The organism is Candidatus Clostridium eludens (assembly GCF_045310515.1).
In the GTDB taxonomy this organism is placed as follows: Bacteria; Bacillota; Clostridia; order Clostridiales; family Clostridiaceae; genus Clostridium_B; species Clostridium_B eludens.
The window spans coordinates 57,672-115,342 of the sequence record NZ_JBJHZX010000002.1 but is presented as its reverse complement, the minus strand read 5'-3'; the positions used below and the strand labels follow the sequence as shown (position 1 = coordinate 115,342).

Here is a 57,671-nt window from a genome sequence, read left to right as displayed (position 1 = left end):
ATCTAAATTAGAAAGTGATAAAAAAGACTTGAGAGTTATATTTTAAGTCTTTTTTACATTTGAGTTAATATGATGAACTTAATTTTATGTATGCTGATATATTAAAGGAGCTTCTTCTTAAAGAATGGATGCTCCTATTTTTTAAGTGAAGTAATTAATTCAGTAATTTTGAATATAACATCTTTTTCTTTAGGGGATAAACATTCTAGTAGTTTAGTAAGTTCGTTTGATTTATAATCAGGTGCCTGCATTACTGAACCGGCTATTAAATATTCTATAGGGCACTTCAACACCAGACTCAATTCTGCTAAACGTTTTAAACTTATCTGGGCACGACCGTTTTCGATTTTACTCATATACTCACCGGATATATTTAAACATTCAGCCAATCGTTCTTGTGTTAGTTTTTTTTCTAAACGTTTTTGACGAATTCTGGAACCAATAACTTCATAATCTATCATGTACTCACCTCCTGAATTATTTAACTTCATATTATCAACATTGACTTATAAATATAACGAACTTATAAATAAATATTGACTTATAAATTCAAATATGGTTATAGCTTTTAAAGTATTGCATGACTTATTTAGGGGAGTACTTTTTTGCATCTTATTATAGAAACTCAATCTATATTTATATATTCAATTTTACAATTAATAATATTTTAAAACATGAAAAACAGCATTTTTAGGATTAAAATAGAGTTGCTTAAAGTAGGATATATACTATATCCATTAACAACATATAGTTCATTCGGATGACAGGAGGCAGGTTTATTGGTGAATGATAATTTGTATAGGTTAATTTTGTCTTCATGTATTATTAAAATAATTTGCAGTCTTAAAATTCTTAAATGCCTAAGATATGATAATTCCAATACTTTGTAAAATAACATTCCATGGAGCATATTATATAATCTTCATTGATTCATATAATATGAGCTAATCATTTAGCTAACATTATTTAATAAGGTATACTTTAATTAGTATATTAAGACTGCTTCCATGTTGCTATTTTTAGGATTAAGGAGTTGGATTGTAGGACATTATTTATAATGTTGTGCTAATAAAGAAATTAAAGAGACTTGGTGCCCGGTATTTTGAGTTCTTCATTGGTAATAGAAACCATGTAGTGAATGCACCATTTTAGATGATTTGGTATAAGGAGAAATATAAGATAACAGATATAATAGTTGAATATTCTATGAAAGCTTATAAATTGTAAGACTTGTCATGTGTAAATCATCATTGATAGGTTGGTGTGTAAACAGTAGGTTGACACTTATGATACGTATATAATATATGTTAGATGATATAAAACATGATTAATGTATATGTAAATCCTCTGTTTACAATATAAGTGCATATATATAAACATTCCATATATTATATTGTATAATTTGTATCAATAGGGAGGATTTATTATGACATTGAAAGAGGAATTAGAACATTATAAAAAAGATGTAGTTGAGCTAATGAATGAGAGAGCAGATTTAAGAGAAGAAAATGAATGGATAAAATGTAAAAATTCAAATTTACTAATGGGGATTATGGAATTAGAATCTGAAAGAAATAGATTAGGAGAATACAATCATGACCTTGAAAAAGAAAAGGAGCAGATATTTATCAAGTTAAGTAAAAGAATTAGATCGCTAGAAGCTGAGAATAGAGACCTTGAGAGTAAAGGAATAAAGCTACAGCAAATATATAACGAGAAATTACGTGAATGTTATAAGAAGTATATGGATGAAATAGCTAAAGCTAGGGACATCAGTAAATGCAGAGAAACTTTAGAATGTTTAAATAGAAACAATGGTAATAAAGCTAGGACAGCAAAAGAATTGGGTATAAGTAGACAAGCCCTTTATAAACGTATAAAAAAGATAGGTGTAAACAATAGGTTGACATAAGGTGTGGTCTTGTGGGCTTGAAAAAAAGTGCATCTGAGAGTTGAGAAGGAAGGCATATATCAAGGTAGAGTGTAGTTAGAACCTAAATTTTGCAGAATGTGCATTCACGTTTGTAAATATTGAACTTAAAAAAGCATACTTAATTTTAAATAAGAATAGAGAGGTTAGAAGATAGTTGCAGCATAAAAATGTAATAAGATTTTGGCTATTGGTTTTATAAAATATCAGAATTTTGTATTGAAAAATTTAATGAAAGGTATTTTATAAATCAATTAATTGTGTTACAATTCTTCAAAAGTAACTCAAAGTAGTTAAAAATAGTTAATTGTTTATATAGGAGGAGTAGTTTTGATGACAGATCAAGAAATAATGGAGAGGATTCAAGAATTGGAGAGAAAAAAAGCGAACAAAGAGGAATTGACAGCTTATGAGATGACAATACTTGATGTAAGTAATTGTGCCAAGAAGGAAAACAGGAAGATAACAGATAGAGATATTGAGTTTGTAAAGTTTTGGATGGAATAATACAGAGGGTGGCATGATGAAGATATGGTGTACTTCTGATATACATGGCAGGTTTAAGGAGCTACAGAAGATAGTAGACTTTATAAATAGTAGATATGATATTGACGTGGTAATCTTTGCCGGTGATATTGCTAAAGACCATAGAGGGTCAAATATTTTAGAATTAGCAGAGCAGCAAATGGATGATTATGAATGTTTTAAGTCTTTGATTATGAAAATCTCAAATAAACAGGTTTATTACATTAGAGGTAATCATGATGTGTTTACTCCTGATGAGGACGATATGAATTTTCTACCCAATGCATATAAAGCTGGCATTGAGACTCGGTTTGTACCTCTTGAAAAAATGTACATTCAATTTTACCAAATTGACAGGGAATGTACTGAATTGGAGTTAGGTACATATCTAGAAAATATCGACATGAGGGGTAAATATGTAGTTGCCCACCAGCCTATTTTTGGCATCCTTGATGAAGGAGATAGTGGCCATAATTTTGGCAGTTTAGCAATAAGAAAAAAGATAATCACAGATGAACCTAAACTGTTTATATGTGGACATGTCCATGAGGATTTTGGGACTAAAAGATTAAATAAAACTACTGTAATAAATTGTGCTTGTATGAAAGGAGCTGTAAGAGGGGTGATTTTTCATACAGATTCTAATTCCTGTGTGGAAGTGATTTTAAATTAAGATAAAGGTATAGAGTGCAGCCAGTAATTTAATGTATTGGCTGCACTTAATTATTGTTTAAATGATGTTTTCAGGAAGAACTTATCTATCTATTCAAAAAAATACATTACTTATAAGTCAATATTGCTTTATAGGTAAGGCGGTATTATAATAAAACTAGTGAAATATATGGAATATATGGATTGTTTCTTGACAGGATGTATATTTATAAAAAGGGAGGAACATTAATGAAAAAAGTAATAAGGATTAGAATTGTGTCATTAGTATTAAATTTTGTATTGATAGCAGGTATGAGTGCAGTTCCTTTAATAGTAAAAGCTGAAGGAGTGGAAAATGAAGTTATATGGCTGGACAAGAATTATGATGTATCAGGAACAGAAACGTATAACGTGTTTCATGAAGGATTAGCTATGGTTTCAATTAATGGAAAATGGGGGTATATAGATAAAACTGGTAATGAGGTAATACAACCAAAGTACGATAGAGCACAACCTTTTAGCGAGGGGTTAGCTGCTGTATTATTAAATGGTAAGTGGGGTTATATAAACAAAAGTGGTAATGAAGTTATACCTCTTCAGTATGATATGGCTGAAACTTTCAGTGAAGGTCTGGCTAGAGTTAGTTTACCAGGTAGAGCTGATATGTGTATAGATAAAACAGGTAAGTTAGCCTTTAAGGTTGAATATGGCGTAGATTACGATTTTAAGGATGGTTTGGCTTTAGATTGGAATGAAAATCGCAAAGCTGGTTTTATAGATAAGACAGGAAAGGTGGCCATACCTTATCAATATGATGGAGCAGAGTCTTTCAGCGAGGGTTTAGCATCTGTATATGAGATATCAAACAGCGAATTGGGTTTAATGAAATATGGCTTAATTGATAAAACAGGTAGAGTGGTTTTACCTTATAAATATGATTATATATATCGATTTCATAATGGTATGGCAAAAGTAGAGAATGGAGGATTATTTGGCTATATAGATAACACTGGTAAGGAGGTTATACCGTGTAAATATGAAGATGCAGAGAACTTTGAGGATGGTTTGGCTAAAGTAAAACTTCCATCCGTATATCCTAAATCAGGTTCGGTATTTAGTGCTGATTCAGTTGTAATAGAAAAATATAAATACATAGATAAAACCGGTAAAGATATCTTAAAGCCCCAATACAGTTTCACAGATAACTTTAGCGAGGGATTGGCTATAGTGAGCTTTAATAATCAGTGTGGTTATATAGATAAAACTGGGAATGTGGCAATACCTATTCAGTATTCTAAAGCGTATGATTTTAATGAAGGTGTAGCTTTTGTTAAGCAGGGTGAAAAACTGGGTATTATTAAAAATCCTCTTACTTCTCAAGATATATCTGCCAATGCCATTAAGGCTAGCAACACAGTAAGACTGGCAGGGAACGATAGATATGAAACATCAGTAGCTATAAGTCAAAAAGGATGGAATCAGTGTGGCAATGTGATACTTACTAGTGGGGAGAATTATCCCGATGCATTAGTAGGTTCAAGCTTTGCATATTTAAAGAATGCACCTGTATTAATAACTCCTTCAGATAAACTTGATAGTAGTGTTAGTGCAGAAATAGCAAGACTTCAGGCAAAGAATGTGTATATACTTGGGAGTGACACAACTATATCACAAAATATAGATAATGAATTAAAACAAAAATACAATGTTGTAAGAATAGGTGGAACAGGTTTATATGATACAGCAGTAAATGTTGGAGAAGAGGTAAGAAAAATAAAATAGTTCGATACTGTGACATTAGTAAATGGACAAGATTTTCCAGATGCCTTGGATATGTCACCATTTTCAGCGAAGAAAACAATGCCAATACTATTTACAGATAAAGATAGTTTAAGGACAGATACACTACAATCACTAAAAAGTTGGGGAATCAAAAATGTAATTATTGCAGGTGGTACTGGTGTAGTTTCAGAACAAGTTGAAAGACAATTGCAGGCACTTGGAATAAACATAACTCGCCTAGCAGGTCAAGATAGGTATGCTACAGGCCTTGAGATACTTAAGTACTTTAGACCAGATACCGGGTATAAAGATATAGCAATTGCCTCTGGGGAGAACTTTCCTGATGCTTTGACTGGAGCAGTATTATCATCAAAATTAGATATACCATTAGTTATAGTGAGCCATGCTGGTGCTTCAGAAGATACGATAAAATATCTAAGTGGAGATCCAATAAATAAAGCATATATATTTGGAGGCAGTGCTGTGGTGGATAAAGGTGTAGTCACTAACTAAATAATAAACCATAGGAAAACTTACTCTAGTGACCTATCAATTAGGGCAATAATTTACTTGGGCATTGTATTATTCAAATTTGAATTTTATTACATTCTTACAACAGTGTAATAAAAAAAATATATAAAGTAACAAAGTGTAAGGGGTGGGAGTTAGTAAATGATAAGCTTAAAACAAAAAGTATTAATAATTATAATGACATCAGTGTTAACATTAGGTGCAATATCTATTGTTAATGCGGATACTGTTAAAACGAGAATTTCAGGGGGATGGCGTAATGATACTACTGCAACTCTAATATCGCAAGCTGGTTGGACTCAATCAGATACAGTGATAATAGTGTCAGGTTCGGATTTTCCGGATGCGTTATGTGCCGGACCACTTGCTAAAAAACTTAATGCACCTATTTTAATGACAGGCTCATATGCATCATGTTATCTTGGTTCTGCTACATTAACTGAAATTGAAAGGCTTAACGCCACAAAAGCAATAATAATAGGTGGTACGGGGGTAATATCGGACAGTATAAAAGAAGAATTGGGGAATGCAGGTGTTAGTGCTGAAAGAATAGGTGGAGCTGATAGATATGAAACTTCTGTATTAATAGCACAGAAACTGGATAAGTCACCATCAATAGTAGTAACTTCGGGAGACAATTTTCCAGATGCGTTAAGTATATCATCCATAGCAGCACAGCAAGGTATGCCAATTATATTAAGTAGCAAGAATGGATTGTTTCCAGAAGCTGAAAGTTACATAAGTAGTAATGAAATAACAAAGACATATATAGTGGGTGGTACTGGTGCATTAGATGGTTCAATTGAAAGTGAAGTACCCAATCCTACGAGATTAGCAGGGAAAGATAGATACGAAACAAACTTAGCAGTATTGAATCAATTCAGGTCAAATTTGAAATTTAATAAAGTATATATAGCAACTGGAAATGATTTTTCTGATGCTTTGGTGGGTTCAGTACTGGCTGCTAAAACACAATCACCTGTTATTTTAGTAGACACTGACTTAACGGATAGTTTGGCAAAATATATTGTTGAGAATAAGACGTCAAGTACCAATGTAATTGTAATAGGCAATCTTAGGAATGTCAATGATCGTGTATTTGATGAAGCACAGGGTGTAGCAGTGGATAGACAGCCACTTACAACAGATTTAATGGCAGATGAAATAATTGATGAGGTCATTAAGCCAGGTATGTCTGATTTTGAAAAAGAGTTAGCATTGCATGATTATATAATTGAGAACGCAACGTACAATTATGGCGATAATGGCCTACATAGTGTTGGTGATACTGATCCTTCTGATACGGCTGAAAGTGTATTGCTGAAAGGTGAGGGAGGGGATAATGGAGTTACTGAAGCTATGAATTTATTATTAGACAAAGTAGGAATTGAATCGCAAATTGTAACTGGTAGAATAAAAGATGGCGTTGTCTGGAGGGATGATTATAAGTGGAGCATGGTTAAGATTAATGGAGATTACTACCAATTAGATGTGTATTCGGATCTTACTAACACTAATGGGTCTTTTGACGTAACTCCTGATCATACTTATTTTAATGTAACAGATGAATTTCTCTCCAACGATCACTCGTGGAGTAGTTCCTATCCAAAATGTACTGTAAAATATGAACTTAGCGAACAACCAAAGGTAGAAAATAACTCTACAGAGACAGATAATAATGCAGAAAACAATGATGGAAATAAAACAAATGAGCCAACCTATTATCCATCAGATCCATCAGACAATACACCAGGAATGACAATACCACCTAGCTTATAGTAAGAACAATACTGAGTATTAGTTGTATTTTTGATATTTAGCTATAGTAATATTATGGGAAGCTGTATAGGGCTTATATGCCAAGGTTAAATAACATTAGTATTATGGTGTAATAGAAGAATATTAGGAGATAATGAGGTATAGTTTATATGTTTAAGGAATCTCTCATAGATTTACACAATCATAGTCTATGGTCAGATGGAATCAATACTACTAAGGAAATAATAGAAAATGCAATCAAACATAATATTAGTACTATAGGCATAACTGACCACCTACAAACAAATAAGTATCTTTCAGTCAAATTTACTCAAGTTGATTCTTATATGAAGGAACTGCTTGGACTGAAAACATATTATAAGAACAGGATAAAGGTGTTAATTGGAATTGAGATTTCAATTTTTGAGTGTTTGAAGTACGTTGAAAATATACCGTTTAAAGCTTTAAAAGTACTGGATTATGTTCTTATAGAATGTCTTGAAAATTTAGCTCCTCGAATACCTGTAAATAATATAGAAGTGTATTTACAGAAGTTTACATGCAGATTGGGATTAGCACATACCAATCTACTTAAATTAGCAAATAATCATGGAGGATTAGTTAATATAACGAAGTTCTTGTCAAAGAACAATATATTTTGGGAAATTAATTCAAATTCCATGTATGAGTTTTTTGATGATATTATTATACAACAGAATAATAATATACATTTTTTAATTGATTTAATAAGAGACTATAAAATAAATATTTCTGTAGGTTCTGATACACATGATCTAAATAATTACGAATTTGGTAGATTATATGAAGCAAATCGGGTTGCCGAGACGTTAAATCGAATTATTATATGATATATTAAATGCTTGAATTGAAGGTATACTTAAGGCTACTTCCAATTAAAGAAGATTGTTTAATAAATAAAAATACTTTGATAAGAATGATTTAGTTAAGTCATTATAAATTAAGAAGGATGGACATCAAGAATCACCTTAATAAACGTAATAGTTTTATTAAGGTGATTCTTGATGTATACAGCTATTAAAAAAAATAAACAGTTAGTGGTGAATCATCAATAATATAAATTTTAAAATTGCTGTAATTAAATTATAGGCAATTAATTTAAATAAAATATCTAATCAAAAATGAGGAGTAACATTAAGAAAAAAAGGATAGAGCATGAAGGAAAAAATGCTGGTACAGTTGATCAAATTTTAAAGTTTAAAAATTGAGTAAAAAATTGAAATTAAGTTTTGGGAATTTTAAAAATATAGAATTGGTAATGGTAAAAGGTGGGAAACGAGGGATTGACAAAGTTTTTGTACTAATAACAGGCTTGAAGTATGAATTCTATAACTTATGGTCTATTATTTCATTCAGTTGTAATCTCAATAGTTGTCTGAAATCATGAGTGTTGATTATCCAAAATATGAAAATAAAAAGACATGAAAAATAAGGTCATTCTGAGATAATGTTAATTTGCTAGAAAAAATACTATTGTTTAGGAGAACGACCTCATGAAAATGTGCTCATAATCATGCATATAATAATTTGATGTTGGTGGCATCTACTCGAGTGATAAGTGCTGTTACTGAGTATAACAATTTAGTTATAAACCATATAAAGGGTGATAAAGAACGTGATTATTCAAAGCAACATGATAGATTGTTATCTCGTTGTTTTAAAGAAATGAGGGCTGATTTATATGGTGGTAAGAATAAAATCAATAAAAATTATCTGGATGAGATAACTTTTTTAGTAGGAGTACTTAGAATTAAGAAATAGTACCCAGTTTACTATTATCGAAGTACTTATTAGGCAGATAAAGCGACACAATCCCATTTGGCTCATGTAATGCCAGATGGAATAACAACAGTAACAGATGCTAATGGAGTTTTAACAACTATGGGTGGCGCAGGAGCAATAATGTATATGTATAAAAATACGGGAGGTACGATGTAATATGGCAAAAACTTATTTACCACCTTATGCTCAAAATCAAAATATAGGGAAGGTAACATTAACGACAGCAGATACAAGCTTAACAGCACCAACTACAGCAGGGGCAGTTCTTTTTACAGCAGGTACAAATGGTAGCAAACTTGATGGAATAAAAGTAAGGGCATTAGGAACAAACGTCACTACAGTGCTGAGAATATTTGTAAATGATGGATTAGGAACAGCAGCAACTAATTTTAGTCTTGTTGATGAAGTTGCATTGGCAGCTACTACAGCAAACACAAGTTCTCCATCTCAAACAAGTGATATAAAATTACTTCCAACAAACTATGATAATGCTGGAAGTGGAGAAATCCCACCTTATCTAGCAACAGGGCAAAAAATATATGTTTCATTAGGTACAACAGTCGCGGCAGGATATGCTATTACTTGTTTTGGTTGCGACTTCTAGGAGGGACTTAAATGAATTGTTTTAATGGTTCAGGGATTGTAAGACCAACACCTGATAGTGGAATGAAACCATCCGACAAAAGGAATCTAGTTAACAACCTTATAACACAAGGTCAAAGTGCTTCTATGTCTGATACGGTGCAAACTTTAATAAGCAAAGTTTTAAATTTAGCACCTGTAGGAAAGAAATATGGTGCTGGAGATACTTTGAAAATGCAAAATACTTTGCAAAAAACAGCTTTACTACAAACCTTTAGTTTTCACGACACAACAAACGTACTTGAAAATGTTATTGGTGAAGATAGTACTTATATATATATGGGTTATGTTCCATCATCAAGTCAAACAGTTGCTATTTTAAATAAATCATCAGGAGCAATAGTAGCAACATCAGCTGTTTTAATAGGAATTCCTCTAAATGCATATTCAGTCGGAGATGGTTATGTATATGTTCTTACACAAAATTATCTTTATAAAATTAAGATAGCTGATGGTTCAATCGCTTGGAGTAAAGCCCTATATAGTTCAGCACAGACTGGTTATATAAGAGTTGTAGGTAGCTTCCTTTATGCAGTTTATTATAATAACAATGGTGCTTTCTGCTATTATGAATCAATACAATTAACAGGAACTACTACTTATACAGCGATAACTAGTATACAAATTTATTCAAATGGAACTTATGGGATGTCTAATCTTATAATAACTATAGTTTTTATTTTACAGGAGGTGCTCCCGCATCTCAACAAGCATATAAGTATGATTTAACTACAGGAAATCTTATATCTTCCACAACAGTGGGTAACATTGGGACTAGAATAGATTATGCTAACAATGTTTATTACTCATTAGATACAACATATTTATATTGTTACAATTTAGCAACGAAAACACTATTATGGTCTGTTGTGCATGGATTATATAATACAAGTGCGGTTTGTATGTTTGCATCTGATGGAGTAATAGCTTATGTTAGTGGAAGTGCATTGATTTTAAAAGTAAGTTTATCAGGAGTTATTCTTTATAATTTAACGCTAGGTTATGCAATGTCTTTTGATTCAGTGTATTACAATAAAGATTTAAACTTACTATCTAGTTTAGTTTATTCTTATAATGGAACAGCTTATAACAATGTTGCAAAGATATGGGATTCTATTAATATAACAGCATAATTTAGGAGGTTGATAAAAAATGGCAAATAACATATTCGTAAAAACTCAAGCAATTTCTGAAACGGACAGTTTGGTTACTTATATAAATTACGTTCCCAATGATCCTGTAAATGGAGTACCCCCAAATGGACTAACTAATGGATTTTATGTGGATAGTATTCCAACACCTGATACTACAAAAGTAAACATGGATTATCAATTACATTATAATCCTTCAACACAAACCTTTAGTTATGTTTATACGTCTCGCCCCGAAACTCAAGAACAGCAAATTGCAGATTTACAAAATGGATTATTACAATCGCAAGCAGCTATAAATATGTTATTGGGGGTGTAAAATATGAGTCCTTTATATAATTATTTTGTAACTTGCTGGACAATGAATCCTAATTTTACAGTAACAAATTTAAACAATGCCGTTTCTAAGGGGTATATTACAGCAGCAGAGGAACAACAAATAGAAGCTATGACAAAGGCGCAATAGATTTATGCCCGGGGATTAAATATCCAAGCCCAGGGGACTTAGCAAACTCAGAATCACTTAGGAAAGTAGCAAAGATGTAAAAAAATAGAGGATATTTGCGATTATTATAGAATAATTTATGATAATTATTACTTTTTGTAAATGAATATATAAGGGGGATACTGAATGATGAATAAAAAAGTATATATGGGGTTGTCGAAAATTGCAATAGCTACAATAATTGTAACTTCTTTAGGAGAAGTTGTTCATGCAAAAGATGGTGATATATACAAATTACCTGTAGCACCTTCTACTTCAGTTACAAATGAAGGTGGCATAGGTAACATAGTACTTAATAAGTCATCTCTTCTTGATCTTGTAGTAAATATGAGTAACTATGGATATGAAGCAGGGGGTAAAATATATAAAGCATCAGATGCGAATGCTCAATGGAATGCGAATCCTACAGCATCAGCAGCTACGATATATTCAGCTATAGAAGCAAATGCTACACCAACAAGTTATACTCCACAAACAACTTTAACTGGAAACTTCAACTCTGCATTTGGACAAAGTTATGTTACTATAACCCTTCCAGCTGGAGTAGCTGTCACTTCTATAACATCAGACGGAACAAAAGTACCATCTACAAATTACAGTCTTAGTGGAACAACATTAACAATACTTAATGCTACTTCATCAAACGTAATTAAGGTAACTACCAGTGATGGCACTGTTTATACAGTAATCAATAATTCATCAATTGGCACAACAAATCCGACTTCTCCTACTATAAGTACGATAGGCAATATAATTGTAACTGTAAATCAAAATGATAGCTATAGTTTGCCAACTACTGTACAAGCCATTATGAGTGATGGAAGCACAGAAAATGTATCTATTTCATGGGATAAACAGGTTAATACAAGCCAGGTAGGTACATTTACTTTCAATGGGACGGTTAGTGGATATAGTAGTAATGTTGCGCTAACTTTAACTATAAGTAGTAGTAACAATAATTCGATAGTAACATTGAAAGACAAAAATTTAGAACAAGCAGTAAGAGATACAATAAATAAGCCTACTGGTGATATTTATAAAAGTGATGTTGAGACAATAACTACATTAACAGCTGAAAATAAAGGAATACAGGATATTAGTGGAATTGAGAATTTAACTAATTTACAAACACTTGATTTGGGTTATACTCCATATGGTGGTGCATTGCCACTAAATTACAATCCAACTCTCAATCAAATAAGTGATATAAGTGCATTAAGTGGATTAACTAAGTTACAATATCTTAATTTATCTGGTAACCAAATAAGTGATATAAATGCATTAAGTGGATTAACTAAGTTACGATATCTTAATTTATTTAGTAATCAAATAAGTAATATAAATGCGTTAAGTGAGTTGACTAAATTGCAATACATCGATTTAAGTTGCAATAAAATTAACGATATAAGTGTTCTAAAAGAGTTGATACAAAATCCACTAGTTGCAACTAATTTACGATTTCTTAATTTACTAGATAATCAAATAAGTGATGATGACATACAATATTTTAAAAATACTTTGCCTAATTGTGCTGTTAATGAGGCGATTGCCTATTAAAAATAAATTGTTAATGGTTAAAGAAAGTTTGTAATAAATTAAATTGTAGGCTATTTTAAATTTAAGCTTGTTGATTATGGCACAATAAAAGAATTTTTTTTGTAGTATCACAATTTAGAAGTTATGAATATAAAAGATGATATGTATAATGTAAAATAGTATTTATAATAATTTATGTCGCATTGGAAACACAATGTGTATGTATTTATTTTTTGGCATAGGACACAAAAAAATCTAAAAAAATTAATGTAATTTTTATGTAATAATCACCACTAATCGGTTAGAATATAAAAGTACTAGGGGGCGAGAGCTTTGAATTTACAAATACTTTTTCAGTGGCATAAATTATTACATATTATATTACCAATAATTATCATTGCTGCACTCCAAAAACGATTAGGATTAGTAAGAACTTGCGCTATTGTATTTATGACTGGTTTGTTTAAAGAGATCCGTGATATTGTAATCATAAAGGATCCTCTACTAGAATCAGCAATGGATATAATTTTAAATATAATTGGTATGAATTTGAATATATCAATAGCTACAAGCAGGTATGTAAGAAGTTGATTATTATATAATTAAATATTAGCGAAAATATAAAAAAAATAGAGGATATTTGTACTTATTGTAGAATAGTATAGTAATTATTATTTTTTTGTAAATGAATATACAAGGAGGAACTATATATGATAAGTAAAAAAGTATGTATGGGATTGTCAAAGATTGCAATAGCTACAATAATTGCAACTTCTTTAGGTGGAGTTGTTTATGCAAAAGATGGTGATATATATAATATATCTACTACGCCTGTTACGGATAAAGGAAGTATAGGTAGCATACTACTTAATAAATCAACCCTTTTTGATCTTATAGCAAATATGGGGAACTATGGTTATGAAGTAGGAGGTAAAATATATAAAGCATCAGATGCGAATGCTCAATGGAATGCGAATCCTACAGCAACAGCAGCTACGATATATTCAAATATAGAAGCAAGTTGTACATCAGTAATGAATGTTCCTCAAACAACTTTAACTGGAACTTTCACCAGTGCATTTGGACAAGCTTATGCTACTGCAACCATTCCAAGTGGAGTAACCGTTACTTCTGTAACAAAAGATGGAACAACATTAACATCTGGTACAGATTATAGCGTTAGTGGAACAACATTAACAATACTTAATGCTACTTCATCAAATGTAATTAAGGTAACTACCAGTGATGGAGCTACTTACACAATAGTAAGTGCTTCTTAATAGTTAGTTCTGTAAACAACCAAAAGTGCCTCAGAGTAAATTTGTAGGCACTCTTGGTTATGTCACAATTGAAAAAAAGTATGACTTAAATCTGTGCATGAAATATAGGCTTAAATGTGGTATAAAGAATGGAGAGTAAATAAATTGTTAAAACCAGTACTGTTTGAAATTTACTAAATTTTTATGAATTTAGTAAATTTAAGTATTGAATTTCTGTGAATTTTGTTTTACCATCATTTTCTAGGTTGTGTTTTGAATTTAGAAGAAAAGGATGTGTAAAAATGTTCCAGAATGACAGGTATATAACTCGAGGAATTGAGCAGAACATCAATAAACAAAATCCAGTAACTTTCTTGTTGCTGTGGGACTTGATTGACGAAATGGAAGTTGATAAAAAAGATTATTTGCAGATATTTATATTGCGTACCAAGTTTGGTAGAAAAAACTTGCAGGAGATTGAACATACACAAGAAAAACCACCCTATAAGAAAATACATAGGTATTTTACGGAAAACACTATAAATGCCAAGATCTATATTATTGATGATGGACACCATTCAATAATGATGCTTGCAGAAGAATATTAAGTTTATATGGGATATCTTGATGATTCAGGGTATCTTTTATTTTGTACTTAAAATTAAAAAATAATTAGAGAAATGAGAACAAATATAATAGCAGTCTTCCATAGAATAATAAAATTATAGGCTTACTATTTGGAGATAGGTAGGAATTGTGTATCTATAGATCATAGAATAGAGCTATAAAAGGTACTTTGGTAGGTGCGAAATAACATTTTAAATTGCATATAAAATATAGAAGAGTAGTAGTATGGATGTAGAATTTAATAAATGTAAGACTGAATTTACTAAAAGGGGACATTAAGATGAAATTTAAGCATATTGAGGAAACACTAAAAGAAAAATACTCATTTATTAATATGGATAACCACATATGGAATCAATTGGTCAATACAGCTAATGAATACGGATGTGGCTGGCATGATCTCATTATTGAACTGATAGAAAAAATAGAAAACATTTATAAAGAAAATAATGTTGATATTTCTGAATTTAAAATTGACCAGATACGGGAGAAATATGGAGGGTTAAGGTTTGATGCATTATCAAGTATAAAAGAAGTGTACCATATAATATCAAAATATGAAGATAAATCAGATACGATTTGTGATGAATGTGGAAAAATAGGCAGCCTTTGCGAGAAAAATGGCTGGTTAGAGACATTGTGTGAGGAGTGTGCATGTAAGAATGGCTATAAAAAAGTAGAGTAGATGAAAAGGGAGATGTTTTGGGATGACCGTAGTGGGATTTAATGTAGGTAGTACTTTGAATTTAGAGGATATGAGCTTGGCAATTGATTATCTAATAGATAGAGATTCTTTTGAGCCTGACTTACAGGATATTAAAGATAAAATAAGAATTAAAGAAAATAGCATAAAAAGTACTTCTAAATTAATATAGGAAATTTAGTGTACATGAGATATTAGTAGGGTACTCATTTTAAAAGATATGGCGTTTGGTGAAATTAGTTTAAGATAGAGAGTTTGTAAAGCTTGCAAGCTCTTTATTTTTGTTCAAAATATATTTTTATAGTTTTAGCAAAACTGCTATTGCATAACTATGTTAATTGCGTTAGAATCCCTGCACAGTTGAAAAGTTAAAAAATATTAAGGAAAGAAGGTTTGTTTACATGAAGACAGTCGTAAGCCGTATTGATTTAGGCATGACAAGAATTGCTGGGTATACTCTATATGATGAAATGAGTCATGAATTTTTGGAAGTGACGCCCAAAGAAGTCAAAGCTCTAATATCTTGTGGGCAGGTAAATGGTCTTAAGTTGGTTAATGGTGAAGTTGAATTGGACAGGGAAAGTTTTAATATGTCAAATCTTATGGTGAAGAGTGGCGTGGGGAAATTTCGTACTTTGTTTCCTAGCAGCAGCATGGCAAATTGTATGTATGCAGTAGTTAGGGTCATTCAAACGGACAATGGCAATTTATATGAGATTGTCTCAAATAAGTGTGCCAGGGTGACAGTTGCTATTGAACATTTAAAGATGCTCATGGAGATTGGCTATGTAGCTGGCGTAAAAATGTTAGATCAGAAAATAGAGATATGCCATGGTGTAACTTTTGAAGACAAAACAAGTAGAGTAATTAAATTGGAAAAAACAACTCAAGATGGGGCAGTAGAATCTAAACAAAATTTAAATGGTGCTAACATAGAGAATATGCATAACTTACCTGTTCATAACAAGAATAATTTACACCCCAAGCAGGGCTTATCTAATATTAATACAGAAGTAAAAGCAGTTGAATCTAAAAATGATGAAGCAATTACTCCTGTTGAGAAGTCAGACAGAGCAGATGTTATAGATGACAGTGTTCATACTATAGCCGAATCTAAAGCTTTAGGTGGAACATCTGATGATACTACTATAATCCATGATAGTACGGAAAAAAATAAAAAGGATAATCAACCAAAAGAACAGGTTAATGAGAATAAATTGACCACTAACAGAAATACTAAAAAGAAATGACCAATTGATATATTTTTTAAGGACTGTTGTATAGATAGAAATATAGAGCAGTCCTTTTTTCTTGCCTTTTATTAGAATTTTATGGATAGTCAGGCCTATAGTATATACTGTCAGTTCCAGTATAACAACATTTGGGGGCTTTGGGATTACTCTTTAATATAAATTTGGAGTTTATGAATAAATCCACATACATACCTAATATGTAATGTACATATATTTTTTATTTGTAATAGATAACTGCCATTAGACATTCAAAGCAATTATACTGTTATTTTAAAAGTATAATCTTCATAGTAGGATGAAGGTGTTTATTAATATATAGATTTAATAGGATTTATTATAGGTTTATTTGATTAGGTTGAGGGTATAAATGGTGTTTAAAAATGAACCAGAGGGTCACCACGTTAGGTTTTATGAATATGGTGTGTGAGTAAGGGTAAGAAAATAAAAACAAAACCAGAAGGGGTTTTTAGAAGATGGTAAAAATGAAGGAAATTTATATATTTATAAGCTTTTAATAAAGATAAATCAATAACTTCAAGGTATGTGTTGATATGAAAAAAGTCTAATGTAGCATGAATGTAAGCAGGTTTATATGTAAGCAGTGAAAGTAAAGTCTAGAATGTACTATATAAATGAATTTCAGGATAAAGTAAATTTGAAAATATGCCTGGAATATTTTTTATTAGGAAAGTGAATTAAGGTAGTCTTTTAACAGGAGGATGTGAAATGAATATAGGCATACTGATAGGCATATGAAGTTTGATTTTTTATAGAAAAACAAAGTTTTATAAAAGGTGAAAAAAGGGTATACATCTTTATAGGCTGATGAAGTTCTAAAAAGTTGGAAGTAAGTTTAATTGACATGGATATTTAGATGTACATGAGGTGGGTTGTATATACCTGCTTTTTTGTGTCTCTAAAATTAATGCATTTATGGAGGAACTATATTTTTGGAAGCTTATAAAAGGCTTGTTTAAAAATTCAAGGCATTAAGCTGGATATTGGCGTATTAATCAAATTAACTATAATTAGATAACTTCAATATAGCTAGTGAAAAAATTAAAAGCATCTTAAAAAAAGTGTACGTGTGTTGGCATATCAAGAATTTAAATGTATTTTAAGTCATTTTATGGGCTTGTTGATAAATAAATTGGAAAATTTGAATTCTGTTTTAAATGGTAAAACTTTCATATGACTAGTGATGAAAAGGTATTTCTTTCATTAGGAGTAGCTTTACATGAAGACATGATTGCTATAAGAAATAGTGAGAATTGGCATGGGTCAAGGAGCTGCTGGATTAAGTAATATGAGAGGTTTATCCTGTAAAAGTTAAGGATTTAGTTTGCAAGAAATACATGTTGCTTTCCTATGATTGATACTAACTTTATTATGCTGAGAGACATCATACGGATAGCACCTGTTCCTTAATTAAAATCCTAAATTTAAGAAATTTTTGGGCTAATAAAAAATCATTATAGATATAAATAGTAAATTAAGAAATTAGATGTTAGGTTTTTTTAAAATTGCTGTGAAATCTGTTGAAATTGGAGGGGTGGAAGAAAATAAAATGAATTGTAAATAGTGATGAAAATAAATTTAAGAAAAAAATATTAAGTTTTGAATGGAAAAATAAAAAGGGACGTATAAAGTTTAAAATTAGTCTACTATAAAATACTTTCAAAAAAATATAAATAATTGGAGAGAAAGCTATGAAAATAAGAAAACAAATAATGAAAATGACCAAAATAATTTATCGTTGCTTCATGGATAAGGATGATAATTTATATAATAAACCGTTGGGTCGTATTGCAGAGTTAAAACTTGAGAAGGAGCGACAGGATTTTTTAAAGGAGTACATTGACTTTATAATGCACAGTGATATAGTTGCGGAAACTACTAAAATTTATATAAGAAGTCCTTTTGATTCTGTAGCATCTTCCATTGTAGATTATAATCGAACACTTTCAGAAGGAAGTAAAGAGATAAATATTAAAACAGCCGAATCAAATTGTAATAATAATACTAATAAACTACTTGAGTATTTCCTAGATGACATGCTTCATAATGTAATATACAGTAAAAATTGTGATTTAGATCATTATAACAAACTCCTGGATTTAGCTATAGCTAAAAAAGGAAAGAAAAATAAAATATTAGATAATCTTATGTTAAAATTACCTGCAAAGGTGGAAATTCAGGATGACCTGGATCAGGATGAGTTTTCAGAATTTATTAAAATTGTTGCTCCATATTGTAGACAACATATGAAGTATTTAGAAGAAAATATCCCACATAAGGCAGTTGGGTACTTGTATTATTTGATTTCGGCACGTCAGCTGGAAGGAAAACATAAGGATAGATTTGGCTATGTAAAGAAAATATTGGGATAATATTGAATCAATTTGATAACAAGTCGGTTAAAGATAGGGCAATCACTTTTTATAGGTGGTTGTTTTATTCTAGGTAAAAAATAATTAATATTTTAGATTTATGGTTAATATATTATTCTATTTAATGACAAGTTATATAGTTGTTAAAGGTGTACCTTTAGGGCTGCATAAAAATTTAATATTTTTAAGTTTATAAAGGTTATAAAAATAAATTGAAAATTCTTGTAAATTCCACTTGACCTTTGTAAACGGGTTCGTTACAATCCATCCACTAATTGATGGAGGTTTATTATTGTGAATAATAAAATGTTTGGTTATGTAAGAGTTTCAAGTAAAGAGCAAAATATTGAGAGACAAATAAAAGAGATACAGGAGTTAGGTATTAATGAAAGAGATATATTTATTGATAAGGCAAGTGGTAAGGACTTTAGTAGGCAGCAATATCAAGCATTAAAACAATGTCTACGTGAAGGAGATTTATTATACATTAAATCACTTGATAGATTCGGACGTAATTACAAAGAAATCATGCAAGAGTGGAATATTATCACTAAAGAAATTAGAGCAGACATAAAAGTATTGGATATGGATTTGTTAGATACGACTAAAAATAAAGATCTACTCGGAAATTTCATAAGTGATTTAGTATTGCAGGTACTGAGCTTTGTAGCTGAAAATGAGCGTAAGAATATAAAACAGAGACAAGCAGAAGGTATAGCAATCCTTAAAGCTAAAAATGGAGGTAGAGGAATAGGCAGACCAGCTGTACAATATCCAAGTAATTTTAAAGCAGTATATGAGAAATGGAGAGCAGGAGATATTACTGCTGTAGTAGCTATGGAGGAATTAGGGTTAAAAAAGAATACATTTTATAAACTAGTAAGAAAATATTCAGAAGATTATTGTTTTACCTAATTATTGATACAGTCACTACTCTAAAAGTATATATGGCACAACAGGAAAGAGAAAAGATAGTCAAGAGAATTAATCAGGGATTAGATGCAATTAGAGCAACCCTATACAAATATGTAAGAATTTATGGATGTAGATAATGAGTTCAAGGGATACAAGTAGTAGCATTTATTATGTTATTGCTTGTATCTTTTTGTCTATTAAAGGGCAATAATGTTTATTCTAACTTAATTAATTGAGATTGAAATTTAAATGAAGCTATAACTGAACATTATATTAGAAATAGTTTAAAAATCACCTAACATAAATGGATGATCTATTGGAGGGTGAGAGTTTATCTTATTTCAGATAGGCTCTTTATTTTTCTGAAACAAAATAATTTTTATACGTCTAATAAAAATGGTAATTACCTAAGCAAACATACATAGGCGTAGTTGCTTTAATTTCAAAAAGAGTGCATTAGAACCATGATAGTCTATAATTGCTGAAAGCGAAACACCATAAAAATCATGTTATGAGGAGGTAATTTAAATGAAACAAAAGCACTAGGTAAGAAAGAACAAGTAGCACAGCACTGAGAAAACAGATTCTTGCTATCATCGGAAGCTGTATTCATATTAAGAATTTTGGTAATAAGGAAGTTAAAAGGTTTGAAGTATGAAAAATAACAGTAGATTTAATGGAATGTGAAAATTAAATTATAAAAAGGAGCGATTAATATTATGAATGGACTAAAACCTATAGATGCTTGGGTAAGCAATCTACAATTTCATAAAGGTGAATATAGAGATAGAAATGGAAATGGATTGTGTGGGACATGGTTAAGGGAGTACAAGAAAACATATGAGATTATGATTCTGGACTCTGGAGAAGTACAGGGAAAATATAAGTATCCTAAAGACGTAAAAATAAGTTTTAGATCTGAAATGGTAAGTTGGCAAAATCTATACCTCTGTGGAAGTTACAACATAATAGAAAGGGAAAATTGCTATATACACATTAATAATAGGATAGTTGAGGCAGTTTGCAACGGATCAAAACCAGTAGGATTTGTTCTACTAAATAATATGAGTATACTTGATGGATATGTAAATCAAATTTGTAAAGCTAAGATTTATTCTAGCATTCAATTTCATCCACTGAAAGAAAGTCTTGATGGATATAATTCTGAAGATACATTTAGGGGATATTTCATACTTGGTATGGCGAACGAAGGAAAAGTAGGAGAGGTATTTAATTTAGAAAGATATGCTGGGACATACAGAGATTTTGCTAGGATAAGTGGGATTAACATTGAAGAAGGCTTGAAGTTTGTTCTTTCTAGGTCAGATATGGAGCTATCAGAGCTAATTAAGGATGGTGGAAGTGGGTATAAATATGACTATGCAAATCCTAGTAATATAGGAGAACTTATGTTTACAGGATTAACATTGGGTTATCCTATTGAATCAACAATTGCAATGCTATACTGTAACAGATTCTAATAAAAAGTAGTATTTAATTAAATAAATTTAGACAAGCTTTTATTGGAACTATTGAAGGGTGATCTAAACTATTGTTTGATTGCAAGGACTCCACCAATAAATGCTATCATATAGATAACCATTAAAGGGAGTAGTGATGAGAAACTTTTCAAAGACGTAAGAATGTTTAGAGTATCTTATGAAATTTGGTGTAACTATGTCTCTAATTTCAGGTATGAGGAAGAAAGGATTAAGGAAGCATATTTACTTATATTCAGGCAATAGTTATAGGCGGTCATGTCAGAAAGATAAAATGGCATAGGCAGTATAATTTCAAAAATAGGCTGCCTGAAAATGAGGCCACTGAAAAAGTTAATTTTACTTAAAAATCACCACGCAATTATGCGGTCTATAAGTCATAATTTTAGTAATAATGATAGTTTTTCAGTGGCCTCCTAATAGTTAGTTTTTTCAATATAAACGTGATATGCTTTATAGCTTGTTTTTGAGCAGTAGCTTAGCTTAGTAGTATTGTTATTTTATTAATAATATAGTAATAAAATCAGCATCAAGAATGATTTAAAGGTTAAATGATAAAGAAATCATTGGATTGTTATCAATTAATATTCGTAAAAAAATTTAATAAGAAAATATGGTTCTATTGCATTATAATGAATTTGCTGTTACCATCATCTTCAAGTTTTGAAGAAATGAAATTGAAAGAATTATGTTTGATAATGATAGGTACATAATCAGGCCAATAAAAGAAGTGATCAATCTTCTACATTACTTATTACGATGGGAGTTACTTGGTGAAATAGGAGTTGAGAAAAAAGACTATTGCAAGTGGTTTACTTTGAGTGTAAGGCTTGGTACTTTGAGGGAAGGGTATTTACAATATAGCCCAATACATAAATTTTTTACAGTGATTCTTGTAAGTACTAAAGTGTACGTTAGTGATGATTGGTAACATTCAACGGTGGCAATATATGGTGCAAGCGTAAACAGTACAGCATGGTAACACATAAGATATTTGCATCAAGTAATGATTATGTAAGCATTACTTGAAAATAAAGAAAGGAAGAGATACTATGACACCTCTAAAATCAGCAATTAGTCAGTTTCAAGACTACCTAACATATACTGAAAAAAGCAAAGAAACTATAGCAGGGTATATGAGGGAGTTGAAAAAGTTTTACAATCATCAACAAGTAAAATTCAATTACCCTCCATATCTTAGTGATGTAAAATTAGGTGAGCTTGAAGAATATTTAGGTAGTCAATTGCTTAAAGGGTTATCCCAGGGAACCAGAAGTAGGAGCTATCATATACTGAGGTCTTTCTATAACTTCTGCTACAAGAAGGAATTGATCCAAAGAAACATAGCACTGAGTCTTGAACCAATCAAGGTAAAGAGGAAGGAAAGAATTTATTTGCTTGAAGAGGAAGTAAATTCTTTGGTAAATGAAATAGAAAGCGAATTGGTAAAAATGGCAGTAAATTCAATATATTATACAGGCATGAGAATTTCAGAGTGTACTAACTTAAGGTTAAAAGATGTAGACTTTGAATCTAAAGTAATTCATGTGATTGGTGGTAAAGGAAACAAAGATAGAGATATTCCAATTAGTGATAAACTGTATGAAATTCTAATAGACTATGTAGAAAATAAAAGATTAAAAGTCGATGGTAGTGAGTACTTCTTTGCAACAAGCAAATCGGGAAGAATTTCACCGCAGTATATTAATAAGCAAATAAATGAGGCAGTCAAAAAGCTCAAATGGGACAAACATGTATCTGCACACATTATAAGACATAGCTTTGCTTCAAGATTAGTCCAAAAGAACGTAAACTTAGTTAGAATTCAAAAACTGTTAGGACATTCAGACCTAAGAGTTACATCAATATATACTCATACTAGCACCAATGATTTAAGGCAAGCTGTAAATGAAATATAGCAAAAGGGGGAAAATGTAATGGCAGAATCATTAAGTAAGCCAATATATGATGATAGGGTGGAACTAATTCTAAAAGGGTTAACGGAAGGCAAATCAAGGGAAGAACTATCAAAAGAACTTGGATACACGAACTATAGAGGCTTACACATGCACATGAAGAGGAGAAACTGGAGATGGAATCAAAAAACTAAAAATTATGAAGTGGAAATACCTAAGAGAACTTTTGAAGATAGATTAAACGAGGTAAAGATAATAGGAACAAGAATAGGTAAAGTAGTAGAATTATTTAATAGTGGAATAGAAGACCCCATGGAAGTTGCTAAGAAAGCAGGCTTTAGAAATCATATTGAAATGGCAGAACACATGAAAAATCAAAATTACATTTGGAATAATGAGCTGGGTAATTATGTGATGAGGATAGGAAAGTTAGAGGACAAAAATGATAAACCACTCACAAAGCAAACATCAGGTGCAACGGAAGAAGTAGTGGATATTAATCAATTCATGCCACTTCTAAAGATGCTTCAAAACAATAAGGATAAGATAGTAGAAACCTTAACACTCCAACTACAAACAAATAAAATACCAACATATTTGGTTCCAGGTATTGCAACTGTACTATCGGCACAAATGATGAGCAGCTTAAAATTTCTATTAAGAGAGTATTCAGATGAAAAAAATGTAACACAGAGGCAAATATTGGAAGTAGCATTAATAGAATTCTTCAATAAGTACGGATACAGCCATAGAGTAAAGGAAATGCTAAACGCTTAATAATATCTGATGAATAACAGTGAGTAAAGCCACTGTTATTTTTTTATAACACATTAGCTTTTGGGTTAACTATAGTTTTTTAGATATAACTTATTAATTTACGCAATATTAACAATTAAGCCATAAATATGACACTAAACTGCCACAAAATCTAGATAATATATGTATTAGTATAAGTTTCATGGAAGTTTATGGGGTGAAGTGAAAAGTAAAAATCAACCTGTAAACACAGATGTTTCAATTGTTACATATGGTACTCAAGTAGCAGGAGTTAATATAACTGGTATTGCGTTAAAATAAAAATCTACATCACTTCTAGTTGGTCAAGTTAACCTGAAAGGGGTTATCTTTCATAATATATTAAATATATGGAGGGATTTTCAGTGAAAAGTAAAAAAATGATAGCTCTGATGGCAGTAGCGTGTATGCTTTCTACACCAATAATCACTGTATCTGCTGCACATGGTACATTGAATAATAGTAGATACAATCGACAAGCTTATGGCAGTTATGAAAGTAATACTTACGACAGTAATAATAGGGGTAATAAGAGTAGCAGGGACAGTAATATCGATAGTTTAAGTAGTGCTTTAGATGCTATTATAAGTGATTCAACTCAAAGCAGTTCAACTACAGATAGTACAAAAAACACTAATAAACAAGTAAATTCTGAACAATCTCAAGTTAACCGAGATGAGAAATCTATTAATAAGCTATTACAGCAAATTAGTAACAAAGAAAGTAAAATAAAAAATTTTGAGAGAGAAGTTGAGCGTGGTAAAATAACATTAACCTCTGACCAGACATCACAACTAACTACTTTATCAGCTACGCTTAATACTGATTTACAGGCTATTAGTGCTGATAATAAGACAGTTAAACAAGACCAAGCTTCAGTAAATAAAGATGAAAGAGCTAGGAATAGGGAGAATTTAATAACAGACCTTAACACAGAAGATGTGGACATACAGGCAGAGGCAACTAACCTTGCAAAAGTTAGTACCGATTTAGATAATATCATAGCCGTTATAAAAACAACTCCAGTAGCTACTCAAGTAACCATCAAATCAGTAAGTGCTGTGAATGGTACGGTAACGGTGACATTTAATAGTGCTTTAACTACAGTTCCAACAGTTTCAGATTTTGCTATAACTCAGACAACAGCAGCAGGAGTAATATCTGTAACACCTACAGCAGTTACAATGGATTCAACAAATACTATTGCTACATTAACAGTACCAACAGTATCATCAACCACAGCAGATCAGAATGTAATTGATTCAGTATCATATGATAGTGGTACAGCAGTAAGTGGGAGTGCATTTGATGTACCAGCAACAACAGTAACCCCAGCAACAGTTGAGTCAGTAAGTGCTGTGAATGGAACAGTAACAATAACGCTAAGTGGGACACCAACAACAGCACCAGCAATTAGTGATTTTGCTGTAACTCAATCAATAGGAGGAGGAACAGCAACAACAGTAACTCCTACAGCTATTAGTACTAATGGAGATGTTGTTACATTAACAGTGCCAACAGTATCAACAACCACAGCAGACCAGAGTGTAATTGATTCAGTATCATATGATAATGGTACAGTAGTAAGCGCGAGTGCGTTTGATGTACCAGCTACAACAGTAACCCCAGTAACAGTTGAGTCAGTAAGTGCTGTGAATGGAACAGTAACAATAACGTTAAGTGGGACACCAACAACAGCACCAGCAATTAGTGATTTTGCTGTAATTCAATCAATAGGAGGAGGAACAGCAACAACAGTAACTCCTACAGCTATTAGTACTAATGGAGATGTTGTTACATTAACAGTGCCAACAGTATCAGCAACCACAGTAGACCAGAGTGTAATTGACTCAGTATCATATGATAATGGTACAGCAGTAAGCGCGAGTGCATTTGATATACCGGCAGCAACTAGCCAAAACTAGTGAAACCTTAACACCCGAACTACAAACAAAATACCAGCATATTTGGTTCCGGGTATTGCAACTGTACTGTCAGTGCAAATGATGAGTAGCTTAAAATTTCTATTAAAAGAGTATCCGGATGAAAAGAATGTAACGCAGAGGCAAATATTAGAAATAGCATTGATAGAGTTCCTTAATAAGTATGGATACAGCCATAGAGTGAAGGAAATGCTAAACACTTAATAATATCGGATGAATAACAGTGAGTAAAATCGCTGTTATTTTTTTGCCTAAAAATAAAGTGTTTATCTACACTAGGGTAAAACTGTAGACAAAAAATGATTTAAATTGTAATTATTAGCGTAACTAAGAATAGTTTAACTATAGTTCAACTATATATAGAATACCTAATCGTCAACGGTATTGATATGACTAGGTTTAAGAGAGATAAAAACAGAATGGTTTTAGGGTTAGTTAGTGCTATTAATGGAACAGTAACAGTAACAGTAACATTAAGTGCAGCACCTACAACAGCACCAGCAATTAGCGATTTTGCTGTAACTCAATCAATAGGTGGTGCAACAGCTACAACAGTAACTCCTACAGCTATTAATACTAATGGAAATGTTGTTACATTGACAGTACCAACAGTAGCAGCATCAACATCAGCTGATCAAAGTGTTGTTGATTCAGTATCTTACCAAGGAGGAACTGCAGTAATTGCGTCAGCATTCACTGTTAGCAAAGCAGGTGCATTAGCAGTTTCTTCAGCTAGCGCTATTAATGCTACACAGATGAAAGTAGTATTTTCATCAGCAGTTGCAAGTGGCGTAGGTGCTAATGGAGCAGAAAATACTGCTAACTATGCAGTAGGTGGAACACCCCCAACTACTGCAGTATTACAATCAGATGGAAAAACAGTTGTTTTAACATTCGCAGCTGCTACAACACTCACTGGTGTAGCAAATGCAGGAACTGATCAAGCAGTGGTTGACGTTGAACCAATAGCAAGTGCTACTGATAATACAGCTTTAACACCAAGATATGTAAGTACATTAACATATAAAGATACGGTTGCTCCTACAGTAACAAGTATTACTGCATCAACAAAAACTGCTGTAGCTACATCTTTTACAGTTAATTTTTCAGAACCAATTGGTTCATTAGGTTCAGTAAAAGTTGATGGAACTGGTGTTGTTGGAGTTCTAGCGGCTGATCATTTAAGCGCAAACTTTGTAACAGATTTAGATGCAACAAAAGCTCACTCAGTTCAGTTTGTTGGGTTAGCTGATATAGTTGGTAATATTGCTACAACATTTGGGCAATCATTTAATGTAACAGTTGATAACGCAGCTCCAGTAGCTACACTTGCTCCTTCAGCAGATGTAGATAATGCATTTACTCTTACATTTGACAAGGATGTAACTCCAGCAACTGTAACAGCTGCAGCATTAAATATTGTAGATTCAAATAATAGTGCAGCAACTTTTGGTGTACCTGTAATCACTCAACCAGATCTTAATAATGATAAAGTATATTTGGTAACTAGTCCAAACAATATATTTGCTACTAAAACTACACAAACATTCTCAGTAGCATTACCAACAACTATTCAAGATTCATTGGGCAACTCACTTGCAGCAGTAACTAAGTCAGTTACATTAACAAAAGATACTACCAAACCAGCAATTACTGGCGTAAAGGTAGTAAAAGATGGTGCTGGTAATGTAACTAGTATAGTATTGAGTTCAGATTCTGCATTAAGTGCTGCTTCATTAGCTAATTTAAGTGTAGTTGACAGTGATGGTGTATTGTGTACAGGTACTACTGCGTTAGGTGTACTAAATCTATCCCCAGTTGCACCTGGAGATAAAGTAGTAACAATAACACCAACAAACTCAGTTCCTTTAACTGGTAAATATACATTTACTTTTGCAGCAGGAACATTAACTGATGAAGCTGTAACACCAAATAATTCAGTTGCTTATAGCACTGTTGTAGATTTTGGTACAGCTACATCAACTGGTACATTCACAATAACACCAGGAAACGTAGCTAAATCTTCAGACACTAGTGCGCCTGTAGCTACTTTAAATGCTCTTTTACAACCAGTTATAACAAATAATGTATATACTATTAATTTTGGAACAACAGTTGTAGGGGGAACTGCTGCAGGCTCAGCTATAAATGCTGCTGATTATACAATAAACGGAAATGCTCTTCCAACTGGAACTACTGTAACATTGAATCCTGCTAAAGATACTGCAACTATTACAATTCCAGCAGGTACTATAGCAACAACTGATGATGCTGCAGTATTGTATATATCAGGAGTTAAGGATACAGCTGGAGACACAGTTGTTCCAGTAACAACAACTGTTCAGCTTAATGATAATGTTGCACCAGTAATAAAAACTGCTACTTTAAATAGTGATTACACTATAACTGTTGGTACAGGTGAAACATTAGCTGGAGCTCCAGTTTATGGAACAGATTATGCTGTTTATTTAGATGGAGTACAAGTTGGTGGTTTAGGAATTTCAGCAGGAGTTGGAAGCGATACTGGTAAATACGTTATAACTGGATTAACTAAAGCTCAGTATAATGCTGCAACATCTGTTACTGTTAAGTCTTTAGTGGGAGCAACTGTTACTGACGTTGCTGGTAACCCATTAACAGCAGGTACTACTTTAACAATAAAATAATCAAACTTATCATGTTCATAAGGTCTCTAGGAGATTTTGAACATAATATATATGGATAAATGAAAAACAGGTGGGAAGGGAAACCTTCCTTCTTTTATTTAAAACATGAACGCACATCATATCTCAATTCATAATATAGTTAGATCCTACCTCTAGCTAAAAAACTAAACAAGTCATATTGAAAGACTGTTGGATAGAGCATTACTTTATCTAGGGGTCTTTTCTTATTACTTAATATTATAACCAAAAATTGTAGTTATAATATCAAGTAGATATGTGAACTTTATGTGACTTTCAATACTTAAAAATTAAGGTTCAACGCCTAAAAATTAAACAAGCTATATATTAAAAATCTGTTGGATAAAGTAAGATTTTTTCTGATTGTCTTCCGTTTATTATCTTTATCTAATTATAGTGTAAAGTGAATGTTAAGTCATTATGAGGTTGGAGGTAACATGGATTATGTTAATAGATGTGGATACTGATTAATTATAATCAAATCCAGTTAGTTTTTCCCCTACAACTAATAATAAGCTAATAGTGAGAATGTTTGACACAAAGCAGATTTTACTGCAAAAGAATGTGGAAATACACTGCAAAACAATCTTGCAAGGATAAAGAAAGGTACAATTCTATCCCTATCAACAATTACTGCTAAATTCCACACTTAAGGCTTCACTGCATAATCTAAATTCTGTAGTGAATCAGCTTCAACAACAAACATTCCTACCCTAATCCATTACTTAAAGTCACTCCAACAAATTCTATTATATTTTCAACGGTCACTTAGCAATATAGTAAAGAGTAATTTTAATTATAGAGCCTACTGAGACTCTATAATATTACTATAACTATAGCTACTTCATGTTACTATTATAGAATAAAATAGATACTAAGTCATTATGGGACTATTGGTGCATATGGTTGATTACACTTGTGTTGCCTGGATTGAGGTATTTGGGAAATGTAAAGGTAATAGGAATAATTAGTACCTTAGTAGGAAATAAGATGAAAATGAGAAATAAAGAGACCGTAAATGCAGGTATAATTGTAGTTTTTACCCATTTCAACCCTTGACATTGTTCTAAAATGCAATGCTAAGAGGAATAAAATTCTATTGTAGGTTTCATTTTTTGTATACATGTAAAGAACCATCCATGAAATATATATTGTTCCGCTACCTAAATAATACAGTGAATGGTCTTTTATTAGTTCATTATTAGTAATATAATAATTATTGGGTGCAGGGGAGGTGAGTTAGGTGAAGAAGCAAGCAAAAATAATAGCAGCAGTAGTACTGGTAATAATAGTAGCAATTGGAGGATACTATGGTTATCAAAAATATGGCTTCAACAAAAGAGTACAAGCATCGGATAAAATAATGGAAGATAAAGGGATAAAGCCCAATAATATAGATAAAGCTATAACCGATGAAATATTAAAGATTGATCCTGATCTGGAATATGCATACATAAGTCATAATGGCAATACTGTAATGCTAACCTTGAAGTTTAAAAAAGGTATACAGGATAAAAACAAGTATTCAAATGTAAGTAAATACATGGATAAAGCTAGAGCATACTATAAAGGAAAAAATATAAATGCAATGATAATTCCTAACAAGTAAAAAGAAGTGAATTTGTGGTAGGCTAACCTGAAATGGAAATAGAATTCTGTTTCAGGCTTAATTTGTCCCCAAAATTGTAATAATGAGAAAATTAGATATATATTATTCCCTTGAATAGAAAAAAGATAATCAAGGGAGGAGTATAATATGGACATGTCAAATAACATTTCAATCATCATCAAATTCATGGCAAAAGAGATAGAAATGGCCTGCAGAAGGTACTGTGAAGTTTCCATGGAAGAAGTATATGTAGTAGCAGAATTCATAAGAAAGGTAGAAAAGAATCACATAGAATTTGAATCCTATCTAAACTATGAGACTACAAAGGTACTGTCTGAAAGCTGCAATGGTGTAGAAGATGCTGATTTTATCAGATTCTACGTATTTGTAAGATGTGATATAGCCCTAAAAGTAGATATTAAAGAGGCAAGAGAACTTTACACAAGGTTGCAATGTAATGGGCATGTAGAAATACAATGGTATTATGTCTACTATAAACATGAAAAATCAGGAACAGAAGAATCAATAAAAGGATATAGTGATTCTAATGCCAGGGAAATCTACTACCGCTATATAGGGGAGGAGTAGACATATGGATATAGTAATTACTGCAGAAAAAATAGCAGCTGGATTTGAGAAAATTATAAATGTCAACCTAGAAATTTGGGTATTGCAATAGACTTTCCTTTTATCAAGAATCTATACATACGCCCAGAACTTTTAACTATTTAATTTAATTATAAGGTAGGGTTAATATGAAGTTATTATGGGGTTAGAGGTAACCAGGGCTAACTAGGATTGAGTACATAAACAGTGATAATGAATAAATTTTAGGAAGATTAGCCACATTTTTTATAATTCAATTATCTATATTATGGGTAATACAATATGGTATAATAAATATGAGAGGACGTATATGAAAAAAATAACTGTGAAGATATCAACAATAGCAATAATGCTAGTATTTGTGTTATCATTAGTAGCTTGTGGTGCAAAGCATGAGGCTGTAAAACCAGATAAAAGTCCTAAAGAAGTAGCGGTAGATAAAAAGCACACTGAAGATTTAAAAAAGGAAAGTGGAGTTTAAGCTGGTCAGGTGTATGTTCAAAATGGTATGGCTGTAGCAACCATAATAGTAAAAGATACCGTGTCTGATAAAAGATGCAAAGGCATTAGCAGATAAGTATGCAAAGGAACTTAAAAAGGCCTATAAAGGTATGAAGGTAAACGTGCAGGCAGTTAAAAAGGGGAAGAATGTAGCAAATATAACGCTAAAATAGTAGTAGGCTAATTACTTACCAAATTTGAATAAATCAGGAGTACTTAAAGTGAAATATAAAAACCTCTTAGCAGAAGTGTAGTGTGATTTTAAAAGCTTTATGCTAAGTGATTTTTTATTGAGAGCACTAATTAAAGCTAGAGTTTTGTTGAACTAGAAAATAATAGGAGGCGGCAAATGTCACAAGAAATAAAAACAGAGCTATCATTACCACAACAATTAGAATGTATAATTTCAGATATTCAAAAGGAAATAATGCAAGAAGAAATAGAAGAGTTATCACCTATAAAGGAAAATGACGTAAATATAGCAACTATTTATATATATGATGATAGAGAAGAGCTAGAAGCTAAAGTTTATTTTAGAAATGGATTAAACAGAAAAATAAATTTTGAAGATGTACCATTGGTTTTAATAGATGGAAATGGAAAAGTTCTTTGTAGCCAGGTTTTTGACTTAAGAGAAATAGGGGACATACCAGCTTGTGCTGCTACTCCATGGAAGCTTTATTTCAATAAAAAAGATTTAGATTTAAATGGCATAAGCTTAGATGAATGTAAAGTAATATTTAATTCATCACTAAAAGCAGTAAATTATGCCAAGATAGGATATGAAGAATTACCAGAGGAACTTATGGGGTTCAAACATGATTTGCAGAAGTTCTTAGAAAAACTACCTAAAATAGAAAAGAACCAGCTCAGTATGTCTACTTTTAACATAGGGCTTCAAATCGGTGGCAAACTTATTGTGACCTTAGTAATAAGAAATTCTGCAGATAAGGATATAAACATTAGTGAAATACCTTTGACAGTAAAAGATGAAAATAATAATATAGTTGCTGCAGGAAAATTTATCATGAAAGACTTTTCAGTAAAATCAATGAAAGCAAAAATATGTAATTTGGCTTTTGAAACAAATTTAACTACAGACAAACCAATGAGTATGGATAAATTTCATGTGGCATTTGCATAGAAGGGGCATTTAGGCTGTTTTCAAATTCTATCAAGCCCTCATAAAGAGTTGGATTTTTGCATAAAAAATGATAATTGACACTGGGAAATAAATCATAGAAGGAAAGTGCAGCTTTTCTCCTTCCATCTAAATAAATGAACGGGAAAAATTGTACTAACACATCTAAAAATGCGTTTAAGTCAAGAAAATAGTCAGTTCATATATTGGGTGAAAGCAGAACAGTCAAACGAATGCTGAGAGAGTATCTTTTAGGAATACTCCTCTATTTTTTGGGTTCACTGCAAAAGAATGAAAAAATACACTGCATAAAAATTCTCTAAGAACTGAAGAAATAATCATTCTACTGATATGAACATTCTTTGACAAATCTCATACATAAAACCTTACTGCATAATTTAAATAATGCAGTGAATCTGTAATAATAAGAAAATGAAATATATATTATTCCCTTGAATAAGAAAAGAGATAATCAAGGGGGGAGTATAATATGGACACATCAAATAACATTCCAATCATCATCAAATTCATGGCCAAAGAGATAGAAATGACCTGCAGAAGGTATGTCTAAGTTTCCATGGAAGAAGCATCTGTAATAACAGAATTCATAAGGAAGGTAGAAAAGAATCACATAGAATTTGAACCCTATCTGAACTACGAGACTGCAGAGGTACTGGCTGAAGATTGCAAGGGTGTGGGGGATGCGGATTTTATCACCTTCTACATATTTGTAAAATGTGATATAGCTCTAAAAGTAGATATTAAAGAGGCAAGGGAACTTTACGAAAGGTTGCAATGTAACGGGCATGTAGAAATACAATGCTATTATGTTTATTACAAACATGGAAAGTCAGGAATAGAAGAATCAATAAAAGGATATAATGACTTCAATAGCAGGGAAATCTACTACCGATAGACATATGGATATAGTAATTACTGCAGAAAAAATAGCAGCAGGCAGTGAAGGTGAGGTAGAAATTTTTACAGATGAATAAATAGAAAGGCTCCTATTTTTAATTCAATCAGAAAAAGTACTATCAAGAGATAGGCTGATAATACTGCTGCTCCTGTATACTGGTATAAGAGCTAGTAAACATTAAACTGAAGGATATAGGTGTACTAGCATGAATCTAACTGTAGCTTGGTGTAAAGGCGGTAAAAGAAGAGAAGTACCGCTGAGAGGAGAAGTAGTGGATCCAGTAAAAGAGTACTTAGAGGGAGTACTTAGAGGGAGAACGTAGAAATAATAAATTTGCAGAGAGTGAGTATCTAATCCTAACCAACAGGTCAGCGAAAATGCACAGGGATGCTGTGAACAAGCTCCTAAACAGGATGGAAAGCAAGCTGGACATAAGAATGCACCCACACAAGTTTCGGCACACATTTAAAATCGAGGAGATAATAGATAAGTGCTTTTCAGTGAGAATTGCATTACATTGTATGGAATTATTATCATAAATAATATATAATTAGAAGGGTGTATAAATATTGGTTAATTAATAAAGTGAAAAATAGGCTTTAATATAGAAGCTTTTTTAATATTTTTTATTAATACCATTTAATGTACAAGCAATAAACCTTACTGATAATTAAGGAGTAAAGATTGCCAAGAAAAGGGGGAATATAAATGGCAAATAAAAAAATATATATGGGATTGTCAAAGGTTGCCATAGCTGCAATAATTGCAACTTCCTTAAGCGGTGTTGTCTATGCAAAGGAGGGTGATATATACAAATTACCTACAGGATCTGCCACCTCTATTACAGACGAAGGAAGCATAGGTAACATATTGCTTAACAATAGATCAACTCTTTCTGATCTTATATTAAATATGAGTACCTATGGATATGAAGCAGGGAGTAAAATATATAATGCAACAGATGCAAATAATCAATGGAAGGCTAACCCCACAGCATCAGCGGCTACAATATATTCATATATGGAAAAAAATAATACACCAACAAGCTATACTCCACAAGCAACTTTAACTGGAAACTATAATTCCACATTTGGGCAAAACTATGTTACTGTAACTCTTCCAAGTGGGGCAACTGTTAAGTCTGTGGCATCAGATGGAACAGCACTGGCGTCTACAAGTTATAGCCTTAGCGGAACAACATTAACAATATTAGGTGTTACTTCAGCAAATACTGTTACAATAACCACTGGTGATGGAACTATTTATGCATTAGTAAATACTTCATCGGCTGGTGGAACAACTACAACGATTCACAGAGTTGAGTTTGCTTCAGCTGTCCTAACAAAAACTGGAACTAACACAATTACATTCCAATACAAGGTAATAGATGAAAATGGTACAGATATTACCAAAACAGTTCCAGCATCAGAAATAAATGCAGTTGCATCTGTAAGTTCATCCATAGTCTTAGAGCCATCAACAGGAACAGGAACTATAACATTTAATAATTCTTCTGATGTCGATAAACAAGTTATTGTTACATTATTGGAAGTGGAATCTGGAACTTCAGTATATTTAGATACATCTAACCCTGGAGCTGGTATAAAGGGAGATTCAAAGGTTAGTAAAATCATGATAACTTCAACTACATTAGATCTTTATTCATCCAGTACTAGTGGTGTAGATAATGGGTATGCAACTTATAAGGTATTGGATCAATACGGAAATGATATAACAACTTCTGCGTTAGTGCAGGATATTACTTGGACATGTAATATAGGAACTATTACAGCAAGTAACGGTGTGTTGACAGTTTCACCTTTTATTAGTGGCAGCAACTTAACACAATATGCTACTACTACAATAGCTGCAACTGACCGATCAACAGGGACTACAACAAGTGCTAATTTAACAATACCTCAAAGTCAGACAACTTTAAGTAACATAACATTAAATAATTTATATTGCACCAATAATGCTAATGCAGTATTAACTGATGGAGATACTGCGGATTCATTCTATATAGACTATACAGCAACAGATTCCACTGGAAATACAACTAAAAGTTATGACTTAATAAATGAGGGATTAATGAAAGACGATAACGGAAATGTACAAATAGTTTCTTCTGATCCAACACACTTACAAGTTCAATTAGTTAGGGATCCAAATAATTATAATAATGCAGCAATACAGGTTAGTCCTAAAGCAGGTGATTATGAACTTGTGGCAGATGAACCAATAAGTATTACAGTGTCTACATTAAACGGTAATACATCAACTACTGATTTAACATTAAAGAAAAAATTAATGTTAGACACACTTACTTTTTTAATGGCTCCAAGTCAATCAGTGGCTGCTGGTGATACAGATGTAAATATTCCATTTAAAGCTTATGATCAAAACGGCAATGCACTGACTAAATACAGTGATGTTAATAATTATACAGTAATGCTATCAAGTGATATTCCAAGTATTACTGGTATTGATAAGAATCTAGATATTATTCAAAACCCAGATGGAACTGCATCAATCGAGATAAAGAAAGTTCCAGCGTTAACAGGTACCATTACTTCTCAATCATATACGATACAAGCCGTTATAGCAACCACTGGAAAATGCAGCAGATTAAATATAGTAGTACACGCAGCAGCCGTTTCAAATAAGTGATTGTAAATGCATTAAAAGATTTAACTCTAATATTCCGGTTGTGGCTGAGCAAAGTCGTGTAATTTAACGGGTGGAAGCCCCGTCTGGTAAGACTAAAGTCAAGTGGCCAGTAGCAAGTCATGGATGTAAGTCTGTTAAATAATTTAACTAATATATAATAGCTTTGGTCAACTCAAATAGATGCCTGTACAGATGTTGCCAGTGTACAGGCTGTAGTCCGGAGTTAAGCTTATGGATATTGCAATAGATGAGCAAAGTCACTTAGGAAAGTAGAAAATATATAAAACTTGACATCCCCCATAAATGTACTAAAATAAATTATGTTGGGAAAAAAGTAGGGGGTGATTAATATGAAAAAAGTTTTCTTTACTTTTATAGTGTTAACTATATCTATTTTCTTTGTTGCATGTAGTGCTAAGACTTCTAATAATACCAGTAATGTTAGCAAGCCTAATACTACTAAATCTAATGCTGCTAGAAATACAACCAATACTAAAATTACCTACACTAAGGAATTATCTTATATTCCTGCATATAATAGTGACATGAAAGCAGTTAGCACTGCTCCACCGAATTCTTCAGGATTAACTACTGCAAATTACACTATAAAAAACTCTACCAATACTGAAGTATTGCAAAACTATGAAAATATCTTTAAGCAAGATGGCTGGACTATAACCCAGGATCAAAAAAAATCCAACAGCTTAATGGGATTCGTTTCTAAAAAAGATACACACCAAGCTACAGTTGTCATATTGCAAAACAATAAAGATGTTGCAATAGTTATTAAGTCAAAATAAGGATAGTAAAATCTGCTATCCTTATTTTTTATAAGGTACAATAGAAAAATAGCGAAGATATAAAGAATAGCGAAGATATAAAGAATAGAGGATATTTGTACTTATTGTAGAATAGTATAATAATTATTACTTTTTTGTAAATGGATATACAAGGAGGAACTATATATGATAAGTAAAAAAGTATGTATGGGATTGTCAAAAATTGCAATAACTACAATAATTGCAATAATTGCAACTTCTTTAGGTGGAGTTGTTTATGCAAAAGATGGTGATATATATAATATATCTACTACGCCTATTACAGACGAAGGAGGAATAGGCAACATATTGCTTAATAATAGATCAACTCTTTTTAATATGATAACTAATATGGGGAACTATGGTTATGAAGTAGGGAGTAAACTATATAAAGCACCAGATGTAAATGATATATTTATTACTAACCCCACAGCAACAATAGATACAATATATTCAGATATAAAAACAAATCTTACACCAATAAGTGCTTCTGCTCAAACAACTTTAACAGTCAGTTTCGCAAGTGCTATTACCATACCGGCTACAGCAGTAGGAGTAGTGCCTACACTACCATCAACTGTAAATGTTACGCTAAGTGATGGAACAACTGCAAGTGCAGCAATTACTTGGAATGCAGCAGCAACTACAGCAGCGACATATGCAAATGTTGGACAAGTGGCTATTAACGGAATATTAGCTGGTTATGGTAATTATGCTGTAAGTGCTATTGTAACTGTAAGTAATCAAGCAATATATAAAACACAATTAAACAATGAAATATCCGAGGCACAAAACATGGCTGACATAGTTTCAGTTGGAAATAGCGTAGGTGATTGTTCACAAGCTGCAATGGATGCATTAAATGAAGCTATATCAGTAGCACAGGCTGTGGCAGAGAGTACTAATGTGACGCAAAATGATATAGATAATGAAGTAATAATATTACAACTGGCGCAGCTATCGTTTAATAAAACAATAATAACAGTATTGGTACCATCTACAAATTCAGTATCTGCAAATACTAATTTTGACCAAACAATTCAAGTAAAGATACAAGGATTGGGGAATTTTACACAAAACTTAAATACAAATAGTATAACACTCGGAGGAGACTTCACGGGATTAACCGTAGAATCAGCAACAATAGTAGATGCAACCCATGATTATGAAGCAAACATAAGATTAGTAGGAAATTTACAACGTTCCACAGGAATTGGGACAATAACAGTCAATGGAGCTGGATGGAATCAGGGATATAATTTAACTTGTTCTATTGCTATTAACTGATGGAAAATGAAATTAGAACAATATAATTAAAAAGTGCCTACAGATTTATTGCAAGGTGCTTTTTAATTTGATGTTTAATACGCTATAGAAAAATAGTGAAGATATAAAAAATAAAGGATATTTGTGCTTATTGTAGAATAATTATGATAATTATTACTTTTTGTAAATGAATATATGAGTATTCCTGTAATAAAGAGTTTTAGGCTTTGAATGAAATAAAAAAACTGATATAAATATATTGTGTCACTTGCAAGAAGACAACAACAATCTATATCAGGAGGAAAACAATATGAATAATCGAATTATAGTTCCTAACACATTAATATTAGGAATAGACATAGCAAAGGAAAATCACTAAGGTCAATTTGTAGTGAATGGCGAATATATAAAAAAAACATTCCTTATAAAGAATACCAGAGAATCGTTTGAGTGTCTATTAGGTTTAATTAAGCAGTTAGAGGTAAAATACAATTTAAATGGTGTATTAGTTGGAATGGAACCGACAGGTCACTATTGGAAGAATATTGCATATTATTTAAAAAGTCATGGTATAGAGCTGTGCTTGGTTAATCCTTACCATGTTAATAAAATTAAAGAGTTGGAGGATAATAGTCCAACTAAGAATGATAAGAAAGATGCTAGAATTATCGCCAAACTTGTATATCAAGGTCAATATCTAAATTGTATGTTTGAGGAAGAACTCTATGTAAATCTTAGATTGTGCAGTAATAACAGACAAGATTTAAAAAGACAGTTTATTACAGAAAAAGTAAGACTAATAGCGCTATTAGATGAATATTTTCCAGAACTTAAAAAGCTATTTTCAGATATCTTAGGGAAGTCAGCCTTATATATATTAAAAAACTGTCCTTTTCCGCAGGATATAGTTAAACTTGGAGTTCATGAGCTTGCTGAAGAACTTCTGAAAGCAACAAGCAAGCGAGTTGGTCTTAAGAAGGCGGAATTAGTTTATAGTGCAGCTAGACTTTCCATAGGAGTGGCCGTAGGGCTTGAAGGTGCCAGATATAGATTAAAGCTTATTTTAAGGCAATTAGAAAGCTTACAAAAAGAATTAGATGATGTAGAAAAGCTTATGGAAGAATATCTTATGCAGACAGGTTATTCAGAATATTTATTTAGCATAAAAGGTGTAGGAATAGTAACAGCTGCAGGTTTTTTAGCTGAAGTTGGAAATATATCAAAATACGAAAGCTATAAGCAAATACAGAAAGTAGCAGGACTTAATCTAAAAGAAAGTAGTTCTGGTATGAAAAAAGGTAAAACTAAGATAAGTAAAAGAGGACGTTCGAATTTAAGAAACATTCTGTATCAGGCAGCGACTGTAATGTTAGCTAAAAATGCTGCATTTAAGGAAATATATGCTCATTTAACGAAAAGACACCAGAATCAGTTAACAGGAAAACAAGCAGTTGTTGCACTAAGTGTAAGACTTATAAAAGTTATGTACACTTTATGTAAGAAAAAAACAACATATATACATGACAAAGTTCATGGCTTAACGAGTTATCAACAAGTAGCTTAATTTAAATATACAAAGATATATTGATTTTATAGTTCTTTGAAAGAAGTAAGGTTAAAGCACGTTCAAACCCCCATGAGGGCTTAATTGACCCAGTATACGAGGATTAATGCTAACACCTGCTCTAAAATGCAGAACGAAGGAATGTAGAGACATAGATATGTACTCCGTGAGATATGGTAGGGTAAGCATTAGAGCTCTATAGGTGTGCCTTCTTGAAAATATTGGAATACGACTTATGCTTTTATGCTTGCGTCTAATCTTTTTCGAACAATATCATCCATATATTCAATATAACAACATATATAAATTTATACTACTTGTTTATTAATAGTGAAATTCTATGAAAATAGAAGTAAATAAAAGATAAATTAAAATTATTGAGGTAGGGGGATACTAAATGATAAGTAAAAAAGTATATATGGGATTGTCAAAGGTTGCAATAGCTGCAATAATTGCAACTTCCTTAGGCGGAGTTGCCTATGTAAAAGATGGTGATATATATAATATGTCTACTACGCCTGTTACAGATAAAGGCAGCATAGGTAGTATACTACTTAATAAATCAACTTTTTTTGATCTTATATTAAATATGAATAACTATGGTTATGAAGTAGGCGGCAAGATATATAAGGCATCAGATGCAAGTAATCAATGGAATGCTAACCCAACAGCAACAGCAGCTACGATATATTCATACTAATTAGGCTTTAAAAGTGCTGATATTATCTAATTCCAACCTGTAATAGATTTAACAATATCTTCGCATAATTTATCAGAAACTACACTTAGAGCTTATCCCTAAATAATTTGTATTTTTCTAACAGCAATAAAAGCGCATGCAAAATTAATAAGACCTAAATGGGAAATATCTTTTTTCTCAAATCGAACAAGCAATTTTCTAAAGCGATTCATCCATGAATGGGTTACTTCTACTAACCAACGACGAGCTTTATAATCTGGATTGTTCTCCATATTCTTTTTTTCTTGCCTTCGGGAAACTACATGAGGAATATAGCCTCTAAGAACTATAATTTCTAAAGTTGGCTCTCCAGTATATCCATTGTCCGCACAAAGGTTCTGAGGATTTTTAGCTGTGGGTTCTGGTCGTTCTATAACTATGGAATTAAGTACTTCTTTCAGTTGCGATACATCATGACGATTTGCTCCCGTTACCACCACTGATAACGGTACTCCTCTGCCGTCTACGAGGATATGCTTTTTGATTCCATTTTTTTCCTCGTTCTGTTGGATTTGCCCCAACAGATTCTTTTGCAAGAGGAGCTTTATTCATACTTCCATCTATACTAAGCCACTCCCAATCAATTTCTTGCATTTCGTTGTATCGCTCAAGGCTTAGCTCCCACATATTCTCAAATACTCCTGCCTTGCACCATGCCATAAAATATCTGTGTATTGAACTAGATGCTCCAAACTTTTCTTTTGGCAGTGCTTTCCACTGTATACCTGTCCGAAGTACATAAAAAATTGCTTCTAATATTTTTCTCGATTCCATTGGCTTTCTTCCAGCACCAGCAGCTCGTTTATATTCTTCATTCGGTTCTCTTTGTTTCTTAGGTATTAGATCTTTTACTTCTTCCCAAAACTCATCAGTTATCTACAATGATTGCTTTTGTATCATTTGTAGAACCCTCTCTAGCCCTTTTTTTTAATTATCGTATCATACCGGAAACTATTTAGGGATAAGTTCTTAATGTTTTAAATAACTTATTTCTAAAGAATTTTTTACGAATTTCATCCCCAATCATTTCAATAGGGTTAAGCTCAGGAGTATATGACAATAAGGGAAAAATCTCTATATTTTCGGGAATAACGAGACCTTTTGATTTATGCCAGGCTGCATTATCAGTAGTCATTAAAATATAGTCATGAGGATATCGATTTGATACTTCAGCAAGAGATATATTCATACATTGTGTATTACATTTGGGAAGGACAAGGGAAACCATATATCCATCAAGTGGTGAAACAGCACCATAAGCATATGTATATTCTCTAATTCTATGACAAGGAACAGCAGGCCTTATATTACCCTTACACCAACATCTTTTAGGTTTGTTTATACGTCCAAAGCCTGCTTCACCTTGAAATATCGAGCGAAAACTTTTATTTACTTGTGTACAATATTGTTGCAATTCAGCTACTTTTCCAAACATTTTTTTTATACACCTCTATGGTTTCATCATCTGCTTTATTAGGATGTTTACTCCTTGGCATTACTTTTCTCCAGCCATTACGGTGTAATAAATCATAAACAGTGGATTTTGATACCTTCTTATTAAGCTTATTTGAATATGCAGTTATAATTTCGCTTACTTCTAAAATTTCTCCTGATAATGCTTGTTGCCTAAAGGGTTCTAAGAACTCTTTCTCTTCTTCTGGTGTCATATTTCTGTGATTGCCACCATATTTTTTCACAAGTACTTTCTGTATTCCATATCTGTTATATAAATTTACTACATGGCTTACTGCTGATAAAGAGTACTCTGTTATATTTGAGATTTCTTTCAGGGACAATCCATTTACTACCCTTAATTTTACACACAACAGTCTACCTCTATCTTTATGAGTATGAGTTTTTTTGTAAACTTTTTTTATCTCCAATTTTTCATTTTCCGTATATTCTTTTTGAGGCTAAAGCAAATAATGTCATTTCGGTAGTTGACCTGGATAGCTAAAATTTAAGTATTGTATATACAAGGGAAGTTTATAGGGATAAATTAATATAAACATAACTACCAAGTATGGTTATATTAGTTTAATTATGTAGTATTTTATGTTAATATAAAAGTTAATGAAATTGATTATTATGTATGATATTGGGGGAATTTTAATGAAAAGAACACATTCGATTAATGTCATCTGTTTTATTATGTTTTTTTTAGTACTATCTACGAATGTACAGATATTTGCTAGCACAGTGAATAATGCTGCATCAATAAGTCTAAATAAAACTTCAGATGTTCTAACAGTTGGACAAACAGACACCTTAGTAGCCACAATAAATTCAGCAGCTGCAGCAGGTGAGGTAGTGACTTGGGTGTCCTCGAATTCTAGTATAGTGAGTGTATTTAATGGAGTAGTAATGGCTGTACATTCAGGAACCGCAGTTATCACAGCAATTACTACTAGTGGGACAGCATCTTGTGTTGTTACAGTTACTAGTCCCGTAACAGTAGTAAGTTTAAACAAAACTTCAGATGTTTTAACAGTTGGAGGAACAGATATTCTTGTAGCCACTGTAAACCAAGTAACTGGAAGTACAACAACTACAATAAGCCAGTCTGTAACCTGGACATCATCAAATCCCGCCGTAGTACAAGTGGGTAATGGATATATATATGCAGCAGGTTCAGGGACTGCAGTTATTACAGCAAGCACTGCTGGTGGAAGTAATACTGCAAGCTGCTATGTTACAGTTAATGCTACAAATCCTCTAGTAGAAATAGATTTAAATAAGAAAGCTGATGTTTTAACGGTTGGAGGAACAGATACCTTAACTGCTAGTGTAATATCTACATCTACAGCAAATCCAGTTGTAACCTGGGTGTCATCTAATCCTAGTGTAGTAAATGTATTTGGAGGAGTACTAATTGCAGAGAGTCCAGGAACAGCGGTTATTACAGCAACAACTGCAGATGGTAGTGATTCTGCCACTTGCAATGTCACTGTTAATAATCTAGATAGCACAACGACACAGGCACAAACAATAAGTCTAAATAAAACTTTAGATGTTTTAGCAGTTGGGGGAACAGATACTTTAGTATCCACTGTAAATCCCACAGCCACAGCAAGCCAAGCTGTAACCTGGGTATCATCAAATCCTAACGTAGCCACGGTAGCTAATGGAGTAGTGACAGCAGTAAGTACAGGAACTGCGGTGATTATGGTAACTACGGCTGATGGATCCATCAATGCAACTTGTACCGTCACAGTTAATAATGCACCTTTAAGTTCAGTGAAGACTACAAGACTTGGTGGAGCAGATAGATATGGAACTTCTGCTGCTATTTCTCAGGCAGGATGGAAGGGAACTTCTAGTTACGCAGTACTTGCTTCAGGCAACGATTTTCCCGATGGATTAGGTTCTGCTGTATTAGCTAAAAAGTATAATGCACCAATTTTACTTACAGATAAAGATGTCATACCTGAGAGTGTATTAAATGAAATTAAAAGGCTGCAGGTAAATCATATATTCATAACTGGGGGCACTGGGGTTGTATCACAAGCAGTTGAAAATCAGCTTAATGCAATGGGTATTACTACAGAAAGATTTGGGGGAAAAGACCGATATGAAACTTCAATTAAGATAGCGGAAAAGTTAGGTGCTGAAACTGGAGAAATAATAGTAACAAATGGTTATCAATGGGCAGATGCATTATCTGCTTCGGCAATAGCTGCAAAACAGGGAATCCCTATAATACTTACAGATAAAGATGTATTACCTGATTCAGTAAACACATTTATAAGTAAGAATAAGTTTAGCAAAACTTATATTCTGGGGGATACTGATTTAATAAGTACTGCAGTAGCAAATAAATTTCCAAATTCTCAAAAAATAGTCGGCAGCACTGAATATGAAAGAAATATTAATATCATAAAGACTTTTGAAAGTGACATAGATTTTAGCAATATATGCATAGCTTCAGGACGAGATTTCCCTGATTCTATTTCAGGTTCAGCCTTTGCAGCGATGAATTCATCAGCTATAGTTCTTGTAGATGATAGTGATTTGCAAAATGTAACAACCCAATATATAAATGAAAAGCTTACACAAATTAATAATGTTTACATATTTGGACTTCAAGGAGCAGTGAATGATAATGTAATACAAAAACTGCTTAATAAGAATTCTTAATGTGTTATATTACATTTAATTATTGATATATTCAAGAATAGAGGAGCTGGATTTTAGTCTTTTATTAGTTTGCTATTAGTAATATAATAAATATTGTGCACAAGATAAGGAGGTGAGCTAAATGAAAAAACAAACAAAAATAATAGCAGCAGTAATTATAGTAATAATAGTAGCTGTAGGAGGATACTATGGGTATCAAAAATATAATCAGCATAACACACAAATATTGAAGTATAAAGGAGTAAAGCTAAATGATACAGATAAGACCATAGTTGATGAGGTATTAAAGAGTAATGATTTAGAGTATGCATATATAACACATAATGGCAGCACCGTAATGTTAACAGTGAAGTTTAAAAAGGGTATACAAAGTAAAGATAGATACTTAAAAATAAACAAATACATGGCACAATTGAAGGCATATTATAAAGATAAAAATATAAATGTAAAAACAATGCCTTAAATTATGTGTGGATAGAAAAATCAAAAGAAAAAAGAAAATTATCTCTTTTTTCTTTTGCTCTTCACCGTATTTTTGTAAGGTTTCACAAAATTCACCGATTCAGCTAGTGGTATATTATTTTGAAATGACAATTAATAGTATATCTTTACCTGATTTTTGAATTAAAATATTTGCCATGTGAGTATCCTTTTTAGCCGAAATGGCAAAATGTTGTTTCTCATCAGTAATAGTCCAGCCGTCCTTTTTTAGGGCATCTTCATAATACTGGTAGACCTTGCTATCAGATGTATTTTTAATCGTATATCTTGCAGTGGCAAAAGGACTTTTTTTACTTGGTGGAGTATATTTGCTTGATTTCATTCCATCATATGAAGGGAAATATGTTAATTCTTTTGTATAAGTTATTTTAGAATTAGTGCCAGTATTGCTAGCGTTCTTAGTACCGCAGGAAGCTAAAGATATTGATATAATAACTATTGTAATAATAGATAAAAATTTTTTCATAAAATCACCTCACTAATATTTTTTTAACTTTAGATATTTTAATATATTTTACAAGTGATATCAAGCCTAGTTACGTAGAGCATGGTGTACATGATTTTAATTCCAGGGAATTATTGAAGAAATTTTAAGGATTTAAGGAAGTTTATCCGAATTATTACGTTTTATCAGAAGTTACTATTTGGTTTATTTTGTAACAAGTAAAATTGATTGAGAATATTGAACCCTTATTCCATGTATGCTATGATAAGTATCATAGAAGCTAGTGATTTGAATTAAGATATTTTAATTGAAGATTACTTAAGTTTTGGAGGGGTGATATCAGTGTAATGAAAATTAAGCAAAACATATGGAAAATAATAATTATTATGGCGGACATTGGTGAATAATTTATACAAGGTTTAATTAGCATTAGTAATTTGCGCCAATGCTATTAGATATTAATGATTGTAATAGGTAAGTAAGTCAACGGGCTAGGCTCAATTGAAGTTTTAAGCTATAAATAAGAAAGGGGAAGTTAAATGAATAAAAAAAAATTAGCGGCTTTCCTTATTAGTGGGCTAATGATGCTTTCAGCTAGTAACGTTATAGCATCTCAAGATGACGCTGCAAATACTCTAGATATTGAAAAGGCTGCAATAGAGACAATTAATAATTCCCAGTCAGTTAAAACTTATGACGAAAAAACGAAAAATGCTAATAAGCAGTACACTGATGCACAAGCTGCAGCTCAAAGTGCTGTATCCAGTGGTGCGGGAAATTTGATACAAGTGATTATACTTAACCCCATAGAAGCAGAAAATACATTTAAACAATTTACAACTAATAAGGGCGTTAACACCAATTCAGTAAGACTTCAGGCGTATTCTAAATACATAGAACTTTTGAAAGCAAACTATGCAGTAAATATTCAGAAACAATTAAATGACAATTTGGAACAGGATAATAAAAATACCCAGTTACAATTAGCTAATGGTTTAATGTCAAAAAATGATGCCAGGCTGACTGAAATAAAGTATTTACAGTCTACCTATCAGTTAAATAGCCTTCAAAATAGTCTGGATTCGGCTTATATGGCTGTTAACCTGGCAATGGGGGAAGATATAGCAAAAAGGTATACTACGTTAATTGATAAAGACATAGTACCTGCTAAGGATAATCGAACTTTGGACAACTACATAAAGGGTGCACTGCTAAATAGAGGAGAAGTAGTCAATGCACAGAATACGCTGGATGCCAAGAAAAAAGAACTTTACTATGAACAATATGATAGGTATAGTGATTATGAGTTTTACCTTCAGAAAACCCAGTATGATATTGATAATTCTCAAAACAAATTAGATGAATCTAAAATAAATATTCAGTTAGAAATTAGTAAGGGGTATAGGACCCTTGAAGGATATATGAAGGCTATAGAAAGTCAGCAGGCTTATTATGATCTTGCAGAAGCTAACTACGAATCGGCAAAAACACAGTACAGTAATTCTATGATTACGCTAAACCAGTTTGAGAATGCTGAAATTAAAAAAGCTCAGGCACAGATAAATCTTAAAAATGCTCAATTGGACGCATGGCTGCAGCAAACCAAGATGAACTATGCCAGTGACATCGGACCTTCACTAAATTAATTTAAGAGGTGATTATATGAAAAAGAAGTTTATTACTCCTATAGTACTGGGAATGACAGTTTCACTTTTGATGCCTATGTACGTATGCGCAGATGATTCTGGCAGTGGTTCTGGGGCAAGTTCAAGTATAACAACCAGTAATACCTCCACAAGCAGTGGTGCAGATGAAAGCAGCACATCTTCTTCTACTTCTACCACTCCTTCAAACTTAAGTCTTTCCCTGGAAGATGCACTCAATCGTGTAGAAAAGGGTTATAATACTATAGTACTTGATGATAGGTACATAGAAATTTTGGACAAGCAATATCAGGAAGATCTAGCTAACCAACAGTCTCTGAAGGAAACCGCCGGCAGCTCTATGGTAGAAGATGACGCAAAAACTCTAAAATTAAATGCTCCTGTTGCTTTATATAACTTAAATAATGAAAAGCATCAGAGGGAAATTGATTTAAAAAATGCTAAGGTATCAGTAACCAGTGAGTATGAAAATATACTTGCGGCACAGATGAATGTGGATTACATAAGTGAGGAAATATCCAATTTGCAAAAGGATATGGATTTAATAAATGCCAAGATCAAGGTGGGAGTAGACAAGGCTTCCGATATTGAGCAGGATAAAGCTACAATGGCACAATACCAGGCAAGCCTTAACTCGGCGAAGAATGGAATACAATCTTCAATGATTTCTCTTAAAAATGATTTGGGAATTGATCTTAATACTGAACTAACGCTTACTTCAAAACCTATGGACTATGTGAAATTTGATGATACAGATATTGAAGGAAAAATACAAACTGCAATACAAAACAGTTATAGTATGCAAGCATTAAAGCAGGATATTGAAAATACACAAATTGAATATAGTATTTATAAGGAATATTCAGATTCCCAGAAAGATGATACAGAAGTAAGCATTGAAGATAAGCAGAATCAGCTGAACCAAATGCCAAATTCCATAGAGGTCCAGCTTATGACTCAATATAATGCTTTAAAGTCTTTGGAGAATACTGTAGAAGCTGACAAGTTAAGTGTTGAGGCAGCTCAGATAAGTGTAGATACTGCACAGGCAAATTATAATTCTGGAAGAATAACTTATCTAGAGTTATTAAATGCACAGCTTCAGCTTTCTCAAGCCAAGAATACACTGCAGCAGGATATAATTTCATATATGGTTTCTGTAACTAACGTTCAAAACAGTTTGGAAGAACAATAAATTTGTATATAACCTGGCCTGGAATTTAATGGAGCCAGGTTGTTGTTAATAATGCACCTATTGTAAAATGGAAATCTAAAACATTTGAAAATAGGAATAATAAAAAGTATAATGCTAATTAGTAATAAATTTATGAAGCATGGAGGGAAAATCTAATGTCTAGGATTATAAAAGCTGAATTTGGAAATAAAAAGTTAGATGAAAACCAGGATATTGAGGATAAGTATATAAATATGAAAAAGGATATTGTTAAATTGGAACTTTCTTTGAGTGAAGCCGAGAAAAGCATGATATCTGATTTGAAGAGGGAGACACTTTTAGATGAACTTAATAGTTTCCCGCCAATAAATAAAGGAGAAATTGATATTGTAGGTTCATATACTTTTGATATGGGAGATTATTTAGAAGTGCAAGTGTTTCTTAGAAATGGAATGGAAAGAAACGTAGATTTTGATAAAGTACCATTTGTTATTCTAAATTCTAAAAATGAAATTCTTGCAGCACAAATTTTTAATATGCAGGATATAGGAGTCTTACCGCCTCATACTGCAAGACCATATAAGCTGAATTTTGATAAAGCTAATGTCCATGTAGATAAAATATCTTCGGATGATTGGCATATTGTATTTGATAATGTAGAAACAGTAGAATATGAGAATTTTAAATATGGAGAGCTGCCGGATACATTATCGGAGAAAACTTCTCAAGTTTTGAATGACTTTTTAAAAAGTCTTCCTAAGATAGAAAAAGGCAGGTATGATTTATCTAAATTTAATATTGGTATAAATGAAAATGGAGAACTTATCGCATCCATTGTAATCAGAAATGGTTTTGATAAGCCTCTAGGTATAGAAAAATTACCAGTTACTATAAAAAATGAAGAAGGCAATAGGGTGTTTTCTGCTATATTTGATGTACATGATTTTAAAGTAAATCCGGGAGAAGCTAAGTTTTTTAACCTAAAATGTGAAACTGAAATCCGGTTTAATCAAAAAATGGATCTAAGCAACTGGGAACTTATATTTCGTGCTTAAATGAACAAAATGAAATCCATTATGATGTTTATTTAAATTTATTACAAATAGATTTTACTTTGCCAGATCATTTTCAGTATCAGTACTTATTGTACTTGTGTCTCCCAGAATTATTAAGCTTTTGTAACTGCTGCTTTTAAGATATTCTTTAACTTTTGTAGTGTCGCTATTTATAAGAAGTATAGGAGAGTCATATTTTGCAGCTACTGTGCTTCCGGCCAGGGCATCTTTGAAATCTGTACCCGTTGCAAGTACTATTGATGAACTGTTATTAAAGTTAAAACTTTTGCATATATTTAGTGAGGTTTCATACCTGTCAGTACCGAAGATTCTAGATACATAACTGGAATAATTTTTTAATGTGCTGAAAATATTATCGGAAATTACTCCAGGTCCACCTATAACATATATCCTTGAAGGGTTTATTTTGTTAAGCTGACTAATGGTCTGCTGTGGAATACTATTAGATTGAGTTAATAATATTGGGTAGCCTTTACAAGCTGCGACACTACTGATACTCAACGCATCAGGGAAGTTTTCTCCGCTTACAATAATGACAGGAGTGCCCTTTGATATATTTAACTGATTATTGATCTGACTACAGGTGTCATATCTGTCAGTTCCACCAAGTCTACTTGCAGTAAATCCATATTGGGTGAATTTATTTTCAATCACTGAACTAATTGCACCTTCTTTTCCTAAAATATATACTGTTCCGCCTTTTTTAAGATTATCATTTACATAATCGTAAACATTGGTATCATCCTTAGTATTCATAAAGAAAATAGGAGCTTTAAGCTTTGAGGCCAGTACTGTTCCAGATAATGCATCTGCAAAGGATGTTCCCGATGTTATTACTACATTATTAAGTTTATCGGGATTTATTTCTTCTGCCATATCAAACATTGTGGATAGCCTCTTGTGTTGAAAGGTATCTACTGCAGGAATATATGGCAGTCCACCTGATAACTGTTTATATAAGGTTTCATTATTTACACTTTCAGTGGTTGTACCATTAGCGTATAGTACACCATCTTTAAATTCCCAGTAGTATGAGGTGTAGTTAACAAAAGGATACCTTCCGGGCTCTGTATTTAAAAATTTGTAATAGGTGATAGTGGTGGACTTACGGGGAGTGTTGTAGTTTGCAGTAATAGGATCAATAAAAGTGCTGCTTATATAATATATGTTTCCGTCCTGGGGAATGAACTGCTGGCTATTTAGTACCATATCATTATTGTCACCTATTATCGAATTTGTAATGGCATTATCAGGCATGGGCTGTGCAGCTGCAGTTAGTTGATCAAAGGTCATTTCACTGAGTGTTTTAATGTCAGTACTAGTTATATTAGAATTAGTAGCATCCGAGTTAGTTACATCAGAACTAACGGAGTTATTTTCTGTTGTACTTGTTGAATCAGCCATTACAGGTTTAATAAACCATGTTGAGGTTATACAAAATGACAGAACTAATGTAATAATAATTTTTGAGTGTTTATGAGTATTTTTCACTATAACATCTGCTACTTAAAATATGGACAAATATACCAATGTCAAGATTTTTACTGCTTCAACGTACCCTGTTTTGCCTAAGCTACTCCAGTTTGTATAGCACTCCACAGTCGTTAATTCCCCAAATAGCCTTGGGTACATATATACATTCGCTTGATTATGCGATTTTGTATATTTCACAATCTTTCAAATTTAAACTAGCATTATAGTCTCTATCTCCTATATATCCACATTTGGGGCATATATAAACCCTATCTGAAAGTTTTAAATTTTTATTTATATGTCCACAGTTATGGCATGTTTTACTGCTTGGATAAAATCTATCAACTATTCTAAGTTCTATGTTTAACCAATTGCATTTATAGGTTAATATTTTTCTAAATCCACTTAGGTTTTGCTGTGCTACTGCTTTTGAAAGATGTTTATTCTTCATCATATTGGATACTGCTAAATCCTCTATAGTTATATAGCTTGGTTTTTGCTTAACTATTTCAGATATAACTTTACGAGTATAGTCTTGTCTTATATTAGATAATTTTTGATGAAGTTTTTGTACCTTAACTATTTGTTTTTGGATATTTTGTCTAGTAGCAGTCCCTCCTTTTCTTTTATTTTTCTTTAAACTTTCATATTTCCTTGAAAGTTTTCGTTGTTGTCTTTTTAATGATTTTTCTAACTTCTTTACTCTTTTGGTTTTGTTCATATTTTTATATGTCTTACCATTACTACATATAGCCAAACCCTTAAGCCCTAAGTCGATTCCTATCCCTTGATTGATGGTATCGGAATAATCATTATACTCAGGTAATTCAACTAAAACTGATACATAATATCTCCCTGCTTTATAACTAACAGTTCCACTCTTAACGGTTGCATTTACAGGAATGTATCCTTTTTCTTTTAATCTAACCCATTTAAGAGTTGGTATTTTAACTCTATGCCTTTCAATAGTCCAGTCACTTTTATTGTTCTTAGGGAAGTAAGCTTTAACGTCTTGATTCTTCTTTTTCTTGAACCTAGGAAAACCACTTTCACCCTTGAAGAATTTCTTAAATGCTTTTTCTCCATTCATAATTGCTTGTTTTGTAGATTTAGAAGATACTTCTTTAATCCATGCTTTATCTGGATTATTAGGTATAAACGCATTGTTTAACCATTTAGAAAAATCCATTCCTGAAACAAATTCCTTTTCTTTTCCATAGACTTCTCTATTGTGTGCTAGGTAAAAGTTATATATAAATCTACTCACACCAATAGTTCTATGGATTATATGTCTTTGTTCTTCTGCGGGATAGATTTCTGTTTTGAAGCCTTTGAGCATACTTTCTCATCCTCTCTTATTTTTTTCTTATATTTTCTTAATCCGTAGATTCTACAACTAAATACGTGTATTATACTAATTAAATCTTGAACCAATTCATCAGGCGGTGATAAACTTTCGTTATTTACAACTGCAATCTCAACTCCGTTTAATTCTAAAAACCTTTCAAACCATTTGTAAGCAAATCTAATGAACCTATCTTTATGCGAGACGATTATTGTTTTTATTGAATCTAACATACAATCTTCTAATAACTTATTCCATTTTTTTCGATCATAATTAAGTCCACTTCCAATATCCACAAATATTTCATCAACTATAATCCCTTTTGCATTGGCGTATTGTTTGAGAAACTCAACTTGATTTTCAAGGTCATCTTTTTGATTAGAAGTTGATACTCTTGCATATATAATTGTTCTACCGTTTTTGGAATTACCTTCACCCATATAATCCACGTATTGCTTATGTGTGTAGTATCTTCTGTCAGAGGGCGTTCTATATGCTTTTAGTTTTCCTTCTCTATCCCATCTTTGAAGTGTCTTTACTGAAACACCTATCATTTCAGCAAATTCTTGTGGTTTTTATAATTACTCATAAATTAAGTTCCTTTCTATAATTTATGAGTATGTTATACCACTTTTAAATATATTTGTCTGCATTTTTAATAATTATTTATACCTCCTGACATAATTTTAAGTAATAATAGATTTTTATTCACAAAGCAATTATATCAGATAGTATGAATTAGTTAAATAGAGAATAGTTTCTGGATTTATAAATCCACTCTAAAAAACTCAGGCTTCTGCCTGAGCTTTTAGTTAATACTAATTATCTAATTTAACGGTTATTGTATGGTTACTCTAAAGTAGTAATTTCCACAGTATATTGTATATGTTCCTGTAGTAGTGTCTCCTAGGCTAAGTAGTCCGGTTATATTTGTATCTATTGATGATGCTGTGTTATATACAGTAGTTCCGTTTCTTACTATTTTTGTTACTGTTTTAGATTTTATTATCTACAGATATAGAAACAGTTGGTTTAGTATTATTACACAGTGCTTTAACTCTATCTGCTAAGGTAGCCTTAAATTTGCTATATGTCAATGGATTTGTAGTATCTTTTATTCTTGTAGCTATATTGTCTATGATGAAGTTACCATTTGCATCTATATAACTATCAGTTCTACCATTATTTAAATAGTTTGTTTCGCTTGCCCAAGATATTGGTTAAATGGCACACCATCAACATTTATTAGTGAAGAATGTAAGTTCATCAAGTCCTGTGCTTTGGTTAATCTGGACTCAATTAAGTCTAAACTTTACTGTTGAGCATTGTTAAATACAGTTTGTAATGATTGTAAATCAGGATCTAATATATTATAATTATAGGATTCCCAGTGGTATTAACACGTATTTTACCTTCTAAAGCTGAACTGTTTTGTATAAGATTAGTAAGTTTCTCACCATAAATGTCTGAAACTAAGCTTGTGATATTATAATTTGTATCTCCACCACCAGTTTATATCAGTCATACTACCTGTTGGTTTTTCTTCCGATTTTCCGGTTGGACTAGTATTTTCAGATATAACATTATTTTTATTAACGGACTGAATACTTCCAGTTACAGCTACATCTTTTGCTATATTTATTACTCTAGGTGTACTTCTATTTTGAATGTTTTGAATATTACCCTCTCCTGTAACTGTAACAGCCTGCGGAGCTCCAGCAGTTATTGTTACATTATCAAATTCACCATCAAGTACTATTTCTTCATTATAATCTTGCAGTTTCTGGTGGTGTTATCGCTGCTGCTTTAACATTTATAGATATTAGTGAACCTGCTATTAACAAAGATGTGATAATACTTGCTGACAAAGTCTTTGGTATTAATTTGCATTGTTTACCACACTATAATCTTCTTTAAATGTTTGAAAACCAGTATGTGTGGTGTAAAGTTGAGTCGCTTCTTAATGATATTGTTACTGAAGAGAGTGAATTAATTACAATTATTAGAATATTATATAGTAGGAGAATTGGACAAATTTATTATAGATAAAAATTTCTTTCTAGGAGGTTAATGTATGCTTGGGGATAGCAATAGCATTCGTAGCAATTCTGAATTAAAAGCACTGGCAAGAGAACAGTTGAAAGGAAAGTGGGGTACAGTTCTCCTATTGTGCCTGGTTTTTGGTATTATAACGGGGTTACTTGGAAGTATTCCACATATTGGACCAGTTATAAGTATAATAATTTCAGGTCCCTTCACATTAGGATTAATTTCATGTTTCATGAAGTTAATTAGAAAAGAGTATTTCAAATTTGAGAATCTGTTTGATGGATTTCAAAATTTAGGTTCCGCCATAATATTGCAGATACTCATAGGAATATTTGTATTTCTTTGGTCATTACTTCTCATAATACCGGGAATAATTGCCATATACAGATATGCAATGTCGTTTTATATACTATATGACAATCCTGATATAGGGGCATCAGAAGCTCTGAACAAAAGTAAAGAAATGATGAAAGGTTATAAATGGAAGTTGTTTTGTCTGCATTTTAGTTTTATCGGCTGGGTTATACTTTCCGTACTTACTTTGGGAATTGGTTTCTTGTGGTTAACTCCTTATATCAATACATCAAATGCAAACTTTTATCAAAATTTAAAGGATTCATCTTTAGATTCTTCTACATTACAATAAGACAGCAGTTAAAGTCGGAAATGAATTTCCGACTTTGTTACTTTAAAAGCTGTTGGGAGCATAGGTTCCATCAGCAATTAAGGCCAATTTCATTGGCGCTCCAGATTGCATCCTTTATATTTCCCGTGTCCTGTGCATCTCCTACAACATATAAGTCAACTATTTTATCTTTAAGTCTATCATATAATTCCTTATTGGATTTAAAGCCAGCTGCAATTACTATAGTGTCAGCAGATATATTTGTCTTTTTAAATTTTTTATCAATAAGCACTGCGCCATCATCGGTAACTTCAAGTAAGGAATTTTCAGTAATAATTTTTACATTGTACTTTTTGAGAAGATCAATAAGCATTATTCTGTTCATGTGAGGAATTGGTTTACCGGTATCTAATATGTTGTCTCTTACTTCTACTATTGTAACTTTTTTGCCCTGCTCTGTAAGATGAAGGGCAGTTTCGCAGCCCACAAGTCCTCCCCCTACTATAAGTACATGGCTTCCGCATTCCTTTTGCCCATTTAAAATCTCAACTGCCGTTGCAACTTTGCCTTTTTCTATGCCAGGCAGGTTTATTTTAATATCGTTTGCACCAGTGGCTACAATAACAACCTCGGGATTTTCTGTATTCACAAGTTCTTCTGTAACCTTTGTATTTAAAGATACTTTAACTTTTAGTTCTTTCATCTCATTTTTATACCATTGAAGCAGCCGCCTGTCATCCAGTTTGAAGTCAGGAACTGAGCCAGGAATGAGTTCACCCCCAAGATTTTCTGTTTCTTCATAGAGAGTAACCTTATGACCTCTCATAGTTGTTATTCTGGCTACTTCCATTCCTGCAATTCCGCCGCCTATAATCATTACTTTCTTTGATACAGCAGCAGGTTTTGCTTCATAATAGGCTTCTCTTCCTGCAGCAGGATTTACTGTACAGCTTAGAGGTTTTCCTTGAAATCCTCTTCCCAGACATCCTGTATGGCATCCAATGCAGGGACGAATTCTTTCAGATTGATTTGTGAGAACTTTTTTAGGCCAGTATGCATCACAAAGAAGAGGTCTTCCAAGTCCGATCATATCCGCAGCTTCATCATCCAGGGCTTTCTCAGCATATTCCGGCATCCCAAGTTTTCCTGCAACTATAATAGGGACTTTAACAACTCTTTTGAGTTCTTTGGTATATGGAAGATATAAACCATCTTTTTGATAAAGAGGGGGATGGGACCAATACCATGCATCATATGTACCTAAATCTGTGTTTAGTTCATCATATCCTGCGGCTTCAAGAATTTTTGCGGCTTCAAGTCCTTCCTCTAAATCACGGCCTTTTTCCACATAATCCTCATCTGGAAGCCCCCCCTGCCTCCAATCCTTGATACAGCTTTTTACACTGTACCTTAATCCCACGGGGAAGTCATCTCCTAACTTGGCTTTTATCCCCTGAACTATTTCTATTGGAAGCTGAAGCCTTCCCCTTAAATCTCCTCCGTATTTATCTGTCCTTCTATTGAATATGGACAGCGTAAACTGATCTAGCAGATATCCTTCATGTACCGCATGTATTTCTACACCATCGAATCCTGCCTTATGTGCAATTTCGGCACCTCCAATGAATTTTGTAACTATCCATTCTACTTCTGAAGTAGTAAGCGCCCTGCAGGTAACCGTAGGATCCCAATAATTTGGAATATCTGAGGCGGAAACAGGCTGCGAAGTTAAAAGAGCACCTGGGGCACCGGTTCTTCCGAAACCCATTGTAAGCTGTAAAAATATCTTTGAACCATAGGCGTGAACTCTTTCTGTCATTTCCGAGGATGTCATTAAAAATCTTCCTGGATTAGTTGAAATAACGGGAATTACTCCAGGTACAATTTTATCAATTTCATTTTCTACTTTGGTAATACTCGTTATTATAAGTCCTGTTCCTCCCTTAGCTCTTTCTACATAATAGTCAATAGCTCTTTGGTTATAACATCCTTCATTATCTACAAGCCCAAAGGCTCCCATAGGTGCCATTGATATCTTGTTTTTTATTTCTACTTTACCTATTTTAATGGATTCAAACAAGGATCTATTGTTCATATTCATTTATGCCTCCTATGTATTTTAATTGTGTAATTATTCAGCTTCTTGAAATACAATATATTGTGTTTTATCCGAACGCTACCATTGCTAACACCCCCAGCTTCTTCAAAGTGGGGGATAAGCACTGCTACGCGCCTGGATAAGTTCTTCTAAGGTTCAGGTGGAGAAAAGCATTTCTCATGAGCAAACTCCATCTGAACCTAAGAATCACTTGATATACGAAGAAATCAATATATAGCGGCAAATAATTACTTAATTTTATATTTTCCACTATTTAGTTCAAATATACTTATAGTACCTTATGTTATTTAGTTATTCTTAAACTTATTTGGTAATAGTATCCTTTATATAAATTTAATAGTAAGTTAACCATAAAAGTCTTGAAGAATATTTTATTTAAATATATAATCATTATTAATTATTATCACAAAGTAT

The 57,671-nt window shown here is 32.3% G+C and carries 52 protein-coding genes and 2 pseudogenes; 45 read left to right on the top strand and 9 right to left on the bottom strand.

Features of this window, described 5'->3' with window-relative positions:
* Window positions 1-134: 134 nt before the first annotated feature.
* Window positions 135-461: a helix-turn-helix domain-containing protein gene (locus ACJDU8_RS01990; RefSeq protein ID WP_406790470.1), complete on the bottom strand. Its 327-nt coding sequence runs from the start codon at window positions 459-461 to the stop codon at window positions 135-137.
* Window positions 462-1,426: 965 nt separating this feature from the next.
* On the opposite strand from ACJDU8_RS01990, the gene ACJDU8_RS01985 reads away from it, so the two are divergent.
* The 39 genes and pseudogenes from ACJDU8_RS01985 to ACJDU8_RS01795 all read left to right on the top strand — a co-directional run bounded on the left by ACJDU8_RS01985 (window position 1,427) and on the right by ACJDU8_RS01795 (window position 40,610).
* Window positions 1,427-1,912 carry a helix-turn-helix domain-containing protein gene (locus tag ACJDU8_RS01985; RefSeq protein ID WP_406790469.1) on the top strand — a complete coding sequence of 162 codons (486 nt, stop codon included), beginning with the start codon at window positions 1,427-1,429 and terminating at the stop codon, window positions 1,910-1,912.
* A 348-nt stretch (window positions 1,913-2,260) separates the two neighbouring features.
* A complete protein-coding gene (locus ACJDU8_RS01980) occupies window positions 2,261-2,437 on the top strand; it encodes a hypothetical protein (RefSeq protein WP_406790468.1) in 177 nt (58 codons plus the stop codon).
* A gap of 13 nt (window positions 2,438-2,450) precedes the next feature.
* The gene (locus tag ACJDU8_RS01975) at window positions 2,451-3,128 is read left to right on the top strand and encodes a metallophosphoesterase family protein (protein WP_406790467.1); all 678 of its coding nucleotides are present in this window, start codon (window positions 2,451-2,453) and stop codon (window positions 3,126-3,128) included.
* A 227-nt stretch (window positions 3,129-3,355) separates the two neighbouring features.
* A complete protein-coding gene (locus ACJDU8_RS01970) occupies window positions 3,356-4,888 on the top strand; it encodes a WG repeat-containing protein (protein ID WP_406790466.1) in 1,533 nt (510 codons plus the stop codon).
* A gap of 9 nt (window positions 4,889-4,897) precedes the next feature.
* The gene (locus tag ACJDU8_RS01965; RefSeq protein ID WP_406790465.1) at window positions 4,898-5,401 is read left to right on the top strand and encodes a cell wall-binding repeat-containing protein; all 504 of its coding nucleotides are present in this window, start codon (window positions 4,898-4,900) and stop codon (window positions 5,399-5,401) included.
* A gap of 159 nt (window positions 5,402-5,560) precedes the next feature.
* Complete coding sequence (locus tag ACJDU8_RS01960) at window positions 5,561-7,198, top strand: cell wall-binding repeat-containing protein (RefSeq protein WP_406790464.1); 1,638 nt, start codon at window positions 5,561-5,563, stop codon at window positions 7,196-7,198.
* 149 nt (window positions 7,199-7,347) lie between these two features.
* The gene (locus tag ACJDU8_RS01955) at window positions 7,348-8,046 is read left to right on the top strand and encodes a PHP domain-containing protein (RefSeq protein WP_406790463.1); all 699 of its coding nucleotides are present in this window, start codon (window positions 7,348-7,350) and stop codon (window positions 8,044-8,046) included.
* 721 nt (window positions 8,047-8,767) lie between these two features.
* The gene (locus ACJDU8_RS01950) at window positions 8,768-8,977 is read left to right on the top strand and encodes a hypothetical protein (RefSeq protein ID WP_406790462.1); all 210 of its coding nucleotides are present in this window, start codon (window positions 8,768-8,770) and stop codon (window positions 8,975-8,977) included.
* Window positions 8,978-9,155: 178 nt separating this feature from the next.
* The gene (locus tag ACJDU8_RS01945) at window positions 9,156-9,602 is read left to right on the top strand and encodes a hypothetical protein (RefSeq protein WP_406790461.1); all 447 of its coding nucleotides are present in this window, start codon (window positions 9,156-9,158) and stop codon (window positions 9,600-9,602) included.
* Window positions 9,603-9,613: 11 nt separating this feature from the next.
* A complete protein-coding gene (locus ACJDU8_RS01940) occupies window positions 9,614-10,369 on the top strand; it encodes a PQQ-binding-like beta-propeller repeat protein (RefSeq protein ID WP_406790460.1) in 756 nt (251 codons plus the stop codon).
* Window positions 10,370-10,542: 173 nt separating this feature from the next.
* Window positions 10,543-10,773: a hypothetical protein gene (locus ACJDU8_RS01935; protein WP_406790459.1), complete on the top strand. Its 231-nt coding sequence runs from the start codon at window positions 10,543-10,545 to the stop codon at window positions 10,771-10,773.
* Window positions 10,774-10,792: 19 nt separating this feature from the next.
* On the top strand, window positions 10,793-11,110 hold the full coding sequence (locus ACJDU8_RS01930; RefSeq protein ID WP_406790458.1) for a hypothetical protein: 318 nt from the start codon (window positions 10,793-10,795) through the stop codon (window positions 11,108-11,110).
* Between the two features lie 3 nt (window positions 11,111-11,113).
* Window positions 11,114-11,257, top strand: a complete 144-nt coding sequence (locus ACJDU8_RS01925) for a hypothetical protein (RefSeq protein ID WP_406790457.1) — start codon at window positions 11,114-11,116, stop codon at window positions 11,255-11,257.
* A 165-nt stretch (window positions 11,258-11,422) separates the two neighbouring features.
* Window positions 11,423-12,853, top strand: coding sequence for a leucine-rich repeat domain-containing protein (locus ACJDU8_RS01920; RefSeq protein ID WP_406790456.1), 1,431 nt, complete (start codon window positions 11,423-11,425; stop codon window positions 12,851-12,853).
* A gap of 312 nt (window positions 12,854-13,165) precedes the next feature.
* Window positions 13,166-13,423, top strand: a complete 258-nt coding sequence (locus ACJDU8_RS01915; protein WP_406790455.1) for a hypothetical protein — start codon at window positions 13,166-13,168, stop codon at window positions 13,421-13,423.
* A gap of 119 nt (window positions 13,424-13,542) precedes the next feature.
* Complete coding sequence (locus ACJDU8_RS01910; protein ID WP_406790454.1) at window positions 13,543-14,112, top strand: X2-like carbohydrate binding domain-containing protein; 570 nt, start codon at window positions 13,543-13,545, stop codon at window positions 14,110-14,112.
* Window positions 14,113-14,393: 281 nt separating this feature from the next.
* Window positions 14,394-14,699, top strand: a complete 306-nt coding sequence (locus ACJDU8_RS01905; RefSeq protein WP_406790453.1) for a DUF960 family protein — start codon at window positions 14,394-14,396, stop codon at window positions 14,697-14,699.
* A 299-nt stretch (window positions 14,700-14,998) separates the two neighbouring features.
* Window positions 14,999-15,403, top strand: a complete 405-nt coding sequence (locus ACJDU8_RS01900; protein WP_406790452.1) for a hypothetical protein — start codon at window positions 14,999-15,001, stop codon at window positions 15,401-15,403.
* 22 nt (window positions 15,404-15,425) lie between these two features.
* Complete coding sequence (locus ACJDU8_RS01895; RefSeq protein ID WP_406790451.1) at window positions 15,426-15,593, top strand: hypothetical protein; 168 nt, start codon at window positions 15,426-15,428, stop codon at window positions 15,591-15,593.
* A gap of 229 nt (window positions 15,594-15,822) precedes the next feature.
* On the top strand, window positions 15,823-16,671 hold the full coding sequence (locus ACJDU8_RS01890; protein WP_406790450.1) for a hypothetical protein: 849 nt from the start codon (window positions 15,823-15,825) through the stop codon (window positions 16,669-16,671).
* A 1,712-nt stretch (window positions 16,672-18,383) separates the two neighbouring features.
* The gene (locus tag ACJDU8_RS01885) at window positions 18,384-19,064 is read left to right on the top strand and encodes a hypothetical protein (protein ID WP_406790449.1); all 681 of its coding nucleotides are present in this window, start codon (window positions 18,384-18,386) and stop codon (window positions 19,062-19,064) included.
* A gap of 294 nt (window positions 19,065-19,358) precedes the next feature.
* Entirely contained in the window at window positions 19,359-19,979 is a 621-nt protein-coding gene (locus ACJDU8_RS01880) for a recombinase family protein (RefSeq protein WP_406790448.1), read from the top strand.
* Between the two features lie 719 nt (window positions 19,980-20,698).
* Window positions 20,699-21,460 (top strand): hypothetical protein, encoded by a 762-nt coding sequence (locus ACJDU8_RS01875; RefSeq protein WP_406790447.1) that lies wholly within the window; start codon window positions 20,699-20,701, stop codon window positions 21,458-21,460.
* Window positions 21,461-22,530: 1,070 nt separating this feature from the next.
* Window positions 22,531-23,397 (top strand): tyrosine-type recombinase/integrase, encoded by an 867-nt coding sequence (locus tag ACJDU8_RS01870; protein WP_406790446.1) that lies wholly within the window; start codon window positions 22,531-22,533, stop codon window positions 23,395-23,397.
* A gap of 18 nt (window positions 23,398-23,415) precedes the next feature.
* The gene (locus tag ACJDU8_RS01865; protein WP_406790445.1) at window positions 23,416-24,171 is read left to right on the top strand and encodes a hypothetical protein; all 756 of its coding nucleotides are present in this window, start codon (window positions 23,416-23,418) and stop codon (window positions 24,169-24,171) included.
* 383 nt (window positions 24,172-24,554) lie between these two features.
* Window positions 24,555-26,114 (top strand): hypothetical protein, encoded by a 1,560-nt coding sequence (locus ACJDU8_RS01860; protein WP_406790444.1) that lies wholly within the window; start codon window positions 24,555-24,557, stop codon window positions 26,112-26,114.
* A 407-nt stretch (window positions 26,115-26,521) separates the two neighbouring features.
* Entirely contained in the window at window positions 26,522-28,798 is a 2,277-nt protein-coding gene (locus tag ACJDU8_RS01855) for a beta strand repeat-containing protein (RefSeq protein ID WP_406790443.1), read from the top strand.
* A 924-nt stretch (window positions 28,799-29,722) separates the two neighbouring features.
* On the top strand, window positions 29,723-29,875 hold the full coding sequence (locus tag ACJDU8_RS01850; RefSeq protein ID WP_406790442.1) for a hypothetical protein: 153 nt from the start codon (window positions 29,723-29,725) through the stop codon (window positions 29,873-29,875).
* A gap of 184 nt (window positions 29,876-30,059) precedes the next feature.
* On the top strand, window positions 30,060-30,425 hold the full coding sequence (locus tag ACJDU8_RS01845) for a hypothetical protein (protein WP_406790441.1): 366 nt from the start codon (window positions 30,060-30,062) through the stop codon (window positions 30,423-30,425).
* A 147-nt stretch (window positions 30,426-30,572) separates the two neighbouring features.
* Entirely contained in the window at window positions 30,573-31,013 is a 441-nt protein-coding gene (locus tag ACJDU8_RS01840) for a hypothetical protein (protein ID WP_406790440.1), read from the top strand.
* A 328-nt stretch (window positions 31,014-31,341) separates the two neighbouring features.
* Entirely contained in the window at window positions 31,342-31,512 is a 171-nt protein-coding gene (locus tag ACJDU8_RS01835) for a hypothetical protein (RefSeq protein WP_406790439.1), read from the top strand.
* 369 nt (window positions 31,513-31,881) lie between these two features.
* The gene (locus ACJDU8_RS01830; protein WP_406790438.1) at window positions 31,882-32,676 is read left to right on the top strand and encodes an SLAP domain-containing protein; all 795 of its coding nucleotides are present in this window, start codon (window positions 31,882-31,884) and stop codon (window positions 32,674-32,676) included.
* Window positions 32,677-33,250: 574 nt separating this feature from the next.
* Window positions 33,251-33,589 carry a hypothetical protein gene (locus ACJDU8_RS01825; protein WP_406790437.1) on the top strand — a complete coding sequence of 113 codons (339 nt, stop codon included), beginning with the start codon at window positions 33,251-33,253 and terminating at the stop codon, window positions 33,587-33,589.
* Between the two features lie 338 nt (window positions 33,590-33,927).
* Window positions 33,928-34,131: pseudogene (locus ACJDU8_RS01820) on the top strand (hypothetical protein); the annotation flags it as partial.
* A 169-nt stretch (window positions 34,132-34,300) separates the two neighbouring features.
* A complete protein-coding gene (locus tag ACJDU8_RS01815) occupies window positions 34,301-36,262 on the top strand; it encodes a hypothetical protein (protein ID WP_406790436.1) in 1,962 nt (653 codons plus the stop codon).
* Between the two features lie 350 nt (window positions 36,263-36,612).
* Complete coding sequence (locus ACJDU8_RS01810; protein ID WP_406790435.1) at window positions 36,613-37,062, top strand: hypothetical protein; 450 nt, start codon at window positions 36,613-36,615, stop codon at window positions 37,060-37,062.
* A 165-nt stretch (window positions 37,063-37,227) separates the two neighbouring features.
* Window positions 37,228-38,367, top strand: a complete 1,140-nt coding sequence (locus tag ACJDU8_RS01805) for an Ig-like domain-containing protein (RefSeq protein WP_406790434.1) — start codon at window positions 37,228-37,230, stop codon at window positions 38,365-38,367.
* A 370-nt stretch (window positions 38,368-38,737) separates the two neighbouring features.
* Window positions 38,738-39,910 carry an IS110 family RNA-guided transposase gene (locus ACJDU8_RS01800; RefSeq protein ID WP_406790433.1) on the top strand — a complete coding sequence of 391 codons (1,173 nt, stop codon included), beginning with the start codon at window positions 38,738-38,740 and terminating at the stop codon, window positions 39,908-39,910.
* Window positions 39,911-40,307: 397 nt separating this feature from the next.
* Window positions 40,308-40,610 carry a hypothetical protein gene (locus ACJDU8_RS01795; RefSeq protein WP_406790432.1) on the top strand — a complete coding sequence of 101 codons (303 nt, stop codon included), beginning with the start codon at window positions 40,308-40,310 and terminating at the stop codon, window positions 40,608-40,610.
* Window positions 40,611-40,708: 98 nt separating this feature from the next.
* Here ACJDU8_RS01795 and ACJDU8_RS01790 read toward each other — a convergent pair.
* The 3 genes from ACJDU8_RS01790 to ACJDU8_RS01780 all read right to left on the bottom strand — a co-directional run bounded on the left by ACJDU8_RS01790 (window position 40,709) and on the right by ACJDU8_RS01780 (window position 42,532).
* Window positions 40,709-41,525, bottom strand: a protein-coding gene (locus ACJDU8_RS01790) for an IS5 family transposase (RefSeq protein WP_406790575.1) whose coding sequence is annotated in 2 segments (ribosomal slippage) — window positions 40,709-41,144 and window positions 41,143-41,525 — 819 coding nt in all. Because the reading frame shifts where the segments join, the coding sequence is not laid out codon by codon here.
* Window positions 41,526-41,604: 79 nt separating this feature from the next.
* Window positions 41,605-42,084: a transposase gene (locus ACJDU8_RS01785; protein WP_406790431.1), complete on the bottom strand. Its 480-nt coding sequence runs from the start codon at window positions 42,082-42,084 to the stop codon at window positions 41,605-41,607.
* Window positions 42,065-42,532: a helix-turn-helix domain-containing protein gene (locus ACJDU8_RS01780; RefSeq protein WP_406790430.1), complete on the bottom strand. Its 468-nt coding sequence runs from the start codon at window positions 42,530-42,532 to the stop codon at window positions 42,065-42,067. The genes ACJDU8_RS01785 and ACJDU8_RS01780 overlap by 20 nt, the downstream gene beginning before the upstream one ends.
* 229 nt (window positions 42,533-42,761) lie before the next feature.
* Here ACJDU8_RS01780 and ACJDU8_RS01775 point away from each other — a divergent pair, with 229 nt between their 5' ends.
* Together ACJDU8_RS01775 and ACJDU8_RS01770 are read left to right on the top strand one after the other, a co-directional pair.
* Window positions 42,762-44,786, top strand: coding sequence for a cell wall-binding repeat-containing protein (locus ACJDU8_RS01775; protein WP_406790429.1), 2,025 nt, complete (start codon window positions 42,762-42,764; stop codon window positions 44,784-44,786).
* Between the two features lie 121 nt (window positions 44,787-44,907).
* Window positions 44,908-45,249: a hypothetical protein gene (locus ACJDU8_RS01770; protein ID WP_406790428.1), complete on the top strand. Its 342-nt coding sequence runs from the start codon at window positions 44,908-44,910 to the stop codon at window positions 45,247-45,249.
* A gap of 114 nt (window positions 45,250-45,363) precedes the next feature.
* Here ACJDU8_RS01770 and ACJDU8_RS01765 read toward each other — a convergent pair whose 3' ends face one another.
* Window positions 45,364-45,753: a hypothetical protein gene (locus ACJDU8_RS01765; protein ID WP_406790427.1), complete on the bottom strand. Its 390-nt coding sequence runs from the start codon at window positions 45,751-45,753 to the stop codon at window positions 45,364-45,366.
* Between the two features lie 518 nt (window positions 45,754-46,271).
* Here ACJDU8_RS01765 and ACJDU8_RS01760 point away from each other — a divergent pair.
* From ACJDU8_RS01760 to ACJDU8_RS01750, 3 genes are all read left to right on the top strand, one after another.
* The gene (locus ACJDU8_RS01760) at window positions 46,272-47,378 is read left to right on the top strand and encodes a TolC family protein (protein ID WP_406790426.1); all 1,107 of its coding nucleotides are present in this window, start codon (window positions 46,272-46,274) and stop codon (window positions 47,376-47,378) included.
* Window positions 47,379-47,394: 16 nt separating this feature from the next.
* Window positions 47,395-48,591: a TolC family protein gene (locus ACJDU8_RS01755; protein WP_406790425.1), complete on the top strand. Its 1,197-nt coding sequence runs from the start codon at window positions 47,395-47,397 to the stop codon at window positions 48,589-48,591.
* Between the two features lie 155 nt (window positions 48,592-48,746).
* Window positions 48,747-49,625 carry an SLAP domain-containing protein gene (locus ACJDU8_RS01750; RefSeq protein ID WP_406790424.1) on the top strand — a complete coding sequence of 293 codons (879 nt, stop codon included), beginning with the start codon at window positions 48,747-48,749 and terminating at the stop codon, window positions 49,623-49,625.
* Window positions 49,626-49,679: 54 nt separating this feature from the next.
* Here the strand turns inward: ACJDU8_RS01750 and ACJDU8_RS01745 are convergent, their stop codons facing one another.
* From ACJDU8_RS01745 to ACJDU8_RS01735, 3 genes and pseudogenes are all read right to left on the bottom strand, one after another.
* The gene (locus tag ACJDU8_RS01745) at window positions 49,680-51,137 is read right to left on the bottom strand and encodes a cell wall-binding repeat-containing protein (RefSeq protein WP_406790423.1); all 1,458 of its coding nucleotides are present in this window, start codon (window positions 51,135-51,137) and stop codon (window positions 49,680-49,682) included.
* A gap of 157 nt (window positions 51,138-51,294) precedes the next feature.
* Window positions 51,295-52,404 (bottom strand): RNA-guided endonuclease InsQ/TnpB family protein, encoded by a 1,110-nt coding sequence (locus ACJDU8_RS01740; protein ID WP_406790574.1) that lies wholly within the window; start codon window positions 52,402-52,404, stop codon window positions 51,295-51,297.
* A pseudogene (locus ACJDU8_RS01735) lies at window positions 52,397-53,018 on the bottom strand (IS607 family transposase). The gene ACJDU8_RS01740 and the pseudogene ACJDU8_RS01735 overlap by 8 nt, the downstream one beginning before the upstream one ends.
* Before the next feature lie 1,520 nt (window positions 53,019-54,538).
* Here ACJDU8_RS01735 and ACJDU8_RS01730 point away from each other — a divergent pair.
* Window positions 54,539-55,159 carry a DUF975 family protein gene (locus ACJDU8_RS01730; RefSeq protein WP_406790422.1) on the top strand — a complete coding sequence of 207 codons (621 nt, stop codon included), beginning with the start codon at window positions 54,539-54,541 and terminating at the stop codon, window positions 55,157-55,159.
* 70 nt (window positions 55,160-55,229) lie between these two features.
* Here ACJDU8_RS01730 and ACJDU8_RS01725 read toward each other — a convergent pair whose 3' ends face one another.
* Window positions 55,230-57,233 (bottom strand): oxidoreductase, encoded by a 2,004-nt coding sequence (locus ACJDU8_RS01725; RefSeq protein WP_406790573.1) that lies wholly within the window; start codon window positions 57,231-57,233, stop codon window positions 55,230-55,232.
* Window positions 57,234-57,671: the final 438 nt, after the last annotated feature.

Coding starts and splice junctions, on each gene's coding strand:
- ACJDU8_RS01990 (WP_406790470.1), bottom strand. CDS start 461: ATGATAGATTATGAAGTTATTGGTTCCAGAATTCGTCAAAAACGTTTA.
- ACJDU8_RS01985 (WP_406790469.1), top strand. CDS start 1,427: ATGACATTGAAAGAGGAATTAGAACATTATAAAAAAGATGTAGTTGAG.
- ACJDU8_RS01975 (WP_406790467.1), top strand. CDS start 2,451: ATGATGAAGATATGGTGTACTTCTGATATACATGGCAGGTTTAAGGAG.
- ACJDU8_RS01970 (WP_406790466.1), top strand. CDS start 3,356: ATGAAAAAAGTAATAAGGATTAGAATTGTGTCATTAGTATTAAATTTT.
- ACJDU8_RS01960 (WP_406790464.1), top strand. CDS start 5,561: ATGATAAGCTTAAAACAAAAAGTATTAATAATTATAATGACATCAGTG.
- ACJDU8_RS01955 (WP_406790463.1), top strand. CDS start 7,348: ATGTTTAAGGAATCTCTCATAGATTTACACAATCATAGTCTATGGTCA.
- ACJDU8_RS01945 (WP_406790461.1), top strand. CDS start 9,156: ATGGCAAAAACTTATTTACCACCTTATGCTCAAAATCAAAATATAGGG.
- ACJDU8_RS01940 (WP_406790460.1), top strand. CDS start 9,614: ATGAATTGTTTTAATGGTTCAGGGATTGTAAGACCAACACCTGATAGT.
- ACJDU8_RS01935 (WP_406790459.1), top strand. CDS start 10,543: ATGTTTGCATCTGATGGAGTAATAGCTTATGTTAGTGGAAGTGCATTG.
- ACJDU8_RS01930 (WP_406790458.1), top strand. CDS start 10,793: ATGGCAAATAACATATTCGTAAAAACTCAAGCAATTTCTGAAACGGAC.
- ACJDU8_RS01925 (WP_406790457.1), top strand. CDS start 11,114: ATGAGTCCTTTATATAATTATTTTGTAACTTGCTGGACAATGAATCCT.
- ACJDU8_RS01920 (WP_406790456.1), top strand. CDS start 11,423: ATGATGAATAAAAAAGTATATATGGGGTTGTCGAAAATTGCAATAGCT.
- ACJDU8_RS01910 (WP_406790454.1), top strand. CDS start 13,543: ATGATAAGTAAAAAAGTATGTATGGGATTGTCAAAGATTGCAATAGCT.
- ACJDU8_RS01905 (WP_406790453.1), top strand. CDS start 14,394: ATGTTCCAGAATGACAGGTATATAACTCGAGGAATTGAGCAGAACATC.
- ACJDU8_RS01900 (WP_406790452.1), top strand. CDS start 14,999: ATGAAATTTAAGCATATTGAGGAAACACTAAAAGAAAAATACTCATTT.
- ACJDU8_RS01895 (WP_406790451.1), top strand. CDS start 15,426: ATGACCGTAGTGGGATTTAATGTAGGTAGTACTTTGAATTTAGAGGAT.
- ACJDU8_RS01890 (WP_406790450.1), top strand. CDS start 15,823: ATGAAGACAGTCGTAAGCCGTATTGATTTAGGCATGACAAGAATTGCT.
- ACJDU8_RS01885 (WP_406790449.1), top strand. CDS start 18,384: ATGAAAATAAGAAAACAAATAATGAAAATGACCAAAATAATTTATCGT.
- ACJDU8_RS01875 (WP_406790447.1), top strand. CDS start 20,699: ATGAATGGACTAAAACCTATAGATGCTTGGGTAAGCAATCTACAATTT.
- ACJDU8_RS01870 (WP_406790446.1), top strand. CDS start 22,531: ATGACACCTCTAAAATCAGCAATTAGTCAGTTTCAAGACTACCTAACA.
- ACJDU8_RS01865 (WP_406790445.1), top strand. CDS start 23,416: ATGGCAGAATCATTAAGTAAGCCAATATATGATGATAGGGTGGAACTA.
- ACJDU8_RS01855 (WP_406790443.1), top strand. CDS start 26,522: ATGACTAGGTTTAAGAGAGATAAAAACAGAATGGTTTTAGGGTTAGTT.
- ACJDU8_RS01840 (WP_406790440.1), top strand. CDS start 30,573: ATGGACATGTCAAATAACATTTCAATCATCATCAAATTCATGGCAAAA.
- ACJDU8_RS01835 (WP_406790439.1), top strand. CDS start 31,342: ATGAAAAAAATAACTGTGAAGATATCAACAATAGCAATAATGCTAGTA.
- ACJDU8_RS01830 (WP_406790438.1), top strand. CDS start 31,882: ATGTCACAAGAAATAAAAACAGAGCTATCATTACCACAACAATTAGAA.
- ACJDU8_RS01825 (WP_406790437.1), top strand. CDS start 33,251: ATGGAAGAAGCATCTGTAATAACAGAATTCATAAGGAAGGTAGAAAAG.
- ACJDU8_RS01815 (WP_406790436.1), top strand. CDS start 34,301: ATGGCAAATAAAAAAATATATATGGGATTGTCAAAGGTTGCCATAGCT.
- ACJDU8_RS01810 (WP_406790435.1), top strand. CDS start 36,613: ATGAAAAAAGTTTTCTTTACTTTTATAGTGTTAACTATATCTATTTTC.
- ACJDU8_RS01805 (WP_406790434.1), top strand. CDS start 37,228: ATGATAAGTAAAAAAGTATGTATGGGATTGTCAAAAATTGCAATAACT.
- ACJDU8_RS01795 (WP_406790432.1), top strand. CDS start 40,308: ATGATAAGTAAAAAAGTATATATGGGATTGTCAAAGGTTGCAATAGCT.
- ACJDU8_RS01785 (WP_406790431.1), bottom strand. CDS start 42,084: ATGTTTGGAAAAGTAGCTGAATTGCAACAATATTGTACACAAGTAAAT.
- ACJDU8_RS01775 (WP_406790429.1), top strand. CDS start 42,762: ATGAAAAGAACACATTCGATTAATGTCATCTGTTTTATTATGTTTTTT.
- ACJDU8_RS01770 (WP_406790428.1), top strand. CDS start 44,908: ATGAAAAAACAAACAAAAATAATAGCAGCAGTAATTATAGTAATAATA.
- ACJDU8_RS01765 (WP_406790427.1), bottom strand. CDS start 45,753: ATGAAAAAATTTTTATCTATTATTACAATAGTTATTATATCAATATCT.
- ACJDU8_RS01760 (WP_406790426.1), top strand. CDS start 46,272: ATGAATAAAAAAAAATTAGCGGCTTTCCTTATTAGTGGGCTAATGATG.
- ACJDU8_RS01755 (WP_406790425.1), top strand. CDS start 47,395: ATGAAAAAGAAGTTTATTACTCCTATAGTACTGGGAATGACAGTTTCA.
- ACJDU8_RS01750 (WP_406790424.1), top strand. CDS start 48,747: ATGTCTAGGATTATAAAAGCTGAATTTGGAAATAAAAAGTTAGATGAA.
- ACJDU8_RS01730 (WP_406790422.1), top strand. CDS start 54,539: ATGCTTGGGGATAGCAATAGCATTCGTAGCAATTCTGAATTAAAAGCA.
- ACJDU8_RS01725 (WP_406790573.1), bottom strand. CDS start 57,233: ATGAACAATAGATCCTTGTTTGAATCCATTAAAATAGGTAAAGTAGAA.